The organism is Advenella faeciporci (assembly GCF_014652395.1).
GTDB classification, from domain to species: domain Bacteria; phylum Pseudomonadota; class Gammaproteobacteria; order Burkholderiales; family Burkholderiaceae_B; genus Advenella; species Advenella faeciporci.
Window position 1 is genome coordinate 56645 of the sequence record NZ_BMYS01000007.1, and the last position, 57671, is coordinate 114315.

The window sequence follows — 57671 nt, forward strand, 5'->3', positions numbered from 1 at the left end:
TTCCGTAACAGGGAGAGTATGGTGCTTGAAGAGGTCGCACAGATTGACGGTATTGTGTTGGCCACGGGAGGGGGGGCCGTGTTAAGGGAAGCCAACAGGGCCATTTTACGGCGTCGGGGAATCGTGATTTACCTGAAGGCCAGTGCCGATGAGCTTTATCGGCGGGTGGCCAAAGACCGGAACCGGCCCTTGCTGGCCACGCCCAACCCGAAAGCCAGGATTGCCGAATTGTTGGCACAGCGCGAATCCCTGTATGAAAGCGTTGCCGACCTGACGATAGAAACCGGTTCAGGTTCCATTCCTTCGGTGGTAAAAACCATTCATAATTTGTTGCAAAAAAATCAGGAGTAAAGCATGAGTATTGTTAAGGTCAAAACAGAAGGGGGCGCTTATTCCATTCATATTGCCCCCAATTTATTGCAACAGGTGGGCACTTCCATTCCTCCTGACGCCACCTCGGTGGTTCTGATCAGCAATCCGACTGTATTTGGGTTATACGGAAAAACCGTTTTGCAGTCACTGGAAGCCAGCGGGAAGAAAATCAGCGTCTTCGAGGTGCCTGACGGTGAAGCCTACAAGACCCTCGAAACCCTTAACAGTATCTATACCTTTTTGCTGGAGCAGCGCCTGGATCGCCGTGCCGTTATTGTGGCGCTGGGCGGTGGCGTCATTGGGGACATGTGCGGTTTTGCCGCGGCAACCTACATGCGGGGCATCCGTTTCATTCAGGTGCCCACCACCTTGCTGGCACAGGTGGATTCTTCGGTGGGTGGCAAGACCGCCGTCAATCATCCCATGGGCAAGAACATGATTGGCGCGTTTTACCAACCGATTGCCGTTGATATCGATACCACCGTGCTAGGCACGTTGCCCGAACGTGAAATTGCAGCGGGCCTGGCAGAAGTCATCAAGTATGGCCTCATCCTGGATGCCGGTTTTTTTGACTGGTGTGAACAAAACGTGGCCAGCCTGAAGGCTCTGGAGCCCGAAGCCATCGGTTATGCGGTTCAGCGCTCCTGCGAACTCAAGGCCTATGTGGTTTCGGAAGACGAAAAGGAAACCGGCATGCGTGCCATCCTGAACCTGGGACATACGTTTGGCCATGCCATAGAAGCCGGCCTTGGCTTTGGTACCTGGCTGCACGGGGAAGCCGTGGGTTGTGGCATGGTGCAGGCAGCTGAACTGTCGGCCAGGGTTTGCGGTTTTCCCCAGGCAGACGTTGAAAGGGTCAGGGCACTGGTGGCAGCCATTGGCTGTCCGGTTACCGCGCCCGATCTGGGAACAGACAAATGGATCGAACTGATGCAAATCGATAAAAAGGCGGAAGGGGGCAAAATCAAATTCATTGTCATGCCAGGCATCGGTCAGGCGAAAAGCCAGACGGTTCCACGGGAAGACTTGATGCTGGTTTTGAAGAAAACAACACAGAAAGGGTAAATGACCATGACAACGCTGGCAACTTATGCAACCAAACCCGAAGATACCCGCGGCAGAATTCACCCGGAAATCGAAGATCCAGGTCGCAATCCGTTCCAGCGTGACAGAGACCGGATCATTCACAGCTCCGCTTTCAGGCGGCTTGAATATAAAACCCAGGTATTTGTCAATCATGAAGGCGATCTGTTCCGGACCCGTCTTACCCATAGTCTTGAAGTGGCCCAGATTGGTCGGGCGCTTGCCAGGACATTACGCCTGAATGAGGATCTGGTGGAAGCCATCTCCCTGGCTCATGACCTTGGTCACACCCCTTTTGGGCATGCCGGCCAGGATGCCCTGAATGCCTGCATGCGTGAAAAAATACCGCAAGCGGGCGGCTTTGAGCATAATTTGCAAAGCCTGAGGGTGGTTGACGAACTTGAAGAGCGCTATGCCTCATTTAACGGCTTGAATCTGAGCTTTGAGACGCGGGAAGGTATTCTTAAGCACTGTTCCATTTCCCATGCCCGCATGCTTGGAGAGGTTGCCCGGCGTTTTATAAACAGGACACAGCCCAGCCTTGAAGCACAACTGGCCAATCTGGCCGACGAAATCGCATATAACAACCACGATGTCGATGACGGGCTTCGATCAGGGTTGATTACGGTCGAGCAATTGTTGTCGGTCGAGTTGTTTGCAAGTCATTATCAAAATGTTTGTAATCTATATCAAAATGTTTCAGAAAAGAGACTGGTTTCCGAAACAATCAGGCGCATAATAAATACCTTAATTGTTGATCTTGCACAAAATACGGCGCTTAATATCAAAACATTTCAGATTGAAACACTAAAAGATGTATATAATGCACCCGTGCTGGTTGCATTTTCAACCCCCATCAGAAAGCAGGCAAACGAGCTCAAACGGTTCCTCCTGGAAAATCTCTACCGGCATTACAAGGTCATGCGCATGTCGGGTAAGGCAAAACGTATTATTGTTGATTTATATAGCGCTTTTCTGGAAGATCCACGTTTGTTGCCCAAGGATTACCGTGTCCAGGATGAGCTTAAGCAGGCTCGTTCGATTGCCGATTACATTGCTGGAATGACGGATCGATATGCAATTAAAGAGCACAAAAGATTGTTTTTGATTTAGTGGTTTTTATTTTAATAACTTTTGTTTTGCCATAAAATAAAATCAAAAACAATCTTACGCAGATTCGTTTACAATTAGAAATGATTCGATTGTTATTAATTTAAAAAACCACAACACTATGCAAGCTAATGATGATTTTTCATTGTCCCATATATTGATTATCGACAATGAAATACATGGACGTAATGCACTGATGAATATTCTGCGGGAAAAAAACTGCCGTATCAGTCATGCTTTTGATGGCTTACAGGGATACGAGCGGGCAGTGGCGAATCGTCCCGACCTGATTCTTTCAAACATACAACTGCCCAAACTGAATGGCGTCACGCTTTGCCGTCGCCTGAAAGCCAATCCCTTCACCAACGACATCCCCATGATTTTTTACGGACAGGAAGAAAACCCGGAAAATCGCCTGGAAGCCTTTCGTAGCGGTGCCGTTGATTACATTCCCAATGATTGTTCAGACTTCGAGGTGATAGCCCGTATTGCCGTGCATTTGTCTTTGGCCAGTAAAAAACGCCTGATTCAATCCATGGGCCTGGGCCAGAACCAGGACATGAATTCATTTCCCACTTTTTCGCCTCGGCCTGCTTCCTGCCAGGAAACCCTGGATGATGCCCTGGTGGTATCCATTGTGCAAAAATATGTCCAGGAACATCTTAACGAACCGCTTTCAATCAGCCATTTGGCTGAAGTGGCCGGAATGCACGAAAAGCGTTTAACCAAGGCCTTCCAGGACCATCTCAATATCAGCGTTTTTGAATTTGTTCGTGATACCCGCATGCACGAGGCAAAACGGTTGTTATTGGAAACCTCCTTGCGTACACTCACCATTGCCGCAGAAATCGGTTATTCAAGCTCGGCCAATTTCTCAACGGCATTCCAGCAGTTTTATGGGGTTTCCCCCTCTGTGTTCAGAAAAAACAAGGGTAATGTTGATGAAGCCAGACAGTCTGAACACGCCTGATTTTGAAAATAATGTGCGTTAACGGTTAAGATGGCAGCATTCGGACAAAAATTACAATAAAAGGGGGTGGCCATGTTACTGACGCTGGCCGTTTTATGTTTTTTCCAGGCATTGGGAGAATGGACATCGGTGCTATCGGGTTTGCCAATACCCGGGCCGGTGCTGGGCATGGTGTTTTTGTTTATTACCCTGCTGCTGGAACCACGCCTGAACCATCATATTGCAGCATCTTCCGAGCAACTGCTCAAGTCAATGATGGTCATGTTTATCCCGGTTTGTGTGGGGATCATGACTTCTTATACCCTGCTGAAGGGTCAGTGGCTGGCCCTGGTGGCTGCCATCGTCATCAGTACTGTTCTGGCCATGGCGGTGGGAGCGCTGGTGATGCAAAAGGTCATGAAGCGCCTGGAAAAACAAGCCCACAACCCGAAAAAGGCGGCGAGCGATGTTGAATGAATTCTGGCTCCCGTTTACCAAAACGCCATTGTTTGGCATTTTGCTGACCCTGCTGGTTTATGCGCTGGTTGCCTGGCTGGCCAAAAAAAGCCGTTTTCATCCTTTGGTCAACCCTGTTGCCCTGTCCGTTCTGCTAATCGTGCCTTTTCTTGTGTATACCGGTGTTGCCTATGAAGACTACATGGTGGGTGCACAATACATTTCTTTTCTGCTTGGTCCTGCCACGGTTGCCCTTGCCGTTCCTTTGGCCAGGCAGCTTGAGCGGGTCAGAAAAGCCTGGTTGCCACTGGTTTGCGGCTTGCTGGCGGGTTCGCTGGTGGCGGTGTTATCGGTGGTTCTGGTTGCCGCGCTTTTGGGCGCTGAAGATGTCTTGATTATTTCCCTGGCCCCCAAATCGGCTACCATGCCGATTGCCATGGGTGTTAGTGAAAAGCTGGGGGGCCTGGCTTCGCTGGCAGCGGTGGGGGTCATGGGAACCGGTGTTTTTGGCGTCATGACTGCCCGTTATATTTTTAAAATAATCCATATAGAGTCACCGGAAATCAGGGGGTTCATGCTGGGCCTCACGGCGCACGGGATTGGCGTGGCGCGTGGTTTCCAGATCAGCAACGAAATAGGCACCTTTGCGGGCCTTGGAATGAGCCTTAACGGTTTGTTGACCGCTTTTTTGGTGCCTGTGGTGGTCGCCCTGCATTTTCTCCTGTTCTAAACAGGTTTACTAAACAGGGTTACTATAAGCTGCCGGCGGATACCGTGCTAAGGCCGGCCAATGACATATTGCATCCCTGTTGCCACTTAATGCTGGTGCAGCTGCTCTACCGCCGATACCGGAACCTGGTCCTGTTTTAGCAGGTCAAGCAGAAGCTGGCGCTGTTCGGCCGAAAGCATTTCCCGTTCCCTGAGCAATTGTTCAATCAAGAGTTGTTGCTGGTGCTCCTGCAAAAAGGCAATGGCATCACGCTCCGATTCAATGACTGTCCGGTTGGCGGGTTCGGCAAAAATGGCATCAATCATGGCGTTGCGATGAGATGCGATTTTAGTGGCGGCCTCGCCAAATTGAGCCAGGAACGGTTGTTCAATTTGCTGCCATTGCTGTTCCTGTTCTGCATCAAGCTGCAGATAGGCGGGCAGGCTTGTGGCAGTATTTGTGCTTTCGCTCCAGTAATGCCATCCCAAGGCTGCTAATACGCCTATGTTCAGGCAGAGGGAAATCATCAGTAATTTACGCAGGGAGTTCGTATTCATTGGGATCAGCTTCCTGTCTTGCAAAGCGGGGTGCCGGCACAGATATTGCCCGGCGGTATCGAGTCAAAAACATTCATCGCCATCATTTTGACGGGTTCTTGTGGGGGAGCATTATACAGTTGCCCGCCAAACACCAGTCCCAGCGTCAGTGCCATGGCAGCCGATCCGGCCGGCAGCCACCAGCCACCCATCAGCCTGTCAAGCAATGTATGAAGTTTGCGACCGGGTGGTGGCAAGGTTTTTATCTGCCTGCCAGCCTGAAGACGGCCTTCCAGTACCTTGGCCAGATCAAAATTCAGTACCGGCTTGGGTATTTCCTGAAAAGCGACATGCAATTGTTGCAACTGTGCGAACTGTCCCGAACAAATGGGGCAGTGGTGTAAATGATCCTGCAGTTCGGCTTTTTCCTGACCAGATAAAACCTGGTCCAGAAACGCGGATAAAGCGGTGTTGCGTGGGCATGATTCATTCATGACTTTCTCCTGTTTGCCGTTTGAACGCAGTTAAGGCGGCAACCCTGGCCCGGGCCAGGCGTGATTTGACAGTCCCTTCGGACACTTCCAGAATGGTGGCGATTTCGCTATAGGATAAGCCTTCCAGTTCACGCAGCAGTAAAATTTCCCTGTAATTCGGGTTGATGGTGTCCAGCGCCAGCAGCAGTTGTTGGTAATCCTGGCTGTTGATCAGGCTGTCCTGCGGGCCGACAGAGGTTTCAACCAGTTGCCGGTTTTCATCCTCTTCATCCAAAGAAGCAAAAATCACGGCGTTGCGTCTTCTTAGGGCATCAATCGTGGTATTGCGGGCAATTTGCGTCAGCCAGGTAGAGAACTTGGCTTCGGGGCGCCAATCGGGCAATGCCTGCCATGCCTTGATGAAGACATCCTGGGTCAGGTCGGTTGCTTCATCGGCAGAACCGCATAAATAGGTAATAAAACCAAAGATGCGGTTCTGGTGCGAACGTACCAGACTGGAGAAGGCAGCCGGGTCACCGGCTTGTGCACGGGTAACCAGCTGTTCTTCCGCTACTGATGAATGAGTGTCCGCCATGGTCTGTTTGTCAGCATCCTGGCTTAGTGGGCAGAAAACGATTCCCAGCCCGGGTGGTTGAAATACTCTCCGTAGGTATCCAGTGCCTTGACCATCTGAACGACACCTTCGCTGGGCGACTTGCCTTCGGTTTTGCCTTCGATGGTATTGGCACCATTGATAATCTCGCCTATCAGTACGTGCAGGGTAATATCTGCATCCGGTTCAAGTTTGCAATTCTGGATCATGTATTCTATCTGTTCACCGGCGGTTTTGACCAGTGCCTGATATTCCGGAGCTTCAGTTTTACCTTCGTGGGCCGCTGGAACGGCCTTGCTGACGGCAGCATGAAGGGTTCCCATGCCCTTTTGCAAGGGGGCGTCAACGTCCCACTTTTGACCGTTATTCAGTTTCAGCTGGGCACTGGAGACCGAGTGTCCGTCATGGCTGTGGGCGCTGTCTGCCGCCATGGCCGGTGAAAGAGAGGCTGTACCCAGGACCAGGGCATAGGTGATGTTGCGGGCAAGACGGGAAAAATTTGATGGTTTCATAATGATAACTCCGAACAGGTAAGGGATTTGGGCAATCGGTAAATGGCAGGTCTGGCGTGGCCATTTGCCTGACGGCATGATGGGTGCCGTCTTGCTGTATTAAACGAACGGGGGGCGCAAATGTTCCCGAATAATGCCGGGATTGAATTTGTCTTGATCTGGATCAATATGATTTTCCCTGATGGCAGGACATGAATGCCCGATGCTAGAATCAGGCCAATAATTATCCAGAACCAGGAGACAGGGTGCTAATCCAGAAGCCAACGTATGGGCAAACCTATCAGGAATTCAAATGGGATATCCCGAAAAATTACAATATCGGAGTGGATGTCTGCGATAAATGGGCCGATGGCAGCGGTCGCCTGGCGCTGATCCATGAAAAATCGCCCACCGATATCAGTCGTTATACCTTTGACCAGCTTAAGCAATACTCTAACCAGTTTGCCCGCGTGCTGCAAAAAGCCGGCGTAGGCAAGGGTGACCGGGTGGGTATTTTGCTGGCGCAGGGAGTGGAAACGGCGATTGCCCACATTGCCGTGTACAAACTGGGGGCGATTGCGATTCCCCTGTTTTCCCTGTTCGGGATAGATGCTTTGCAGTACCGGCTGTCCAATTCGGGGGCCAGGGTGCTGGTGACCAACCATGAAGGCATGGAAAAGCTGGCGGATATACAGGAAAGCCTGCCCCGGTTGCAGGCGGTTTTCAATATTGATGCCGGGCAATCCGATCATCATGCCAAGGCTTTCTGGCCAACCCTGCAGCACGAGGCGGCCGACTTTACACCGGCGGACACGCTGGCTGACGACCCGGCCGTGATTATTTATACTTCTGGCACAACCGGCAAGCCCAAGGGTGCTTTGCATGCCCATCGGGTATTGCCGGGGCATTTGCCGGGGGTGGAAATGTCCCATGATTTTCTGTCGGGCAAAGACCGCGTGATGTGGACACCTGCCGACTGGGCCTGGATTGGTGGTTTGTTTGATGTCCTGATGCCCGCCTGGCACCACGGTATCCCGGTGGTGGCCTGCCGGTTTGAAAAGTTCACCGCCGAAGCAGCCTTTGCGCTGATGGAACGGCACCAGGTAACCCATACTTTCCTGCCACCCACGGCACTGAAAATGATGCGCCATATTGAAAATCCGCAACAACGCTGGCGCCTGGGCTTGCGTACCATTGCCAGTGGCGGCGAATCCCTGGGGCTGGAGCTGATTGAGTGGGCTAAGCGCAATCTGGGAATCACCATTAACGAGTTTTATGGCCAGACTGAATGCAATATGATTGTTTCCGCCTGTTCAGCCTTGTTTGAACCGCAGCTTGGCAATATTGGCAAGGCAGTGCCGGGGCATGTTCTGGACATTGTTGATGAACAGGGGAATGTCTTGCCCAACGGGCAGGAAGGCAATATTGGCGTGCGGACACCTGACCCGGTCATGTTTTTGGAATACTGGCAAAATCATTCGCCGGGAATTACGCCAGCAACGGTTTTAAATAACGGCCTGTATGGCTTTGGGGGTGGTTGGCAATATCCTGTGGCGTCCCTTCGGCCACAATGGTGCCGCCACCCTGGCCGCCTTCGGGGCCCATGTCCACGACCCAGTCGGCCGCCTTGATCACGTCCAGGTTGTGTTCAATCACCACCACGGTATTGCCGGCATCCACCAGTTGGTTAATCACTTCAAGCAACAGGGCAATATCGGCAAAATGCAGTCCGGTGGTGGGCTCGTCCAGTACATACATGGTTTTGCCGGTGCTGCGTTTGGACAGTTCCAGTGACAGCTTGATGCGCTGCGCCTCGCCACCGGAAAGCGTGGTGGCGCTTTGTCCCAGGCGGATATAGCTAAGGCCGACATCCATTAAGGTTTGCAGCTTGCGGGCAACCAGCGGCACCGCGCTGAAATACTCAAGGGCCTGTTCCACGGTAAGGTCCAGTACATCACTGATGGTACGGCCACGGTAGCGGATGTCCAGGGTTTCCCGGTTATAGCGCTTGCCCTGACAGGTGTCGCAGGGTACATACATGTCGGGCAGGAAATGCATTTCCACCTTGATGACGCCATCGCCCTGACAGTTTTCACAGCGCCCACCCTTGACGTTAAAGGAAAAACGTCCCGGATCATAGCCGCGGGCACGGGCTTCGGGGGTGCCGGCAAACAATTCGCGAATGGGGGTGAACAGGCCGGTGTAGGTGGCCGGATTGCTCCGTGGCGTGCGTCCGATCGGGCTTTGGTCCACGTTGATGATCTTGTCGAAATGTTCCAGCCCTTCAATGTGGGCATAGGGCGCTGATTCTGCCTGTGCCCGGTTCAGTTCCCTGGCCATGATGGTGGCCAGGGTATCATTGATCAGGGTGGATTTTCCTGAACCGGAAACCCCCGAAATACAGACCAGCTTGCCTACCGGAATATGCAAATCAACCGACTTCAGGTTGTTGCCGGTGCAGCCAAACAGTTTCAGCCAGGGCTGCTCCGCCCCGAGGGGACGGATTTTACCGGCATTGATGGTTTGGCGGCCGCTTAAGTAATTGCCAGTCAGGGATTGCGGGTTGGCTTCCACTTCTTTTGGGGTGCCTTGGGCAATGACCCGGCCACCGTGTTCTCCGGCACCGGGGCCCATGTCAACCACCCAGTCAGCGGCCCGGATCATGTCTTCGTCATGCTCCACCACAATCACGCTGTTGCCCAGGTCACGCAGGTGCTGGAGGGTATGGATAAGGCGGTCGTTATCACGCTGGTGCAGGCCAATAGAGGGTTCATCAAGCACATACATCACGCCGGTCAGGCCCGAGCCGATCTGGCTGGCCAGGCGGATGCGCTGGGCTTCGCCGCCGGAAATGGTGTCGGCGCTGCGATCCAGGGACAGGTAGTTCAGCCCCACGTCATTCAGGAACTGCAGGCGTGACTGGATTTCACGCACGATCCGGTTGGCGATTTCCTGCTTGGCACCGCTAAGCTGCAGGGCCTGGAACCATTCCAGGCATTCGGACAGTGCCATGGCTTCCACTTCGTAGATGCCCAGCCCGCGTTTGGTGCCTTCCCGCACCTCGTTGCCAATCAGCACATTCCGGGCATCGGCACGAAGGCGTGAACCTTCGCATTCGGGGCAGACTTGGAGGCTGCGGTATTTGCCCAGCTCTTCGCGCACGGCGCTGGAATCGGTTTCCAGCCAGCGTCTTTCCAGATTGGGAATAATCCCTTCGAAGGCATGGGTCTTGAAGGTGCTGCGGCCTTTGTTGTCCAGGTAGAGAAAAGAAATTTCCTCTGAACCGGAACCGTACAGCACGATATGTTTTATGTTCTCTGGCAGTGATTCAAAGGCTTCATCAATATCGAAGCCGTAATGAATGGCCAGGCTGTGCAGCAGGGAGTGGGTAAAGGCATTGCGCTTGTCCCAGCCTTTGATGGCACCGCTGGCCAGGCTGAGTTCGGGAAAGGCCACAATGCGTTTGGGATCAAAAATATGGACATGACCCAAACCGTCACAGCGTGGACAGGCACCCACCGGGTTGTTAAAGCTGAACAGCCGGGGCTCCAGTTCGGGCAGGCTGTGGTTGCAGACGGGGCAGGCATAGCGGCTGGAAAAAGCGTGTTCGATATTTTCATCAAGGTCCAGCACAATCACCCGGCCATCGGCCAGCTTGATCGCGGTTTCAATGCTTTCGGCCAGGCGCTGCTTGCTGTCTTCACGCACTTTCAGACGGTCAATCACCACATCAATATTGTGCTTTTCGTTTTTGTTCAGGGGGGCAATGCGGTCAAGTTCGATCATGGTGTCGTCAATGCGAACGCGAATGAAACCCTGGGCCTGAAACTGGGCGAACTCATCTTCAAAGCTGCCCTTGCGATTGCGGGCAATGGGAGCCAGCAGGGCAATCCGGGTATCGGGTTTGAGGGCCAGAATGAAATCAACCATTTGGCCGACGCTTTGGGCCTGCAGGGGTTCTCCGTGTTCGGGACAATAGGGTGTGCCCACGCGGGCAAACAGCAGGCGCAGGTAATCGTGGATCTCGGTAATGGTGCCAACGGTGGAGCGCGGGTTGTGCCCGGCCGCTTTTTGCTCGATGGAAATGGCTGGTGACAGGCCTTCGATCAGGTCGACATCGGGCTTGTCCATAAGTTGCAGGAACTGGCGCGCATAGGCCGACAGGCTTTCCACATAACGGCGCTGGCCTTCGGCATACAGGGTGTCAAACGCCAGTGAAGACTTGCCCGAGCCCGACAGGCCGGTCATGACGACCAGTTTATGACGGGGCAAATCAAGTGAAATATTCTTGAGATTATGCGTGCGGGCACCGCGGATGCGGATTGCATCCCTGTTGAAATCACCGTTTGTGTCGGGGGATGTATCCATTACCATTGTTTAATACTAGCTTCCAGTAAGATGAGTCTGGTTTTTGTCAGTGCAATACATAACTATAACGCAGTAAGCCAGTCTGCGTTACACTCTCATAAAGATATCCGCCAATTAGTTGGTTATTCATTGAATTCTTTACATGCCCATTAAATCCAGAACCAGTCGACCTGATTCCCGTCATGCCGCCCGGCAGCCACGGGAAAAACTCAAGCTAACCCCTGTTGAAAGAAAAGCCAGCGTTTCCCTGGCTTTATTGTTTGCCGTGCGCATGCTGGGCCTGTTTTTGCTGACCCCCGTGTTTGCCGATGCCGCCAAAACCCTGACCAATGGCAACAATGCCGCACTGGTGGGGGCGGCCATTGGCGCTTATGGCATTACCCAGGCCATTATGCAAATTCCGCTTGGTATGGCGTCCGACAAATTCGGCCGTCGTCCGGTCATTATCTTCGGCATGCTGCTGTTCGTGGTGGGTGGCATTGTTTGTGCCAATGCCGAATCGGTCACCACGGTCATTATTGGTCGGGCCATTCAGGGGTTTGGTGCGGTTTCCGCCGCCATTACCGCCTGGGTTGCCGATGCCACCCGTCCGGAAGTCCGTACCCGGGCCATGGCCATGGTGGGGGCTTCGATTGGCGTTTCTTTTGCGGTTTCACTGGTGCTGTCACCCTTGCTGGTTGAATGGGCGGGTTTGCCGGGCCTGTTCTGGGTGATTAGCCTGCTGGGTTTTGTCTGCCTGCTGCTGGCCACCTTCATCGTGCCCGTGGTGCCCATGCACGGCCAGGCGGTATCGCAACAGTCCCGTGCAGCCGATGTGTTCAAACATGCAGACTTGCTGCGCCTGAACTTCGGGGTTTTCTGCCTGCATTTTATTTTGATGTCCATTTTTGTGGTGGCACCGCCCCTGTTAATGGAGCTGGGTGGCTATACGGTGGGCAATTTGTGGGAAGTTTACCTGCCGGTTATTCTGGTGGCCTTTGTGTTAATGGTGCCGGCCGTTTTCTATACCGAAACCCGCCATATTCATAAATTAAGCCTTGAAATCTGTGTGGCCGCCCTGGCGGTGGTCATGGCCATCATGCCGTTGGCCAGCCAGTCTTTTGTGGCCACCATGATTGCCTTCGTGCTCTTTTTTATTGCGTTCAATATTCTGGAAGCCTTGCAGCCGTCCATGGTTTCCCGCTTTTCACCACCCGAGCATAAAGGCCTGGCCTTGGGGTTTTATAATATGTCCCAGGCGCTGGGCGTGGCTGCGGGTGGCGCGATTGGCGGTTTGGTGGCGCGTTATGCGGGGCCGCAACAGGTGTTTCTGCTGGGTGCCTTGCTGGCTGCAAGCTGGTTCCTGGTATCCCGGGGATTGAAAGTGTCCAGGCGCTAGTCGTGCGAACTCAGCGATACCCACAATGGTTATAATACGCACATGATTCTTTAGTAAACCAACCTGCATTTGTAAGATAGCAGGCTGGTTCACACAAATTGTTAGGAAATTCTTATGGCATCAGTCAACAAAGTTATTTTAGTGGGAAATCTGGGCCGTGATCCAGAGGTTCGTTACAGCCCTGACGGTGCTGCAATGTGTAATATTTCTATTGCCACCACTTCAAGCTGGAAAGATAAAAATACCGGCGAACGCCGTGATGAAACCGAATGGCATCGCGTATCGTTTTTTGGTCGCCTGGCTGAAATTGCCGGCCAATATCTTAAAAAAGGCAGCGCCGTGTATGTGGAAGGGCGCATTAAAACACGCAAATGGCAAGACAAGGAAACCGGGCAAGACCGATATTCAACCGATATCATTGCTGACCAGATGCAAATGCTGGGTGGCCGTGCCGATACAGGCAGCATGGATGATAGCGGTTTCAGCGAATCTTATTCGGCCCCACGCCAGCAACCGCAGCGCGCACCGCAAAGCCAGCGTCCGCAGGCACCGGCCAGTGGCCCTGCGGCCAACATCATGGATATGGATGACGATATTCCGTTCTAGGCTATTATCATAAAGTAGTGTAAACAAAACCCCTGTCATCTCTTTCGGTGCGGGGTTTTTTTATTGCTTGCATGTTTTTCGTTTGATAGAGTCTGCAGAAAAGTCCTGGCGAAAGTCCCATTCGATATCAGATGCGCAGAAAGGAGCCAGGAAGCCGCCGCTGGCGCTGTCTACGTGCATGGGAATATCCAGGCCTGTTTCCTGCTGCAGTTTGTCAAGCGCCTCGTGTACCGCTTTCACTGGTTCGTATTGGCAGGTAAAAGTAACGCCCATGGTAGGAACCATCCTAAGCGCGAACGTGATATATAAAATTTATATTGAGGGTTGAATGCCAGCCCTGATCATAAATGCCAAATACTGAACGTTTATGACAAAAAACTTTAGTTGTAAAATGCTGGTTGTTTTAATCGTGAATTTACCAATATACTTTCCTTCGCGTAGGCGAATATATAAGAATTGAAAATTTCAACCCGTTTCGTTATTTATAATATGTCATGCCTGCCCGGCCCTGGGTTCACTGGGCTTATAATGTCAGGCAGGCATGCTACGCACTGTGAATAACATCCAAGGAGAGTTTCATGAACATGATCTTGAAGTCCTGCTTGCCAATAGGTGTTTTTTTGTCGATAACGCTGTCCGCGTTTGCCGCGGTAGCCCATGCCCAGCCCGTACAAGATGAAAAACCAATGGCGCTTCGTGGTGTAATGGAACAGCTGGGCGATGATATGCAGGCAGTAACCGGTGCAATTTCCCACGAGGACTGGGCGCTGGTTGCCGAATTGGCGCCAAAAATTGCTAATCATGCAGAGCCACCTGCAGAGGAAAGGGTCAAAATTATCACTTGGCTTGGCGCTGAGGCCAGCAAATTCAGGGGGGCTGACCTGAAGGTGAAAGAGGCCGCAACAGAGATGGCGGAAGCGGCAAAACAGGCCGACGGTTTGGACGTTATCGCGGCGTTTTCAAAAACGCAACAGAACTGCCTGGCCTGTCACCAAAGTTTCCGCCAATCTTTTATCAAGAAGTTTTATGAAAATCGGTAACTGATCGGGAGTTACCGATTTTTGCCGGTTTCAAAGGAAAACAATCAACTCTGGATGATCGGCATTCTCGAAAATCCGTTTTACCCTGTCTTGCCATTGCCGGGCAAATTGCTGGCGTTGTTCTGGTGAGGCCGATGGCGTCAGGGAATTGAATAATGCCGGCATGAGTTCAGGGGAAGCGGGGACAACCGCTGAATTGAAGCTCACGGTAACAGAGGCACCTGTATCAATGCGCTGGAATTTAATGGCTCCTTCATGGGGTGCGTTAAAAACCAGCAGATTGCGCCTGTCGAATTGGCCTTTCAGGCCCTTGAAACCGTTATCGGTGGTGGCGCCGGTAATAAAGGAAACCACATTGGCGATCACGCCGGTCACACCGTTTAGTTGACTGTCGCTGAATTCCACTTTAATGGCGCCCCGTTCGGGTAGCGCGTTGCCGTACAGTTTTTGCAAAGCCTTGATAGTCATGAGGTAAGCACCGGCAACGGTTGGGCAGGAGTGTCCAGCCAGTTTTACGATATCTGTATAGGTATACTCAATAATCCCATCGCTGGCCGCACCCAGAAATTCGGCCAGCGGATCGCGTAGGGAAATAGTGGGTACCTGATCAAAAAAAGTTGGGAAACTCATAGAACAACTCCTGTAAGAGGGTAGATGTTTATTACTGACTAATATAGTAAAGTATACGCTGTCCAGTTTTTATGCCAGCTATAAGCGGGAATGAGAATATGGGTATTTGCTAAGCAGCATGGAACTGGGCGGAAATTTTGAAATCTCACTGTTACAGGAAAACTCATGTTAAAAGTTGGCGTTCACAGCGATTTGCATACTGAATTCAGTGCGTGCACCATTGCCAATTTGCCAGCGCTGGATATTCTGGTGCTGGCAGGTGATATTGGCGACCTGTTTTCAGTCAGCCACTTCCTGGGCACGCTCAGGAATGCGGCGCCTGAATTGCCCGTTTTGTATGTGCTGGGAAATCATGAATATTATGGATTGGAATTTGCAAAAGCCAAACAGCAATACCGCCGGCTTTGTGACAATTACCGGGTCACCCTGCTGGACAATGAAGTGGTGCAAATAGACGATGTACTGTTTGTGGGAAGCACACTATGGAGCGATTTTTCACTGGCTGGTCAGGCCGATATCTCGATGCTTTGGGCCCGTAACAAAATTCCCGATTACCGAAAAATACACCGTTATTCGGCCGATGGCAGTCTGGTGCCCATGCAGCCGGCCGATACGGTGGAAGAATATAAAAAAGCCTGTGCCTTTATTCATGACGCCTTGCTGACAGATAACAGAACGGTAAGGAAAAAAGTGGTGGTTTCACATTTTCTGCCTGCCTTCGAGTTGCTGGCTGCCGCTTATCGCCAGAACACCGATGCCCTGATCCAGAGTGCCTATTGGGCCACGGATATTCCGCAGCTGCATCAATTTGCCGATGACTGGATCTACGGACACAGTCATGATTGTATTGAAACCATGGTGGGAGCAACCCGTTTTCTGTCAAACCAGCGGGGTTACAGCAAGGTCATGAATCAGGCACAAAGTGCGGATTACCGGCGCGATTACTGTATAGGGGTCTAATTCTTTGTTTTTTAAATGGCCTCAGATATACTGTCCCCAATATATTGCTCAAGAACTGGAGCCATGTCACCTTTACTATAGGAAAAAAAGATGAAATCACGTGCCGCAGTTGCCTTTGAAGCGGGCAAGCCCCTGCAAATTGTCGAGATTGATGTAGAACCACCCCGTAAAGGAGAGGTGCTGGTCAAAATCACCCACACCGCCTTGTGCCATACCGATGCCTATACTCTTTCAGGCGTCGATCCGGAAGGGGTTTTTCCGGCCGTCCTGGGTCATGAAGGCGGTGGTATTGTAGTGGAAGTGGGCGAGGGCGTGACCAGCGTCAAGCCGGGCGATCATGTGATTCCCCTTTACACGGCGGAATGCGGCAAGTGCAAGTTTTGTACATCGGGTAAAACCAACCTCTGTTCTTCAGTCCGGGAAACCCAGGGCAAGGGCCTCATGCCCGACGGTACCACCCGTTTCAGCTATAACGGCCAACCCATTTACCACTACATGGGCACCAGTACATTTAGTGAGTACACGGTGGTTGCCGAAGTGTCACTGGCCAAGGTCAATCCCGAAGCACCGCTTGAAAAAGTCTGCCTGCTGGGGTGCGGTGTCACCACCGGTATCGGGGCGGTTCACAACACCGCCAAGGTCAAGGAAGGCGACACCGTCGCCGTATTCGGTCTGGGTGCAATTGGTCTGGCGGTTATCCAGGGTGCGGTGCAGGCCAAGGCCGGCCGGATTATTGCCATTGATACCAACCCCAACAAGTTCATTCTGGCCAAGGCACTGGGCGCGACCGATTGCGTAAACCCCAAAGATCATGATCGTCCCATTCAGGACGTCATTGTTGAAATGACCGATGGCGGGGTGGATTTCAGTTTTGAATGTATCGGTAATGTTGACGTGATGCGTTCAGCCCTGGAATGCTGTCATAAAGGTTGGGGTGAAAGCGTGATTATTGGCGTTGCGGCCGCCGGCCAGGAAATCCGTACCCGTCCATTCCAGCTGGTAACCGGCCGGGTCTGGCGTGGCAGTGCCTTCGGGGGTGTCAAAGGGCGTACCCAGTTGCCAGGCATGGTAGAACAGGTAATGGCCGGTGAGCTTGATCTTGATCCGTATATTACTCATACCTTGCCATTGGAACGCATTAATGAAGCATTTGACTTAATGCATGAAGGTAAATCCATCCGTGCCGTGATTCATTACTAATGGGTAATTGGGTTGCCTGATAACACAGGTGGCTTGTGATATCGAAGTAGCTTTGCGAAGCGGCTTTGCTTTGGCTGGTTTGAACAGCGGGCAAAGCCGTTTTTTATTTTTGGCGGAACAATATTTGATATTTCTTTTGGTAATATGGAAATTATTATTTAGTCGTTCCTATGTATATATCTCTTTGTTATTCTTGCTTCAACCTTACGCTAATAACTTCCAGTTGCTCATTAAGCAATGACGGTGGGTAAAAAAGAATAAAGGTACCTGCAAACTTATTTATTTGAACGAGATATACGCTATGTTGAAGAAAATAATCCTGGCTGTTGCAACGGTTTCCGCTTTTTCCGCAAGCACGGCGCAGGCCCAGGAAAAATCAATCCTGAATGCCTCGTATGATGTGGCCCGCGAGCTGTTTGCGGCCATTAACCCCAAATTTGTTGAATACTGGAAAGCCAAAACAGGCGAGGATGTCAAGATTGACCAATCGTTTGCCGGTACTTCCCGCCAGGCCCAGGATATTGTTCAGGGTAAAAAAGTGGACGTGGTCACGTTTAACCAGGTCACTGACATCAATTTTCTGGAAAAAAACGGTCTGGTCAAACAAGACTGGCAAAAAGCGTTTGAAAACAACAGCTCACCTTACTACAGCACAATCGCTTTCCTGGTACGCGAGGGTAACCCCAAAAATATCAAAACCTGGGACGATCTGGTGCGTGAAGATGTAAAAGTGGTTTTCCCCAACCCTAAAACATCGGGTAATGCCCGTTACTCTTACCTGGGTGCCTGGTTGTACGCCAATGAAAAATTCAATGGTGATCAGGACAAGATCAAGGAGTTTGTAGGTAAATTATTGGGGAATGTGGTTAATTTCCCAACAGGCGGCCGTGCGGCAACCGTGGCTTTTGCCCAGAATGGACAGGGTGATGCCTTGCTGACGTTTGAGTCCGAGGTCATCAATATTGCCAATGACAAGGAATATAAAGACAAGGGTTTTGAAGTGGTCGTGCCACCGGTTTCCGTGCTGGCCGAGTTCCCCGTTGCCATCGTGGATACGGTGGTTGATAACCGTGGTACACGTGAACTGGCCAAAGAATACCTGCAGTTCCAGTACAGCAAGGATATCCAGCAACTGCTAACCACGTTCAATCTGCGTGTACATGACCCTGAAGTGGTTAAAGCCACAGAAGCCCAGTATGCACCGGTACGTACGATTAATCCAACCGATGTTTTGGGATCATGGAATGAAATCCAGGAAAAGCATTTCGGTTCAGGCGGTATACTTGACGCCTTATTGTCCAAGCGTCGTTAATATAAATATTTTTGATGTCAACCACATTTTCATTTTTTAAACGGACACCGTTGCTGCCGGGCTTTGGCCCGACCTTCGGTTTTTCCGTTTTGTATATCAGCCTGATCATCCTGGTTCCCCTGTCAACCCTGCTTGTTTATGTAAGCGGGATGACATGGGCGGAGTATTGGGGGGCGATTACCGATCCGCGCGTGCTAAGCAGTTACCGGGTAACGATTCTTGGTGCGTTTTATTCAACAATCCTGGTTTGTGTGATTGGGTTTTTGTTTGCCTGGATTATCACCCGCTATGACTTTCCCGGCAAACGCCTGCTTGATTCTTTAATGGACTTGCCTTTTGCCCTGCCAACCGCCGTTGCCGGGCTGACTTTGTCGGCCCTGTTTGCACCCAGTGGCTGGATCGGGCAGTGGTTTGCCGCCATGGACATCAAGATTGCCTATGCCTTTCCGGGTATTGTACTGGCCATGATTTTCACCAGTATTCCTTTTATTGTACGTTCGGTGCAGCCGGTGCTTGAAGATCTTAAGGGCGAATATGAGGAAGCGGCTTCCATGCTGGGGGCAAACAAATGGCAGACCTTTTCGCGGGTGCTGTTTCCGGCGGTGCGTCCTGCCCTGATTGCGGGTGCCTCACAGGCTTTTATTCGCAGTCTGGGTGAGTTTGGTGCCGTCATCATGATTGCGGGCAATATTCCTTTTGAAACCGAAGTAACGTCATTAATGCTGTTTGTACGTTTGCAGGAGTTCAATTATCAGGCGGCAGCGGCCATTGCCTCTGTGGTGCTGATTGCATCCCTGCTATTGCTGTTTGTTTTGCAATGGTGGCAAAGCAATTTTCTTGATAAATACGAAGACAAGTAGAAGATAAAATGAGTGGACAAAAACCGGATTCTGTTGGGCAATGGTTGTTGATTGGCTTGGGCGTTGTCTTTGCCATCGTATTGCTGGTTTTGCCGTTGGCATTGATTTTTACGATGGCCCTGGGTGACGGCCTGGCGGCCATGTGGAGTAACCTGACTGAAGATTACATGCTGCATGCCATTGGCCTGACCGTGCTGGCAGCGGTGGTGGCGGTGCCTGTTAATATCCTGTTTGGCATTATGCTGGCCTGGTGCATTACCCATTACGAATTCAAGGGAAAAAAACTCTTGCAGGCACTGGTAAACATTCCTTATGCCACCTCGCCCGTAGTGGCCGGTTTCTGTTACCTGATCCTGTTTGGTCGGGAAAGTGCCTTGGGGCAATGGCTGTCGGCCAACGATATTCAGGTGGTGTTTGCCTGGCCGGCCATTATCCTGGTAACCCTGTTTGTGACTTCTCCCTATGTGGCCCGTATTTTAATTCCGCTCATCAGGGCCCAGGGGCTGGATGAAGAAGTAACCGCCTTAACGCTGGGTGCCAATGGCTGGCAAATCTTTACCAAGGTCACGTTGCCCAATATCAAATGGGGTTTGCTGTATGGGGCCGTCTTAAGCAATGCCCGTGCGGTGGGTGAATACGGTGCAGTGGCGGTGGTGTCCGGAACCATCATGAACCAGACCTTGACCCTGCCCTTGCTGGTTGACCAGCTGAACAACGATTACAAGGTGGCTGCAGCGTTTACGGCGGCCAGCGTGCTGGCCCTGATGGCCTTGATAACACTGGTTCTTAAAATCCTGATGGAATGGCTTGAAAGGCGTAAGGAAGTGCGTCAGATGCAGCCGGTTCCCGGCCGAAAATAAAGCCGGCAGTCTTGGTTTTGAAAGTTGTTTTTGAAAAGCGCTGGTATCCAAGCCAGTGCTTTTTTTATTTCATTTTTATGAAATGGGATTCAAATTTAAATTTAAATCCCATTTGTTTGGATTCATATATTACTTATGTTTCAAGGCTATTTAATTTTAAAAATACGCATTAAAAAATAATATATATTTAAAATAATATTGGTAATTGCCCTGAAATACAAACCGCATAAACTTCCATTGAAAATAATTCATGATTGATGACAGGAAAGGTTCTGTCATTTGTATGTCATTTTTATGAAAGCCCAATTAAAATTACCCGTCGCGGCATGCTGATGATAAGCACTACCTTTTGTGCATGAAGGCCAGGCTCCGGAAGGCTTGCAGTCGCGACTATAATCTGATGTTTGTATAACCATTTTCAGGGTGCCGGGTTTTATCCGGCGCCCTGTTGCAGGAAAAGCCATGAACGATGCAGGAAAAATCCTGAACACCCATACCGCACTGATATTTGATCTGGATGGCACTTTAATCAATACCGAGCCCGATATTCGCCGCGCCCTGAATGATGCGCTTAAGCAATGCGGCTTTGAGCCCATGCCTGCGCAGATGCCGGTGCCCAATATGCATGCCACGCTGGGTGATATCGTAAGCGCGGTCATGGAAAGCCAGCGTATCCCTGCGGCGGCCATGCCTGATTTGCTTGATGCTTATGCCAACTATTATCGTGACAACGGTCATGTGGATGCACAACTGTATCCTGGCGTGCTGGCGTTTTTGAATAAACAGCAGCAAAGGGGTTGTGTCATGGCCGTATGCACCAACAAGATCAGGAAGGACGCTTTAAGGGTATTGGCGCATTGCGAGATTTTGCCATTTTTTGGCAGCGTGGTGGGGGGTGATACCGCCGTGCATCCTAAACCCCACCCGGCGCCGCTGTTGCAGGTCTTGCAGGAAATTAGCCGGGTTCCCCAAGAGGCGGTATTTGTGGGAGATACCTATGTGGACGCCTTGTGTGCCAGCCAGGTCAACATGGATTTTGTGCACCATGAGGCCGGTTATGGGGGTGAAAAGGTTTTTGAGTATCCGGCCAGTGCCCGGTTCATGAGTTACCGGGATTTACTGCAGGTTTAAAGTAAAATGTCATGCGGGGTGGCCGCGATGCCATAAACCGGCCGGTTGCCCCATAAGGCGTTCAGATCCACCTTTCCAGCATCCCGATGATGCCGGTAATGGCCAGATAAGGCCCAAAGCGTATCAGGTTGCCCGTTTTGTGTTTGCCACGCAGGCGCTGCACCAGCACCACCACTAAAGAAAGTGCCGTGGCAAAAACCAGCAGCATGGGCAGGAACATCCAGCCAAACCAGGCGCCCAGCGCTGCCACCAGCTTGAAGTCGCCAAACCCCATTCCCTCGCTTTGGGTAAGGCGTAAAAACACCTGATAAATCAGCCACAGGAACAGATAGCCGCCCGCGGCACCCAAGACGGCATGCTCAAGGGGCACGAAAGTATCATTGATATTGACCAGTAAACCGGCCCATAGCAGGAAAAGGGTCAGGCGGTCTGGCAACAGGCTGGTTTCGGCATCAATCCAGGCCAGGCTTAATAAAACCAGAATGAAACCAATGCTGGCGAGAGCGGCAACGCTGCTGCCAAAAAACCAGCAGAAGAGCGCGGCAATCAGCGGGCCAAGTACCATGAACACGTTGCGGATCCGGAAATGCCAGGAAGGTACCTGTAAGGGAATATCCGGGTCAATCGTGCGTGGCAGGACATAAGCGGTCCGGCTTAGCCAGAAACAGGCAGCCAGAGCAAGCAGCACAGCCATTAGTATGGCAAGCAGCGGGTCATTGATCAGGTTGGTCCACATTTTTATTTCCGTATCCGGGTTATTACAAGATATTTGGCACAAGACCATGATTTTAACGGATTATCCGTTGTATGCACGAAACAGCATGGGGCAGATTTGCCTCATCAAGCGAATCTGGTGCCGGAACATCGTGTTTTATCAGGTAACATTCTCTGTAGCCTGGTGAATTGGCCTGTCATTAGACGGTTTGGCAGGATAGTAAGAATTTTGAAAACATAAAAAAGGAGACGTCGTGTTTCAACTGAAAAAAACCACGCTTTGCCTGGCACTGTCATTCGGTGCCTTGTCACAGTCACAGGCAGCCGAGCCCATCAAGGTAGGGGTGGCACTTGATATTTCCGGCCCCTTTGCCGCCATTGGGGTTGAAACCCGTGACGGCCTTGAACTGGCCATTGAGCAACTGGGCGGCAAGCTGGGTGGGATAGAAGCCCGGTTCCTGCAAACCGACTTTGCCGGCAACCCCCAGCAGGCCAACCAGCTGGCCAACCGTTTTATCCAGAAAGACAAGATTGATTTCTTCACCGGTCCGGTGGCCTCTAATGCGGCCCTGGCAGTTGGCCCGGCCCTGTTTGCGGCCAAAGTGCCTTTTCTGTCCAGCAATCCCGGTCCCAGCCAGTTTGCCGGCAAGCAATGCAGCCCGTATTTTTTTGGGGTCTACCAAAACGATACCTATGATGAAGCCGCCGGAGTGCTGGCCAACGAGGCCGGTTATAAAAATGCCGTCATCATCGCGCCCAATTATCCGGCTGGCAAAGATCACCTGGGTGGCTTCAAACGCACTTATAAAGGTGACATCAAAGAAGAAATTTATACCAAGGTGGGCCAAATTGATTACGCCGCTGAAATTGCCCGCATCCGTTCAGAAAAACCCGATGCGGTTTACCTGTTCCTGCCGGGAGCCATGGGGATCAATTTCGTCAAGCAGTTTGTGGGGGCTGGCCTGAAAGACATACCGCTGGTGGCACCGGGCTTTTCGGCTGACCAGGACGTGATTGCCGCGGTGGGTGATGCGGTGGAAAACATGCAAAACACGGCGCACTGGGCGCATGACCTGGATAATCCGGCCAATAAGGCATTTGTGCAGGCGTTCCGTGACAAGTACAAGCGCTATCCCACCGTGTATGCCGCCCAGTCTTATGATGTGGTCATGGCCATGGATGCCGCGGTGCGTGATGTAAAAGGCAATGTCCAGGATCGTGATGCCCTGGTGGCCGCCCTGAAGCAGGCCAATTTCAATTCGGTGCGTGGCGACTTCAAATACGGGGCCAACAATTACCCCATCCAGAATTACTACGTGCGCAAAATCGGCAAGGATGCAAACGGTGAACTAACCAATATTCTGGTGAAAACCATTTTGCCAAACCATCAGGATGCCTATGTGGCTGAATGCAAGATGTAAGCGGCGTTCAGTGACAAAGCGGAAGTATTGATGGATGTGATTTTTCTATTTGAGCAATTGCTTAACGGGATAGGTTACGGCCTGATGCTGTTTTTGCTGGCCGCTGGCCTGACCCTGGTGTTTGGCATCATGGACACGCTTAACCTGGCGCATGGTTCGCTGTACATGGTGGGGGCTTATCTGGCGGCCCGTGTACACGAAGCCAGCAGCAGTTTCCTGCTGGCCATTGTGGTGGCGGTTGCCGCAACAAAAATACTGGCCTTGCTGGTAGAGCTGCTGGTGATGCGCCGTCTTTACCGGCGCGACCATCTTTCCCAGGTGCTGGCCACCATTGGCTTAATCATGATGGCCGATGATGCGGTACGGGCCATCTGGGGCCCCTCGCCCATTATGGCACCCACGCCAGCCTGGCTGTCGGGGCCGGTTATGCTTTTTGGTGCCTTGCCTTACCCGTCTTACCGGCTCATGCTTATTGTGGCAGGGTTGCTGGTGGTGCTGGGGCTATATTTGCTGGTGAACCATACCCGTCTTGGCATGATTGTACGGGCCGGGGCTTCCAACCGGCGCATGGCCGAACTCATGGGGGTTCGCGTAGACCGCGTGTTTTCTTTCGTCTTCATACTTGGGGCTGGCTTGGCCGCGCTGGCCGGCGCCTTGATGGGGCCCATCAGCTCGGTGCAAATCGGCATGGGCGATGCCATCCTGATTCCGGCGCTGGTGGTGATTGTGATTGGAGGCATCGGTTCTGTCAGGGGCGCCTTTGTGGCGGCCTTGCTGGTGGGTCTTATCGACACCGCCGGGCGGGCATTCCTGCCGCCGCTGCTGCATCTCATGTTGCCACCCGATCTGGCGGCAGACCTGGCTTCGGGGCTGGCCAGCATTGCCATGTATATCCTGATGGCAACCGTACTGGCGCTCAAGCCGTCCGGTCTTTTTCCGGCAAGAGGCTGAGCAATGCAAAATAACCATCAAACCACGTTGCCCGTGGTACCGCTTCAATTGCACTTACGGCGGGAAAGCGGACTGTCTTTATTGTTGCCCTGGGTGGTGCTGTTGCTGCTGGCCGTCTTCCCGCTGGTGGCACCCTTGCTGGGGCTGGAATACTACGTGGGTTTTGTGCAAAGGCTCATGATTTACAGTATTGCCGTCAGCAGCCTGAACTTTCTGGTTGGCTATGGGGGTATGGTGGCGTTGGGGCATGCCGGTTTTCTGGGTATTGGCGCCTATACACTGGTGGCTTTGCTCGATAGCGGGCAGGATTCCGTATGGCTGGCCTGGGCGCTGGCCATGGGCGTGTCTGGGCTATTTGCCCTGCTGATTGGCAGCATCAGTATTCGCACCCGTGGCATGTATTTCATCATGATCACACTGGCTTTTGCGCAAATGCTGTATTACCTGGCGGTATCGTTCAACCGCTATGGCGGCGAAGACGGCTACGGCATTTACACCCCGCTTTCACTGGGCAGCTGGCTGAATGACATTCCCCATGCCCTGTACTGGATCGTGCTGTGTGTGGCCGCTCTGGTGTTTGCCCTGGGCAGCCGGGTGGCGGGTTCACGCTTTGGTCTTGCCTTGCAGGGTATTCGCGATAATGAAGTGCGCATGGGCGCCATGGGCTACCCGGTGTATGCCATTCGTTTGCTGGCCTTTGTGGTGGCGGGTGCATTTGCCGGGCTGGCCGGTGCCATGCTGGCCGTCAATAATAATTTTGTCAGCCCGTCCATGATGTCGTTTGGCGAATCGGCCGGTTTGCTGGTCATGGTGATCCTGGGTGGCATGGGGCATCGCTGGGGCCCGGCTTTGGGGGTGGCGGTATGGCTGACCCTGGCCGAAGTACTCAAGTTGTATACCGATTACTGGCACTGGCCCATGGGCCTGATCTTGCTGTTGTCGGTTTTTCTGCTGCCGGCAGGGTTTGCGGGTGGCAGTCGTAAAAGGGTCATCAAATGAGTCTTCTGCAAGTGCAAGGCCTGGTCAAGCGATTTGGTGGCCTGTTGGCAACCGATCATGTTGAGCTGGGGGTGGAAGCGGGTGAAATTCACGCCCTGATAGGCCCGAACGGGGCCGGTAAATCCACTCTGGTAAACCTGGTGTCCGGATTGTTTGCGCCCGATGAAGGTAGGATAACCCTGGATGGGGTTGAGCTGGTTGGCCAATCAATGAACCAGCGGGTACGCCATGGTTTGTCGCGCTGTTTTCAGGTAACCAGTATATTTCCCGATCAAACCGTATGGGCCAATTTAATGCTGGCGGCCCAGGCGCATGAAGGCTCCAGTTTCCGCTTTTTTGGCCAGCGTGACCATGAAGCCGCGTTGCATCAGCGCGCCCTGGCATTGGCGGAAAAAACCGGGTTGGGTGATTACCTGAACCACCTGGCCGGTACCTTGCCGCATGGTGTGCAACGCAAACTGGATGTCGCGCTGGCCCTGGCCTCGCGCCCCAAACTGTTGCTGCTGGATGAGCCCATGGCCGGCATGGGGCCAGAAGATTCGTTGCAAATGATTGCCTTAATTGGCACTTTGCGACAGGACTGTGCCATTTTGCTGATCGAACACGACATGGATGCCGTTTTTCAGCTGGCTGACCGGATATCCGTTCTGGTGTATGGCCGTGTCCTGACCTCGGGCGATGCCGCGCATATTCAGGGTCATCCACAAGTGCAGGCGGTTTATCTGGGTACCGGAGAGCAGGCATGAGCGTAACCCCTTTGCTAAGTTGTAAAAACCTGAATGCCGGCTATGGTGCCAGCCAGGTCCTGTTTGAAGTGGGCTTTACGATTCATGCCGGTGAAACCGTCACTTTGCTGGGCCGCAATGGCATGGGCAAAAGCACGACCATTAAATCCATCATGGGTGATTTGCGCAGCAAGTCGGGTGAAATCCATTTTAATGGCCGGCCGGTGCAGTCCCTGAAGGCGGATGCCATTGCCCGTCTGGGTATTGCGATTGTGCCCGAAGGGCGGCTGTGTTTTCCCAACCTGACCGTGCGCGAGCATTTGCTGGCTTTTGCCGACCAGCGCAACGGGCGGGCCGATGGCTGGGACATTGAGCGCATCTATGCCCTTTTTCCCCGGCTGAAAGAACGCTCCTCGCATATGGGCAACCAGCTTTCGGGTGGCGAGCAGCAAATGCTGGCCATTGGCCGGGCCCTGTCCACCAACCCGCGCCTGCTGATTCTGGACGAGGCCACCGAAGGTCTGGCCCCCGTTATCCGGGACGAAATCTGGGCCTGTCTTGCCAAATTGCGGCAAGAGGGCCAAACTACGCTTATTGTTGACAAATACCTGGAAAAATTACTGGCACTGGCCGACCGCCATGTGATTCTGGAACGTGGCCGTGTGGTATGGGAAGGCTCATCAGTCGGTCTGTTGCACGACCGCAGCCTATGGTCACGCTATCTGGGCGTTTAAATACTTGTTCACCCCCGTAAAGTACGGTAAACCCAAGGAGCACTTATGGTTTCAACATCAATGGTGCCGTTGCTGGAAAAGGTCCGGGCCTGTAAGGTCTGTGAACCCCATCTTCCGCTTGGTGCAAAGCCAATTCTGGCCGCGTCTTCCAAAAGCCGCATTCTGTTAATCGGACAGGCCCCGGGTCGCAAAGTGCATGAAACCGGGATCGCCTGGAATGACCCCAGCGGTGACAACCTGCGCAACTGGCTGGGTATTGACAAAGAACAGTTTTATAACCCTGATCTGGTGGCGATTGTGCCCATGGGGTTTTGTTATCCGGGTTCGGGCAAATCGGGCGACCTGCCGCCACGCCCTGAATGCGCGCCCCTGTGGCACGCAAGACTGCTTGAAAAAATGCCTGACGTGGTCTTAACGGTTCTGATTGGCCGCTATGCCCAGGGCTATTATCTTAAAGACAGGGCCTACAAAACCCTGACCGAAACCGTGCGGCATTACAAAGAATACCTGCCGCAGTATTTACCTTTGCCACACCCTTCGCCCCGCAACCGCATCTGGCAGCGCCGCAACCCCTGGTTTGAAGAAGAAATCTTGCCCGAACTGAAACATCGCGTGCAACGGGCACTGAAATAAATACTGACTGACCCCCAACGGTTGAATGGGTGTTCAACTTTGGGAGTCAGTTCAGCGCAGGGGAATGTGTAGCACAAGCGATGCCACGAAGAAGGAAAATTCCCCTCCTCCGGAGGGGTGGCAGGCAAAGCCTGACGGGGTGGTTGCGTAACAGGTTACGACCCCAAACAAAGCCTGACGGGGTGGTTGCATAAAGCCCCCCCCAGGCTTTTGAACCAAGCCTGGGGTGAACCCCGTCACGGGCTTAAACTTCAGCCCTGTAAGCTTTGTCAGCCTCTTCAAATTTCTTCACAACCGCTTTGGGGGGTTCACCGCCAAACAGGGAAACCAGAATGATGGTGGCAAAGCAGGCAATAAAGCCAGGCACGATTTCGTACAGGTTGATGCCCGAGTTTTTCCAGAGCACCACCACAATTGCCCCTACAATCATGCCAGCCAGTGCACCTTTGCCCGTCATGCGTTTCCAGAAAACAGACAGGATGATAACGGGACCAAAGGCGGCACCAAAACCGGCCCAGGCGTAGGCTACCAGGCCCAGTACCAGGCTGTTGGGGTTGCTGGCCAGCCAGATGGCAATTAAGGCAATGAGCAGAACCATGAAACGGCCAATCCAGACCAGTTCTTTTTGTGAGGCGTACGGACGCAGGAAGCCTTTGTAGAAGTCTTCGGTAATGGCGCTGGAGCAAACCAGCAATTGGCAGCTTAGGGTACTCATCACGGCGGCCAGAATGGCGGACAGGATAATGCCGGCAATCCATGGGTTGAACAGGATGGTGGCCAGTTCAATGAAAATACGCTCATGGTTTTGGGTCACGGGGCCAGCCAGCTCGGGGTGTTCCTGGAAGTAGGCAATACCGAAATAGCCAACCGCCACGGCACCGGCCAGACACAGGATCATCCAGGTCATGCCAATACGGCGGGCATTTTTCATGGCGCCAACACTTTCAGCAGCCATGAAACGGGCCAGAATATGGGGCTGGCCAAAGTAACCCAGACCCCATGCCGCGGTGCTGACAATACCCAGGAAAGTGGTGCCGGCAAACAGGCTGGAATATTCCTTGCCTGCCGTAGTGGCGGCAACCTGGATGGAAGCCATGGCTTGTTGCCAGTCGCCCAAGCCAATCAATATCATGATGGGGGTAAGGATAAGCGCGAAAATCATCAGGCTGGCCTGAATGGTGTCGGTCCAGCTCACGGCCAGGAAGCCGCCAATAAAAGTGTAGATAATGGTTGCGCCTGCGCCCAGCCAAAGGGCAGTGCCGTATTCCACATGAAACAGGCTTTCAAACAGACGGGCACCCGCCACAATACCCGAGGCGCAGTAAATGGTGAAAAAGAAAAGGATGATGGTTGCGGCCACAATTTTGATAAGGCGGCTTTCTGACCCGAACCGGTTGTGGAAATAGTCGGGCAGGGTTAGGGCGTTGTTATTGTATTCGGTATGAATACGCAAACGTCCGGCAATGAGCAGCCAGTTCAGGTAGGCGCCCACGGTCAGTCCAATGGCAATCCAGGCTTCGGTCAAGCCGCTTAGGTAAATGGCACCAGGCAGGCCCATTAACAGCCAGCCCGACATGTCCGAGGCACCGGCTGACAGGGCGGTCACGAAACTGCCCAGGCTGCGGCCACCCAGAATGTAATCGTCAAAATTCCGGGTGGAAAAATACGCGATGAACCCAATCGCAATAACCACGACAAGGTAAATGGCGAAAGTAATAATCATAGGGTTTAAATTGCCCATGTTCTTCCTTTTTCTGTTTTTGAAAATGCCTGCTAGGTTACCGATTTTTATTTTGTAAATATATTGGGGTTAACCATTGTTATGAATGGTTAACCCGATAAAAATCAATTATTTAGTCTAAGAATGGAGTGGTCGTTTTATTTTATTATTTATGCGGGTTAACCCTTTGAACGTATTGATTTAATTTTCCGGGTTATTGTTTTATCGGGCTATCGGTGCCGTTGTTTATTTGTGTAGTGAAAATACGTAGTTACATACTGTGCCAGCTCAGATAGAATGACCTGATTTGTTTTATTCTTGAAGGAGTAGCGCAGTGTCGGGGTGTTTTTTTGGGTTCGGTCATGCGTTTGCCAAGGTATCCAGGCTCTCAGGTTTTAAATTTAAATATTAATTCAAGGAATCCAGAATGAAATTCAGTGCCCTGGTAAAGGCATTTTCATTGTTTTTTGCAGCCATGGCCTGTTTGTCTGTTACCAGTGCCCAGGCCAATAATTATAAATCGGAATACAAGCTGTCCATTGTCGTGAATGCGACATCACCCTGGGAGCAGGGGGCTCAAATCTGGTCGGATCTGGTCAGGGAAAGAACCGAAGGCCGGATTAATATCAAGATCTATCGCGGTGCCTCACTGGTTCAGGGAGAGCAAACCCGTGAATTTACCGCCATTCGCCAGGGGGTGATTGATATGGCCGTAGGTTCAACCATTAACTGGTCACCGCAAATCCGTCAGCTGAATATTTTTTCCATGCCATTTCTGCTGCCCGATGATGCGGCACTGGATGCGCTGGTGCAGGGCGAGGTGGGCAAGCAGTTGTTCGCGCTGATTGATAAAGCCGGTGTGGTGCCACTGGCCTGGGGTGAAAACGGCTTTCGCCAAATCAGTAATGCCAGACAGGCCATCCAATTGCCAGAAGACATGAAAGGGCTGAAGCTGCGTGTGGTGGGGGCACCGCTGTATATGGATATATTGACTGCATTGGGTGCCAGCCCAGTGCCCATGAGCTGGGCCGAGGCACAACCTGCGCTGGCCAATGGGACGGTAGAAGGGCAGGAAAACCCCCTGTCCATTTACCTGGGTTCCAGGCTTTATGACGCAGGTCAAAAATACCTGACACTGTGGAATTATATGAATGATCCGCTGGTGTTTGTGGTGAATAAAAACATTTGGAACAGCTGGACTGAACAGGACAGGGAAATTGTCCGACAGGCCGCACTGGATGCCGCCACGCAGGAAATTGCCATTGCCCGTAAAGGGGTTGCACCTGAAGATGATTCAGTGTTAAAGGAAATTGCCAGTCATGGTGTAGAGATAATCCGCCTGACACCCGAACAGCATAATGCCTTCGTCAAGGCAACCCGACCCGTTTTTGATAAATGGAAAGAACGGATCGGCCCAGAGCTGGTTGAGCAGGCCCTGCAGGATATTGAAAACCGCAAGAAGTAATTGACTGGCTTCTCATTCAATTTCAGCAGGGCCTTTTTGTTTATTTATTACCCGATGGTCATCAGGCTGGCATTGCCGCCTGCCGCTGCGGTATTGGTGCTGATGCTTTGCTCATGCACCAGGCCCAGCCAGGGGTATTGTTTGCCCTGAATGATTTCTTCCGGGCTTAATCCATAGGCAATCATAATGGGGCCCTTGCGCTGGCTCAGGCGCAGGTTCAGGTTGCGCAGGTCGTCGCTGTCCCCTTCAAACAAAACGGCATCAAAGGCGGCGTCGTCAAGCTGGCTATCGGAAATCAGGCTGGCCTGTTCACGCAGGCCTGCCTCTGCCTTGTCAAGCCATTGGCGGGTATCGGGGGAGTCAATAAACAGTGCACGGTTGCCGGTGGCGCCAATCTGGTGCAGCTGGGTGGTAAAGCCCTGTTCGCTTTGTGCAAACGCCAGCACCGTTCCGCGGGGTACCAGGCGGTACACGTTTGCTTCCCCGGTGGGGCCGGGCAGTGAGAGCGTCAGGCTCTCGGGCTGGCCCGGATTGAAGGGGGCGGGCAGCTGGTCGTTACCCTGGGACAGCAGGCGGAACAAATACAGGGGGCCGCCCGCTTTGGGTCCGGTACCCGACAGACCCTGGCCGCCAAAGGGTTGTACGCCTACCACCGCTCCTACAATATTGCGGTTGACATAAATGTTGCCGGCATGAATGCGGTTGGACAGGTGGGTAATGGTTTCATCAATCCGGGAATGAATGCCAAAGGTCAGGCCATAACCGGTATGGTTGATGGCATCGACCAGGGTATCCAGATTCTGCCGCTGGTAACGAACCACGTGCAGGACAGGTCCAAACACCTCACGCTCCAGCTCTGCTATATCATTGATTTCAATCAGGGCAGGCGCAACGAAGGTGCCAAACTCGGTGTTCTTGTCCAGGGAAATCTGTTCAACCCGGTGGCCGGCCTGACGCATTTTTTCAATATGGCGTTCAATAACCGTTTTGGCTTCCTGGTCAATCACGGGGCCCACATCGGCAGACAGCAGGTCGGGCCGGCTAACCGAGAGTTCTTTCATGGCACCCTTGAGCATGGTCAGGATATGGTCGGCGGCGTCTTCCTGCAGGCATAAAATACGCAGGGCCGAACAACGCTGGCCGGCCGAATCAAAGGCCGAATTCAGGACATCAAACACCACCTGTTCGGGCAGTGCCGATGAATCGACAATGAGTGCGTTCTGGCCACCGGTTTCAGCAATCAGGGGAATGGCGTGGCCATGTGGGTCAAGCCTGCCCGAGAGTTTTCCGGCCAGGATGCGGGCCACTTCGGTAGAACCGGTAAACATCACACCACGGATGGCTTCGTGTGAAACCAGCTGGTCACCCACGGTTTCACCCTGGCCAGGCATGAGTTGCACGGCTTCACGTGGAATACCGGCGGCATGCAAAATGGCCACTGCCTGGGCGGCTATCAGGGGGGTCTGTTCGGCAGGTTTGGCCAATACCGTATTGCCGGCTGCCAGGGCTGCGCTGACCTGGCCGGTGAAAATGGCCAGCGGGAAGTTCCAGGGGCTGATGCAAACCACCGGCCCTAACGGGCGATGGACGTCTTCCTTGAAGTGCAGTTCAATCTGTTCGGCGTAATAACGCAAAAAGTCTACCGCCTCACGGACTTCGGCAATCGCATTGGGCAGTGATTTGCCGGCTTCACGGATAATCAGGCCCAGCATCACCTGCATATTGTTTTCCATGAGCTGGGCAGCGGTGCGCAGGCAGTGTGCGCGTTCCTTAATGGGGGTTGCCTGCCAGATGGGTGCCATATTCACCGATGCCTCAACGGCCTGGCGGACGTCATCCTCGCTCGCCTCGATCACCTTGCCTACTTCATCACGATGATCGGCAGGGTTCAGGCAGGCAATGGCGCGCCCGTCATTCCAGGCTTCTTCGGGCAGAAGGGTGGGCGCAGCCCGCCAGGCCTGGGTGGCACTGTTCAGCAAGGCGGCAGACAGGGATCCAAGGCGGTGTTCGTTGCTTAAATCAATGCCTGCTGAATTCTGGCGTTTGCTGTCAAGGCCGTGTTTGCTGGAGTGATAAATGTCCAGCGGCAGGGGGATTTTCTCATGCGGGGCACCCAGTGGCGTGATGCGGGTAACGGTTTCCAGCGGATTTTCCACCAGCGCGTTGATATCAATGCTTTCGTCGGCAATCTGGTTTACAAAAGACGTGTTGGCACCGTTTTCCAGCAGGCGGCGTACCAGGTAGGCCAGCAGGGTTTCGTGGGTGCCAACGGGGGCATAGACGCGGCAGGGACGATTCAGCTTTTTGGGCCCAACCACTTCTTCATAAAGCGGCTCTCCCATGCCATGCAGGCACTGGAACTCGTACTGGCCGGGGTAATAGTTTTTGCCGGCCAGATGATAAATGGCAGACAGGGTTTGGGCATTATGGGTGGCAAATTGCGGGAAGACGGCGTCGGGTGCGTCAAGCAGTTTGCGGGCGCAGGCCAGATAGGCCACATCGGTATAGGACTTGCGGGTATATACCGGATAGCCTTCCAGACCTTCCACCTGGGCCCGCTTGATTTCGCTGTCCCAGTAAGCGCCCTTGACCAGGCGTATCATCAGGCGGTGATGGGTGCGCCGGCCAAGGTCAATCACATAATCAATCACATACGGCGCCCGCTTCTGGTAGGCCTGGATCACAAAGCCAATGCCGTTCCAGCCGTCAAATTCGCTGTTGTGGCAAAGGGCTTCCAGCAGGTCCAGCGACAGCTCCAGGCGGTCGGCTTCCTCTGCATCAATGTTAAGGCCAATGTCATAGGACTTGGCCAGTTTGGTTAAGGCGACCAGGCGCGGCAGCAGCTCGGTCATGACCCGTTCGCGCTGGGCACGGGAATAACGCGGATGCAGGGCGGACAGCTTGATGGAAATGCCCGGTCCTTCGTAAATGCCACGGCCTTGTGAGGCCTTGCCAATGGCGTGAATGGCCTGTTCGTAGGAGTCATAGTAGCGTTGGGCATCCGCCATGGTGGTGGCGGCCTCGCCCAGCATGTCATAGCTGTAACGGAAACCCCGGGCTTCAAATTTACGGCTGTTGGCCAGTGCGGCGGAAATGGTTTGTCCGGAAACGAACTGTTCACCCATCATGCGCATGGCCATGTTTACACCCTGGCGAATCAGGGGTTCGCCACCCTTGCCGATTAAGCGGGTAAGCGCCGAGGAAAGGTTTTGTTCGCTATTGACCGCCACCAGCTTGCCCGTTAGCATCAGACCCCAGGTGGCGGCATTGACAAACACCGAAGAAGAACCACCCATATGCGATTTCCAGTCACCACGACTTAATTTGTCCCGAATCAGGGCGTCACGGGTGGCTTTGTCGGGGATGCGTAACAGGGCTTCGGCCAGACACATCAGGGCAACCCCTTCCTGGCTGGACAGGGCAAACTCCTGAATCAGGCCTTCAACGCCACCTGAAGGGCTTTTGTTTTTAAGGGCTTTCACCAGCGACAGGGCCATTTCCCGGGTTTGTTCGGGCTGGGCAATATGTGCCTGCTCCAGCAATATGGGCAGGCATTCGGTTTCGGGACGACGGTAGGCCGAGGTAATGGCCGCACGCAAGACGGACTGGGGCTGGATATCCTGGCCGAATTCATAAAACGGAGGATTAACCGCATCATTGTCAGGGATTTCAAGATCGCCTTCACCAGGCTGGAGTATCAAATGAGCCAGTTCTTCGGGGGTGTGCCCCCGTTCGATCTGGTCCAGATAGGCCAGCAGGGCCTGCTTGTGGAGCCAGTGCGGGGTGCAGTTGAGTTTGCTGGCATTGTGCTGCAAACGTTCTTTCAGGGTGGAATCAACCTTGATTCCCAGGGTAGTGTTATTGTTGGCCATTTTTTTCTGCCGTCATGGGTTGTTCATGACAGCATAGGTTATAGATTTTTACGGCCGTGCAATATTAGGGTTAACCATTAAATCAAAAAGGTTAACCCAATGAAAGTAAATTATTTATATAGAGGTAGCGCTACCCAGCAGGGCGCCGGCAATCAGGAAGATTCCGGTCCAGATATTGGCGCGAAACAGGGCAAAGCTTTTATCCCGGCGGTTAATGTCGAAGGTGTACAGTTGCCAGAAAAAATGCAGCACAATAATAGCCATGAAGACGCCGTAACCCCAGCCCATACCCATGTCAAGGCCCGCCCAGATCCACAGGAGGGAGGTTGCCGCATAAAATCCGCTTAGCCAGATCAGGCCTTTTTCACCAAATTTCAGGGCGGTTGAACGCAGTCCGAGTTTGATATCGTCTTGCATGTCGGCATAGGCATAAATGGTGTCATAGCCAATTTGCCACATTACGGCACCCAGCCACATGGCAATGGCTGCGGCGGGAACGGTGTTTTGCGTGTCTGACCAGGCCATTAACATGCCCCAGTTAAAGGCAACACCCAACACGGCCTGTGGCCAGTAGGTAAACCTTTTGCAAAGCGGATAAATAAACACAATGGGTACCAGCAAGACGGCCAGCCAGCGGCTGTAACTGTTAATGAAAAACAGCAGGCTGGCCGCCAGGGCCAATTGGGCGAACAGGAATACATACGCCTGTTTAAGGGTGATCTGGCCGCTGGTTAAGGGGCGGTAACGGGTGCGGGCCACGTGTTTGTCAAAATCGCGATCGCAAATATCATTAATGGTGCAACCCGCACTGCGCATGAGCAGGGCGCCCAGGCAAAAAATAAACAGGCGCCAGAAATCAGGCAGGCCGTTGGCTGCCTGGATAAGGGCGGCGATGCAAGGCAGCAGGGTAAGCCAGGTGCCAATGGGGCGATCCAGTCGGCAGATGCGGGCATACGGCCCCCAAGAGGCGGGCAGGTACCGCTTGACCCAGTCGTTATGGTGAATATCGCTTAAATCGGGTTGTTGGGTGTTAACAGTCATTAATTTTGCGCATTGGTTCAGGTGAAAGTAGCCGCATTTTAACGTGTTTATAAGGTTCGCGGCAAAACCGGGGCGGTTGCGGTCAGTCGGCGAATAAATTGCAAAAGTATGTTGCGCAACCGCGCCAGGGTGGTTTGACAGCGTTTGTTTCATATACAATCATTTCCTTTGGTAACAGATCGGGCACTTCAATCGCTGTTTTTTTTGGCTGCCTTCTGTTTGATTGGTCACCTTGTTTTCAGGTTCATTTCGTATGCCCGGTTATATAGAGACACTTGCAACGGTTTTGTTTGCAATCGCCATTATTCATACTTTTTCGGTTTCTTATTTTGCAAAGCTGGCTCACAGGAATGGCCCGCACGCGGGCATGTGGCATCTGCTGTCTGAAGTGGAAGGCGTGTTTGGTGTCTGGGCAGCCATTCTTATTGTTGTGATGGCACTGGCCAGTGGCATGAATAACGCGGTTGAATACATGGACAGCCGCAATTTTACCGAACCCCTGTTTGTGTTTGCCATCATGGTGGTGGCGGCCAGCCGTCCGATTCTTCAATTGGTGAGTGATGTGGTTCGCTTTATTGCCAGGGTGGCGCCAGTACAAACCGAAGTGGCCACGTTTTTCATTACCCTGTCGCTGGTGCCATTGGCTGGCTCTTTCATTACCGAACCGGCTGCCATGACCCTGGCTGCACTTATGTTAAAGGAAGGTTTTTTTACCCGTAGCGGCAATGTGCGCTTCAAATACCTGGCCCTGGGTGTTTTGTTCGTGAATGTCTCTATTGGCGGCGTGCTAACCGCCTACGCTGCGCCACCGGTACTGATGGTGGCGCAAACCTTTGGCTGGGATAGCCTGTACATGGCCACACATTTTGGCTGGAAGGCGGCTGTTGCCGTGATTGCCAATGCTTTTATCATTACCATGATTTGCCACAAAGACATCAAGTCCCGTGCGGTCGGTACGGGGCGCGGCATCAATGCTCCCAAAAACCAAAATGCTGAAAAGGCACGCCCTCCAGTACCCTTTAGCGTGATTCTGGTACATTTGCTTTTTCTGGTCGGGATTGTTTTGTTTGCCCACCATGTAGCCATTTTCCTGGGTCTGCTAATGCTTTTCATTGGTTATTGCGAAGCCTATAAGCACCATCAAGACCGGCTCATGATTCGTGAAGGCTTAATGGTTGGTTTCTTTCTGGCGGGTCTGGTCATTCTGGGCGGATTGCAGCAATGGTGGCTGCAAGACCTGCTGGGTGGCATGTCACCCACCGTGCTGTATTGGGGTGCCATGGCCTTAACGGCTGTGACCGATAATGCCGCCCTGACCTATCTGGGCTCTTTGGTGGAAGGCACCAACGAAATCTGGCGCTATATGCTGGTGGCGGGTGCGGTCACCGGGGGCGGCTTGACCGTGATTGCCAATGCGCCTAACCCGGCCGGGTTTTCCATCCTGCGCGGCTGCTTCCCCCACGGTTCGATTTCACCAAAATGGCTGCTGGTGTCAGCATTGTTGCCAACACTGATGGCGGCCATCATGTTTTTATTGCCTGTACAGATTCTTGGAAGTACAGGCTTGTAAAAACACGTTAAAATAAACGGTTTTATTGGATATTACATTGGGCAAGGTGTATTTGGCCTGCCCATGTATCTTTTTTTGTGAGTTAAGCTGTGCCAATTTATGCATATAAATGCAGCGCTTGCGGTCATGAGCAGGATGTGCTGCAAAAAATGTCTGATGAACCCCTTACCGTTTGTCCTGAATGCAATCAGGAAACCTACGCCAAACAGGTTACCGCAGCAGGTTTTCAATTAAAAGGAACGGGGTGGTATGTGACCGATTTCCGTGGCGGCAGCGCTTCTTCCGGCGATGCCTCAGCCAGTGCCGGCTCATCGTCCACGTCAGCGGGCAGTACCGCTTCCACATCAGGAAGCAGCAGTACTTCAGCTTGATTTTTAACTAGAATATCACCGGCATTGCTGGCGCAATGCCGATTGTTTACAGATTTTTCGGAGCATTTCAATTATGCGTACCTGCTATACCGGTCAGGTTTGTCTTGATCACCTGGATCAAACCGTTACATTATTTGGTTGGGTGCATCGTCGTCGCGATCATGGTGGCGTTATTTTTATCGACTTGCGCGATCGTGAAGGGCTTGCCCAAATCGTTTTTGATCCCGACAATGAAGCCGCATTTGAAATTGCCGAAAGCATTCGCAATGAATACTGTATCCGTATTACCGGTCTGGTGCGCAACCGTCCCGAAGGCACGATCAACCCCGAGCTGAAGTCCGGCGAGGTTGAAATCCTGTGCCGTGAAGTTGAAGTCCTGAACGCCTCGGTAACCCCGCCGTTCCAGCTTGATGACGACAACCTGTCAGAAACCACCCGCCTTACCCATCGTGTGCTTGACCTGCGTCGTCCGCAAATGCAGCGCAACCTCATGTTGCGTTACCGCGTTTCCATTGAGGTGCGCAAGTACCTGGACAACCTGGGTTTTATCGATATTGAAACCCCCATGCTGACCAAGAGCACGCCAGAAGGTGCCCGCGATTACCTGGTACCTTCCCGTGTTCATGATGGCCAGTTCTTTGCGCTGCCACAGTCTCCGCAGCTGTTCAAGCAAATGTTAATGGTATCCGGCTTCGACCGTTATTACCAAATCACCAAATGCTTCCGCGACGAAGACTTGCGCGCCGACCGCCAGCCCGAATTCACCCAGATCGACTGCGAAACCTCGTTCCTGAACGAAGAGCAGATCCGTGAAATTTTTGAAGGCATGCTGCGTCATATCTTCAAGGTTGTGCAAGGTGTGGATCTTGACGCCACTTTCCCGATCATGTCCTGGGATGAAGCCATGAGCCGCTTTGGTTCAGACAAGCCCGACATGCGCGTGAAACTTGAGTTCACTGAATTGACCGATGTCATGAAAGACGTTGATTTCAAAGTCTTCTCGGGTGCTGCCAACCAGGCAGGTGGCCGTGTGGTTGCCCTGCGCGTACCCAACGGTGCGGCCCTGTCACGCAAGGAAATCGACGACTACACCCAATTCGTGGCTATTTACGGTGCCAAGGGCCTGGCCTGGATCAAGGTCAATGAAGTGGCCAAGGGCCGTGATGGCCTGCAGTCACCCATTGTGAAAAACATTCACGATGCGGCCCTGGCAGAAATCATCAAACGTACCGGTGCCCAGGATGGCGATATCCTGTTCTTTGGTGCCGACAAGGCCAAAGTGGTTAACGACGCGATTGGTGCCCTGCGCGTCAAGCTGGGCCATAGCGATTTTGCCAAAGAACACGGTCTGTTTGAAAAAACCTGGAAACCCCTGTGGATTGTTGACTTCCCGATGTTTGAATACGACGAGGAAGAAGAGCGTTATACCGCTGCACATCATCCCTTTACCAGTCCCAAAGACGGTCATGAAGACTACCTCGAGACCGATCCTTCCAAAGCCTATGCCAAGGCCTATGACCTGGTGCTTAATGGCTGGGAAGTGGGCGGCGGCTCTGTTCGTATTCACCGTGAAGAAGTCCAGAGCAAGGTATTCCGTGCCCTGAAAATCAACGCTGAAGAAGCCCGTGCAAAATTTGGCTTCCTGCTGGATGCGCTGCAGTACGGCGCTCCTCCGCACGGTGGCCTGGCATTCGGCCTGGATCGCCTGGTCACATTAATGGCCGGCGCCGATTCTATCCGTGACGTGATTGCCTTCCCGAAAACCCAGCGTGCACAATGCCTGCTAACCCAGGCGCCTTCTGCCGTAGACGAGAAACAATTGCGTGAGCTGCATATCCGCCTGCGCAATATTGAAGTGAAATAAGCATACCACCCCGTACTCGTACTCGTCGTACTCGTTCCCACGCTCCTGCGTGGGAATGCAGACCACCCCGTCGCTTTGCGCCACCCCTCCGCGGGAGGGGAATTATTTGGGGCTTCGTTGGGCGGTTTGGTTAGGCTAGAACCACCCCGGCGCTTTGCGCCACCCCTCCGCGGGAGGGGAATTATTTGGTGCTTCGTTGGGCGGTTTGGTTAGGCTAGAACCACCCCGGCGCTTCGCGCCACCCCTCCATGGGAGGGGAATGTTTAAATGCTTTCGCTTAGCTGCTCCATTACATGTGGGTTTTCCAGGGTGGAAATGTCCTGGGTAACGGTTTCACCCTTGGCCAGGGTTCTTAGCAGGCGGCGCATGATTTTGCCTGAGCGGGTCTTGGGCAGGTTTTCACCAAAGCGGATGTCATCGGGCTGGGCAATCTTGCCAATTTCATGAGCCACCCAGCTCTTCAGTTCGGCAGCCACTTTTTGGGCCTCATCGCCTTCGGGGCGATTGCCTTTCAATACCACAAAGGCCACCACCGCTTCGCCCTTGACGTCGTGCGGCTTGCCAACCACGGCGGCCTCGGCCACCAGCGGGTTGGCCACCAGGGCCGATTCAATTTCCATGGTGCCCAGGCGGTGTCCGGAAACGTTCAGGACGTCGTCAATACGGCCCATGATCCAGATATAACCTTGTTCATCGCGATAGGCAGAATCACCGGCCAGATACATCTTGCCACCGAACTCATCGGGGAAATAGGTTGAGGCGAAGCGGGCATCATCGCGCCAGATGGTGCGCAGCAGTGACGGGAAAGGTCGCTTGATAACCAGCGAGCCGCCTTTGCCTTGTTCTACCGAGGCACCGGACTCATCAACAATATCGGCCATAATGCCGGGCAACGGCAGGGTGCATGAGCCGGGCTTGATGGAGAAAGCACCGGGAATGGGGGCAATCATATGCGCCCCGGTTTCGGTTTGCCACCAGGTGTCCACAATGGGGCAGCGGCTTTGGCCAACGGTTTCGTAATACCACATCCAGGCTTCGGGGTTGATGGGCTCACCCACGGAACCCAGCAGGCGCAATGAAGAAAGGTCAAACTTGCCAGGCAAATCGGGGCCCAGCTTGATCAGGGAACGGATGGCGGTAGGGGCGGTATAGAAAGTGGTGACCTTGTGTTTTTCGATCATTTGCCAGAAGCGGGAGGCGTCGGGGTAAGTAGGCACGCCTTCGAACACGATCTGGGTGGCACCCACGGCCAGCGGTGCGTAGCAGATAAAGGTATGGCCGGTAATCCAGCCCACATCGGCCGTGCACCAGAACACATCATTGGATTTGTAATCAAACACCCAGCGCATGGATAAAACGCCGCCCAGCAGATAACCGCCAGTACTGTGCTGAACCCCTTTGGGTTTGCCGGTACTGCCCGAGGTATACAGAATGAACAGGGGGTCTTCGGCGTTCATCCATTCGGGTTCGCACTGACTGGCCTGGCCCTGGATGACATCGTGCCACCAGAGGTCGTGCGACTCGTTCCAGGGCGTGTCGCTATCGGTGCGTTTGAGCACGATCACTTTTTCAACGCTGGTGCAGTCGCCATGCGACAGCGCTTCGTCAACGGTTGATTTCAGCGGGGTGAACTTGCCGCCACGCACGCTTTCATTCGCGGTAACAATGATCTTGGCTTCGGCATCCTTGATGCGATCACGCACGGCACCTGAAGAAAAACCACCAAAAACCACGGAATGGATGGCACCAATACGGGCGCAGGCCTGCATCGCGATCACGGCTTCGGCGGTCATGGGCATGTAAATAACCACGCGATCGCCTTTACGCACGCCCAGACTTTTCAGGCCATTGGCAAACTGGCAGACGCTGTCATGCAGCTGCTGGTAGGTAATGTGTTCGCTCTGGCCATCATCTTTTTCATAAATAATGGCGGTTTTGTTGGCTTTGTCGATAAGATGACGGTCTATGCAGTTATAGGAGGCATTCAGCTCACCATCGGCAAACCATTTATAGAAAGGGGCCTTGCTTTCATCAAGTACCTGTGTAAAAGGCTTTTTCCATGTCAGGTTCTCCCTGGCGGCATCTGCCCAAAAGCCCTCGTAATCTTCATTGGCCTTGTTGCACAGCGCGTTGTAGGCATCGCTGCTGATATTGGCGTTATTTACAAAATCATCGTTGGGTTGGAAGACCCGGCTTTCTTTCAATACTGATTCAATTGCTGACATGATTTGTCCCTTGTGTTTTAGTTAAAATTCAATCGTTGCCGGATAGGTGACAGTCAACTATCCGGCTTCATTTTATTTTAATGTTGCGCGGCACCCGATGCGCCAATTCCTGTCATTGAGCGAACATATTGTGCCTGGAAGCCCGCTTTGTCCAGTTTGGCACGTTCAGAGGTGTCGGTAACGGAAACCAGCCATGCCACGATAAAGGTCAGGGGAATGGTAAACAGGGCCGGGTTGCCATACGGGAAGATGGGCGCGTCATTATGCAGCACACTAACCCATACCGTTGGTCCCAGCACAATCAGGACAGTTGCGGCAATCAGGCCACTAAAGCCACCCACCACGGCACCCCGTGTGGTCAGGTTCTTCCAGAACATGGACAGGAACAGGATGGGGAAGTTGGCGGATGCGGCCAGCGCAAAGGCCAGGCCCACCATGAAGGCCACGTTCTGGTTTTCGAAGGCAACTCCCAGGATAATGGCCAGCACACCCAGCACCAGGGTGGTTAAACGGGAAATGCGCATTTCATCGTGTGGACGGGCCTTGCCTTTCATAATGACCGACGCGTACAGGTCATGGCTGACGGCAGAAGCTCCTGACAGCGTCAGACCGGCAACCACGGCCAGAATGGTGGCAAAGGCAACCGCAGAAATAAAGCCCAGGAAAATATTGCCACCCACGGCATTGGACAAATGCACGGCTGCCATATTGGTGCCCCCGATAATTTGGGTCACTTCAACCCCGTCCTTGACCACGGTTTCAAAAAACTGCGGATCTTTGGTAAGCAGCATGATGGCGCCAAAACCGATAATGAAGGTCAGGATGTAGAAGTAACCAATAAAGCCGGTTGCCACAAACACGGATTTACGTGCCTGCTTGGCATCTTTCACCGTGAAAAAGCGCATCAGGATATGGGGCAGGCCTGCGGTGCCGAACATTAAGGCCACGCCCAGTGAAAGGGCGTCAATCGGGTTCTTCACCAGTCCGCCCGGGCTCATGATAGAGGTCCCTTTTTCATGAACTTCGGTGGCTTTTTTAAACATGATCTCAGGGCTGAAATCGGCTATTTTCAATACCATGAATGCCATGAACGTGGCCCCTGACAACAGCAGGACCGCCTTGATGATTTGAACCCAGGTGGTGGCCAGCATGCCGCCAAACAGCACATACATGACCATTAACACACCCACGATAAGCACGGCCCAGATATAGTTCATGCCAAACAGCAGCTGGATCAGCTTGCCTGCGCCCACTACCTGGGCAATCAGGTAAATCATGACCACCAGCAGGGTGCCCGAAGCCGCAAAAAGGCGGACCGGGGTTTGCTTCAGGCGATAGGCAGCCACATCGGCAAAGGTGAATTTGCCCAGATTGCGCAAGCGTTCTGCAATCAGGAAAAGCACAATGGGCCAGCCAACCAGAAAGCCGGTGGAGTAAATCAGGCCATCGTAGCCGGTGGTGTACACCATGGCGGAAATGCCCAGGAAAGAAGCCGCGGACATGTAGTCGCCCGCAATCGCCAGGCCATTTTTAAAGCCGGAAATACCACCACCGGCCGTGTAGAAATCGCTGGCGGTGGTGTTTTTACGGGCAGCCCAATACGTAATGTAAAGCGTGGCAGCCACGAACAGGAAGAACATGATAATGGCCGGAATGTTCATGGGTTGCTTTTCAACTTCACCGGTCAGGGCGTCGGCCCAGGCCGAGGTGCTGAACAGGCCGGCCAGCAGGGCCAGTAAATGCTTATTCATGGTTTTGCTCCTGTACGGCACGAATCACGCGTTGGGTGGTTTCTTCGAAAACGCCATTGGCTTTATGCACATAAATGCCGGTAATCGCAATGGCAAACAAAATCACGAACAGGCCAATATAAATGCCCCAGGTGGTAATGCTGTTGGTTTCTACAGGGACCCCGAAGGATTCGGGGCTGACCCCGATATACATGATGTAAACCACATAGATGCTAAACATGAGGATGGAAAAGCTCCATCCCAGCACACTTTTCTGGTGTGCCATTTTTTGGAACTCAGGGTTATCCAATACCCTTTGTGTCAGTTTATCCACTTTATGTCTCCGGTAAAGTAAAACTGTTTTTTAAAAAAGAAGGGACTGCTTTGTTGTTATTGGACTTTGCGTAATGTAAAGGAGACAGGGCGGGCTTTTCTAATTTTCTTTTTTGATTATTATTATTTGCTCTAATTATGATGGGTGAAAAAATTCAATAAAATCAATGATTTGATTTTATTTTCCGGGAGATTTAGGCAATATGTAAAAAGTTCGCGGAGTAAACTCTTTGATTTAAATCAAAAAATAATTACGGTACTTCGAAAAAATTTTTGTGGCACGGGCGTACAATAAAAACGCGGTAAAAAATAACGCCCTTAACAGGCGTCATGAAATGATCAAAAAACACTGAAAAACAATTATTAAAAAAGTTTATATTTAAATGAAGTACCCAGGAGGATAAATGGATCTGACCCAACTGAAAAGTTTTGTGGCAGTGGCCCATTACGGGCATTTGACACAGGCAGCAGAATCCCTGCACCTGTCACAGCCTGCCGTAACCGCACAAATCAAGGCTATCGAGCGCAACCTTGACGTAAATTTGTTTGAACGCAATACCCAGGGCATGAAATTGACGCCGGCCGGTGAGGCTTTTTTACCCAAGGCTGAATCCATCCTGCAGCAAATGCGTGAGCTTGATGTTTTTGCCCTGAGCCTTTCATCCACTTATGTAGAGCAGGCAAAACTGGGTATTATCCAATCGGTTGACCGGCAAATGCTAAGCCGTTTGCTCAACCGCATTCTGGAACTGGACAGCTCCCTGTACTTGCATGTGGAAAACAGCCTTAGCGGCGAGGTCCTGAACAAGGTCCGCAAGAAAGAGCTCGACGCCGGTTTTTTTCTGGGTGACAACCCTTACCGCACGGTGTATTCCATTGAACTGGACGAGGTGCATTATGTGCTGATCGTGGCCGTGCAGCGGCTGGCCGAAGCCATTGAAGATCCCAGGACGTTTTTCAGGACGGCCACCTGGATAGAGCGTCCGGCTTTTTCGGCCGGTGACAAAATCAGCAACCGCTTCTGGCATCAGCACAAGCTTTCACCGCAAACCGCACTGGTTTGTGATGATATTGATTTATGCATAGAACTGGTTGCCAGCAACCTGGCCATCACGCTGATCCCTTCTCGTGAAGCCTATCGGGCCATCAAGGCAGGCAAAAATATTGCCCTGGTGCCCGGGTATGATATGCGTTCGCGTCTAAGCTATATTTATCCGGCCGAATATGAAACTGATAAGAACAGCCATCTCATCCGCCGGGCCGTGTGTGAGACCTGGGGCGTAGCGTACTGAGCCATTTTTAGCTTGCATCACTGTTCCTGATGAGCAATATCAGCTGCCGGTGTTGCAGGCAAACAGGTTTGAAGCCTGAACCTATGCTATGCTTTTTTGTGCATTAATATTTGTAAATATAGGCCGGATTCATGACGGATTCAAAATAATTACATCAAATGGCATTAAGATCATTCAATTAAAACCAAACAGGAATGGAGTTAAGCATGACAACAGAAGTACAAACCTCGTTAAATGGAAAAGTGGCGTTGGTGACCGGAGCCGCCAGTGGTTTGGGCCGTGAAATCGCCCTGACCTATGCCAGGGCAGGTGCAGCGGTTGGCATTGCCGACCTGAACATTGACGGGGCCAACAAAGTGGCTGATGAAATCATCAATGCCGGTGGCAAAGCCATTGGGGTTGCCATGGACGTGACCAGTGAAGATCAGGTCAACCAGGGCGTTGAAGCCGTGGTGGCCGAGTTTGGCTCGATTGATATTCTGGTGTCCAATGCGGGCATTCAAACCATCGAATCCATCGACAAATTCGATTACGCCAAATGGAAACAGATGCTGGCGATTCACCTGGATGGCGCATTCCTGACCACCAAGGCCGCGCTTAATCACATGTATCCTTCAGGACGTGGCGGGGTGGTTATTTATATGGGTTCGGTGCACTCTCACCTGGCTTCCAAACTGAAAGCCCCTTACGTAACCGCCAAGCACGGTTTGCTGGGCCTGGCTCGCGTACTGGCCAAGGAAGGGGCCGAACACAATGTCCGTTCGCATGTCATTTGCCCCGGATTCGTGCGTACCCCCATTGTTGAAAAACAAATTCCCGAACAGGCCAAAGAACTGGGTATTTCTGAAGAAGAAGTGGTTAAAAATGTCATGCTCGGCGGCACCGTAGACGGGGAATTCACCACCGCCGAAGATATTGCCCAAACCGCCTTGTTTTTGGCAGCGTTCCCTAATAAAGCCCTTACCGGCCAGTCAATTACGGTCAGCCACGGCTGGTATATGCACTAAATTGTTTTTGTTATTGTTCGGAGAAGTCATTGAATTTGCCTCATTATGAACGCATCGCCCTGGTATTGCAGGGTGGTGGGGCGCTGGGTGCTTATCAGGCCGGGGTCTACCAGGGTCTGAATGAAGCGGGCATCATGCCCAATCATATTTCCGGGATCTCTATTGGTGCCCTGAATACCGCCATTATTGCCGGGAATGCCCCAGAAGATCGCGTTGAAAAACTGCATCAGTTCTGGGAAACCATCTGCCAGCCCAATTTGGGCATGTCCATGTTGCCGTTTTTTGAACAGGGCCTGTTCAATATGCATGACTGGTTCAAGATCGGTCTTGGTAACATGTACGGCTTAAGTGCCATTTTTGATGGCCAGAACGGTTTTTACAAGCCTCGCATTCCGCCACCGGCCATGGTGGGGCATGGCACGCCCGAACAGGCCAGTTATTACGACACGTCGGCCCTGAAACATACGCTGGAAAAATTCTGTGATCTTGACCGTATCAACAGCAACAAATGCGATATTCATGTTTCTGTGGGCGCAGTGAATGTGCGTACCGGCAACTTTGTCTATTTTGACAACGAATGCCATGAGTTGCGGGCAGAGCATTTCATGGCCTCGGGCGCACTGCCCCCGGCCTTTGCCCCGGTGGAAATTGACGGCGATTACTATTGGGACGGCGGCATCGTTTCCAATACGCCACTTACCTATGTGCTGGGCGCAAAACCCAGCCGCGATACCCTGGTGTTCCAGGTTGATCTCTGGAGTGCCCGCGGGCATGTTCCACAAAACATGGAACAGGTGAATGACCGGCAAAAGGAAATTCAATATTCCAGCCGGACCCGTATGCTGACCGATTACTGGAAGCAGGTTCAGGAAATGCGTCATGCCATTGGCAAGTTGCTGGAACTGGTGCCCCCTGAAAAATTACCTGAGAATGGTTCGCTGGCCAAGATCAAAGAGCTGGCCGACAAGCGGAAATACAATGTCATTCAGCTGATTTACCGCGACCGCCCTTACGAACGCCATAATAAGGATTATCAGTTTGGACTTGCCAGCATGAAAGACCACTGGCAATCGGGCCTGATGGATATCCGTCAAACGCTGGACAAGCCCGAATTTCTGGCCATGCCTGAAAATGATATTGGTTTCGTGTCACATGACGTTCACCGGGAGGAGGTTTATGTTCCCAAGGGGGTGAAGGCCAAATGAGCGCATCGTCTTACCGCAGCTTGCCCTATTTGCTGCTTTCCGTTCGTGAAGCGCTCATGGTGCATTTTCGTCCTCTTTTGCATGCCGAAGGCCTGACCGACCAGCAATGGCGGGTGCTGCGTGCCCTGGGAGAGCAAGAACCCCTGGAGCCCAACCAGCTTTCCAGTGTTTGCATGTTGCTGGGCCCCAGCCTGACTCGGATGCTGACGGGCATGGAACAGTCAGGCCTGATCAGTCGCAGCCGTTCGCAGCAGGACCAGCGCAGGCAGGAAGTGTACCTGACCGAAAAAGGGCTGGCTTTGCTGGCCCGGATCAAGCCACTGATTGAAAACCGGCATAACGCGCTGGAGGAAAGAATTGGCAAAGAACTGATGGACCGGGTTTATGGCGATCTTGACAGCCTGCTGGAAAAAATCCCGCAGGAAACGGTGATCAGAAAATAAGGCCCCTTGTTGATAGTTATGTAAAAATACGGCGCAAAGCGGTATTTTTGCGCTTGCTATTTGTTTTTAATATAACGGTCGGTTTTAATCATGAGCTGGATTGCTAAACTTAAATTTCATCACCTGAAAACACTGGTGGCGCTGGCCGAGCAGAAAAATCTGACCCGGGTGTCCGAGCTCATGAACATTACCCAGCCGGCCCTGTCGAAATGGCTGTCTGGTCTGGAAGAAGAAATCGGCATGCCGCTGTTCGAAAGGCATAGCAAAGGTATCCGGCCCACGCCGGGGGGCTTGCTGGTGGTCAAGCATGCGCGAAGGCTGGTCAATGACCTGGAGCGCTCCACCAGGGACATAGAGCTGTTCAAGGAAGGTATCCAGGGTTCGCTCATGATTGGCAGCTCGCCGGTGGCCACCGATGTCGTGTCAAAGGCCGTGCTGGCCCTGCTCAAGGACTACCCCAATGTTCATGTACGAATCATTGAAAGCGTCATGACACCTTTGCTGGAACAATTGGTTTCCGGTCATATTGATGCGGTCATTGGCCGGGTGGGGGGCAGTGCCCTGCAATTGCCGCTGAATTACAAGGTCCTGTATACCGAACCCATCTGTTTTGTGGCAAGGCCTGGACATCCCCTGGCGGGCCAGTCAAATATTGACTGGGCACAGCTTGGTGATTATTACTGGATTGTCTGGCCTACCGGCACCCCCATCCGAAGCAGTATTGACCATGCCCTGGTGGACCTGGGCATGATGATGCCAGCCAATTATGTTGAATCGGGCTCCATGAGCGCCACGGTTCGCATGTTGCAGGGTAGCGATATGGTGGGAATTTTATCGCAGCGGCTGGCTGAAAGTTTTGCCAGGGACCGGCAGCTGCTTATTCTGGATTTGCCCAAAATCGAACAAAAAGGCAGTGTGGGTATTTTCTGGCGTCAGAACGAACCCCCGTCAGATACGCTGGAGGCCTTTCTTGGGCACCTGGCAGAGGCATCCCGGTAATAAGAAGAAGCGGGATTTTACCCACGCCTGTTTGTGTGCCCACGCAGGAGCGTGGGCACAAGACAATCTTCCTTTCGTGCGCACGCTACTACTCGTGCCCATGCTCCCGCGTGGGCACAAGACCCATCAGGCAGTAGCCGGTGCGATGTAATCGGGCTGGTTTTCGGGTGCAGCCGCCTTGAAGGCGGGCATGGCCATGCAATGCCCGTACACTTTAAGGCAGCGTTGATAGGCGCTCACATCGCATTTCATGCGAATGGCGTTGGCCAGCTGCGGAATCAGGCAGCAGTCGGCCAGGGTAGGCGTATCGCCAACACAGAAATTACCAGAGCCGGCTTTTTCAAGCAAGGCTTCAATACCTTGCAGGCCCGTCGCGATCCAGTGCGCGTACCAGGCCTGTTTTTGTTCCTCGCTGACCTGAAGGTCTTTGCTTAAGTACTTCAGGATACGCATATTGTTAACGGGGTGGATATCGCAGGCAATGCCATAGGCGATTTCCAGAACCAGGGCGCGTTGTGCGATATCTTCAGGGATAAGCGGGGCAACGTTGGGGTATTTCCGGTCCAGGTAATCAATAATGGCCAGCGACTGGCCAATAGATCCTTCAGGAATATCCGCCAGGGCAGGGACCAGGGCCATCGGGTTCAGTTTGCAAAACCCGGGATCGTTCTGTTCACCCACTCGAATATTAATGCCTGCGGTATCGTACTGAATGCCTTTTAGTGCCAAAGCAATACGAACACGATAAGAGGCGGAACTGTTGAAAAAGCTGTAAAGTTTAGTCATTGTTTGTCTTTTTTGATGGTTAAGGCCATTCGGCTGATACAGAAGACACCCTGCGGCAGCAGGGGTATCTTCCCGTTTTAGAATTGGGTGTTACTGGCAAGAACACATGGTTTTACGATACATTGGCGGGTGTTGCGTTAATGGGGGCTTTTTGGCTTGCGCGCTTTTGTTTGGCCAGCGAGAACATATACAGCACCAGAATGCAGCTGGCGGTAATCAGGGCGGGGAAGGCCAGTGCCTTGAAAATGGTCGTGAACTCATAACCCCAGGAAATCATGGTGCCACCGGCAAACGCGCCAAAGATGGCACCGCAACGTCCGGCGGCATTGGCCCAGCTAACACCGGTTGCCCGGCATTCGGTGGGATACAAAATGGCAGACAAAGAGTTGAACCCCACCTGTGCGCCACTAATGCCCACACCGGCACCAAAAATCCCCAGCACCAGCAAAGGAATATTGCTGGTGGAAAAACCAATAAGGGCAATGAAACCGGCACCCAGGACATAGCTGGTAATTAACACTTTATAGGGGTTGCGCCTGTCCATCAGGCTGCCCAGGTAAATGGCGCCCAGCGTGCCACCAATCTGAAAGGCGGCGGTAATCCAGGACGCTTTGGACAGTTCTACGCCAATACTGCCAAGCAGCGTGGGTACCCAGCTTGAGAACAGGTAAATAATCAGGAAACTCATGAAGAAGGCCAGCCATAACACCGCTGTTACCATGAAAAGACCGGGCTGGAACAGGGCGGTAACCGCACTTTTGCCGGTTTTGATTTCATCCAGATGGAAGACGGTATTGGGGTAGGCTTTACCGGTAATTTTGCCCATGAAGGCGGCAATATTCTGGGCGGGCTCGTTTTTGCTGACGCGATAACGGGGAGACTCATCCAGGAAGAAGTAAAGCACGATAACCAGCGCCAGCGGCAGCACACCGCCCAGCACCAGAATACCGTGCCAGTCAACCAGGTGCAGCAATTGTGCGGTAAGAACACCACCCAGGGCCGAGCCCAGCGTGAATCCGCAAAACATAAGGGTAACCAGGGCCGAGCGACGACGGGCGGGCAGGAATTCGGACGTCATGGTAATGGCGGTAGGCATGGCACCACCCAGGCCGATGCCGGTTAAAAAGCGCAGTAAGGCCAGGGTTTCCATATTGGGGGAAAAGGCCGAAAGCAGGCTCATGAGGCCAAAAAAGAAAACGCTGAAGATGAGAATTTTCTTGCGGCCCAGACGGTCAGCCAGCGGGCCAAAGATAATTGCACCAAGGGTCAGGCCAATAAGGCCCGAAATGAACAGGGGGGTTAGCTGGGGCCTGCTTAAGCCCCAATCGGCAATAATGGCCGGGGCGATAAAACCGATGGCGGCCGTATCAAGGCCATCGGTGGCAACAATCAAAAAGCACAGCAGGATGGTTTTCCACTGGTAGCGGGAAATGGGGGCATCATCAAGGGCTTTTTGCACACTTAATGATTGGGGCGTATTGGACATTTCAAAGACTCCGGAAAGACAATGCCGGGTCTGTGCAATGTGATGGAGGTTACCCGGCAGTATCATGAAAACAATGCATTTTCATGTATGCGGCCAATGTAACCTGATGTGGTCTTGAAAATAAAATGATATTTACGGCTTTGTCATAACTTTTATATTATGACAAAGCCGTAGCGCTGGTTTCCTGGCGCTTACCGGGTGCTGGCAAAGGTATCACACTGAGCAATATTGCCGCTTTCCAGGCCCCGCTTGAACCAGGTCATGCGTTGCTGTGACGTGCCATGGGTAAACGCGTCAGGAACGACATAACCCTGCTGCTGTTTTTGCAGGCGGTCATCGCCCACGGCGGCTGCCGCATTCATGGCCTCTTCAATATCGCCGGGTTCAATAATGTCCCCCTGGCGGCGTAACTGGTTGGCCCAAATGCCGGCCAGGCAATCGGCCTGCAGCTCGGAGAGGACGGAAATGGCGTTGGCCTGACGCTGGTTGCCACGGCTACGCACCTGGTCTACCTGATCCAGAATGCCCAGGCGGTTTTGCACATGATGGCCAATTTCGTGGGCAATCACATAGCCTTGGGCAAAGTCGCCATGCGCCCCCAGGCGTTGGCCCATTTCCCTGAAAAAGCTTAAATCCAGGTACACTTTTTCATCGGCCGGACAATAAAAAGGGCCCATCGCCGCCTGGCCCAGGCCACAGGCACTGCGTGTGGCCCCGCTGTATAACACCAGCTTGGGTTCGGGGTAGGCCCCCCATTGCTGTTGCTGGAATATCCTGCCCCAGGCGTCTTCGGTGGTTTTAAGCACCTTGGCCACAAATTTGCTTTCAGCATCGCTAATGCCTGGGGTTGAGCCTTGTGAATAGGTGGTTTCTTCATATTGTGAGGGGGCGTCGGAACCGGTCATTTGCAGCAGCAGGTTGGGATCCACCCCAAAATACATGGCAACCAGGATAAGCACGATGGTTCCCAGGCCAAATTTCTTGCCACCACCGCCACCACCTCTTCCTCCCCCGAACATGCCGCCACCACGGCCAAACATGCCACCGCCCATTCCCGTGCGGCTGCCACGACGGTCTTCTATGTTTTTACTTTCGTCTGACCCATCCAAGCGCATTGTATTTTCCTTGAAACCATGGTTGCCGTACTGTACCGCTGTACAAAAGTTTTTGCCCCATTTTAAACATAATCAGGGCAAGTCCCTTATTCCGGGTGTAAACGATTGCAAGTTTTGCGTTCTTGCAACGAAGTCTTTTTTTCACTTAACAAGTCTGCCAACAACTTGCTGGTAAAATGGGGATCAAAGCAGGATGTTGCATTAATTATTCTCATTAATGGGCGCAATGACTGTGATGGCGTGTTTTACCTGCCCGTTTCGGGCCTTATGGAATTTCTGGAGTCGTTTTTGTGGATTTTGGCCAAATAGTTCAATCAATCACCGTTTATGCGCTGCCCTTGCTGTTTGCAATTACCTTGCATGAGGCAGCCCATGGTTATGCCGCCCGGAAGTTTGGCGACCAGACCGCATTTATGCTGGGGCGAATCAGCTTGAACCCGGCCAAACATATTGATCCTGTGGGCACTATTGTTGTGCCGCTGGCCATGGCCCTGCTGAACACCGGGTTTATTTTTGGCTGGGCCAAACCGGTACCGGTCAATTTCAACAATTTGCGCAATCCCAAAAAAGACATGATCTGGGTGGCTGCGGCCGGGCCCGGTGCGAATCTGGTCATGGCTGTTTTCTGGGCCATCATGGCCAGAGTCGCCCTTGAGTTGGGCGGTTTTGGCAGCTTTTGGTGGCTCATGGCCATCGCGGGCATTCAGGTAAACGTCATTTTAATGGTTTTCAACCTGTTCCCCTTGCTGCCCCTGGATGGCGGACGGGTGCTGTCGGGTTTGCTGCCGCCAAAGCTGGCCTGGGAATATAATAAAATTGAACCTTACGGCATGTTCATACTCATAGGATTAATAGTAACCGGCTTGCTCACCCCTATTATTTTTCCAATCATCCAAGTGGTTGTTCAATGGCTGGTTACCCTGTTCATTCTTTAAGGAATAAGCAAAAACATGACAGTACTCAGGATTGTCAGTTATAACATCCACAAAGGGAAAACCGCGTTGGGGCGTCGCAGCTCGCTGCTTGAGCTTAGTGCAGGACTCTCGGGCCTGAAGGCGGATCTGGTTTTCCTGCAGGAAATCCAGGGACGAAATGAAAGGGAACACCATTTGCATGCCCAGCCTGCTTTGTTGGCCGGGCATTTACATATGGAAGTGGCCTACGGCTGCAATGCCATCCGGAAAAAAACCGATCATGGCAATGCCCTGTTGTCCAAGTATGAAATTATTGATCATGAAAATGAAGATATTTCCGACCATAAACTGGAGCAGCGCGGTGTTTTGCATGCCCGGGTAAAGGTTGGGGGCCATCGCGTACACTGTTTTGTGGTGCACCTGGGCCTGTTCCATGGCAGCCGGATTCGTCAGGTCGCGGCCATTATCGAACGCATCAAGCGCTTGGTGCCCGAAGATGAACCCTTGATTATTGCCGGTGACTTCAACGACTGGAATGAAAAACTGGCGCCTTTTTTTGCCAAAGAGCTGGGCGTGCATGAGGTATTTGCCCAGACACCGCTGCGGCTTGATGACGAACTGCCCCGAATGAAGGTGTCATTCAAGCGCCTTTGGGATACCTTCAGTTTCAGGAAGCTGATGGAGACCGAGAAAAAGCTGCGCTACCAGCGAATTAAAATCCCCGAGATTTCCCTGAAAACCCTGCCCAAGGTGCTTAAGCACCTGCAGGACCCGAACGAATTGCCACCCCCCCGTACGTTCCCGGCAGCCTTCCCGTGGTTAAGGCTCGACAGAATGTATCATCGTGGTTTTGAGATCCGTTCGGCCCAGGTGTTAAAAGGCAGGCCCTGGAACAAAATATCCGACCATGCACCTATCTGCGTGGAGCTGGCGTTGGTGAAACCCCAGGCTGCGGCTTGAGGCTGTCTGGACTTAAGCGACCACCCCGGCAGGGGCTTTGTTTAAGACTGCCAAGTGTTCCGCAACCACCCCGGCGCTTCGCGCCACCCCTCCAGGGGAGGGGAATTGTTTGGGGCTTCGTTAGGTGGTTTGGTTGGGCCAGAACCACCCCGGCGCTTTGCGCCACCCCTCCGAGGGAGGGGAATTGTTTGGGGCTTCGTTAGGCGGTTTGGTTGGGCCAGAACCACCCCGGCGCTTTGCGCCACCCCTCCATGGGAGGGGAATTGTTTGGGGCTTCGTTAGGCGGTTTGGTTGGGCCAGAACCACCCCGGCGCTTTGCGCCACCCCTCCGCAGGAGGGGAATGTGTAGCACAGACGTTTCCACGAAGAAGGTAAATTCCCCTCCTGCGGAGGGGTGGCAGGCAAAGCCTGACGGGGTGGTTGCGGAACACTTGGCAGCCTCAAACGAAGCACCGGAGCGGATCCGCAACCACCCGTTTAGCGTTTATCATCCTGATGAATATCCAGCGCTTCAAGAAAGCGTGACACCATATTGTAGGCACCAATGGTGGCGGTCAGTTCCACCAACTGCTGGTTGCCATAATGCTTGCGTATGGCCTCAAAAACCTCCCCGGGTACCTGAATCTGCCGGGTCATTGAATCGGTGTAGGCCAGCACGGCGCGGGTTTTTTCATCAAACAGATCGCTGCTTTCCCAGTTGTCCAGTGCATCAAGCTGGGCCTGGGTGACTCCCTCTTTCAGGGCAATGGGGGCGTGCTGGTCTGCTTCGTAGGGGGCGCCATTCAATACCGCCACCCGCATGATAATCAATTCACGGATATCGCCGGGCAGGCTGCTTTTCTGGCGTACCGCGGTCAGGTAATCCAACCAGCCCTGGGCAATGGCGGGGCTGTGCAACAGCATTTGGTATAAATGAATCACGCTGCCACGTTCGGCCACAATCTGGTCTACCAGGGGTTTGGTTTGTGGGGTGGTTAAATCGGCATAAGGTAAACGTGCCATTAAATTGCATCTCCTGTTGTTTTGTACATGATTTAATAGGTGGTTTCTCCCGGAGGAAAAACGGGGGCCGGGTTAATTCATCTTATAAAACCTGCGATACCGTATCGCTTAGCCGGCCCACAATATCGCTAATGTCTGCTTCGGTGCAAATAAAGGGCGGTGCCAGCAAAATGTGATCACCCAGGCGTCCGTCGATGGTGCCGCCCATGGGATAAACCAGCAGGCCGTTTTCCTTGGCCTGTGCCTTGATTCGGGCATGGGTTTTAAGCGCCGGATCCAGGGGTTTTTTGCTTTCCCGGTCTTGCACCAGTTCAATGCCCACAAACAGCCCGCGCCCGCGAATGTCGCCAATATGCGGATGGTTGGCAAAGGTCTGGTGCAATTCGCCGCGCAGTTGTTCGCCACGCTGTAGCACATTGGCCAGCAGGTTTTGTTCCTGAATGGTTTTTTGAACGGCCAGCGAAGCGGCGCAGGCGGTGGCGTGACCAATATAGGTATGGCCATGCTGGAAAAAACCGCTGCCATTAACAATCACATCGTAGATTTTATCGGTGCACAGGGTGGCGCCAATGGGTTGGTAGCCGGCCCCCAGGCCTTTGGCAATGGTAATAATATCGGGTACCACACCGTCTTCTTCGCAGGCAAACAGGTGGCCGGTGCGGCCCATACCCGACATGACCTCATCAAGAATCAGCAAAACGCCGTATTTATCGCAAACCGCGCGGATTTTCTGAAGATAGGTTTTTACCGGTGGCACGGCACCGGCAGTAGCGCCCACCACGGTTTCGGCCACAAAAGCGGCCACGGTGGAAGGCCCCAATTCAAGAATCTTGTCTTCCAGTTCCCGGGCCAGGCGAGAGGCGTATTGCTCTTCGGACTCGCTGGAAAGCTGGTCACGATAGGCATAACAGGGAGAAACGTGATGCGCCTCTATGAGCAGGGGTAAAAACGGCTGGCGTCGCCAGGCGTTGCCGCCAATCGCCAGGGCGCCCAGCGTATTGCCGTGATAGCTTTGGCGGCGGGCAATAAAATGCCTGCGTTCGGTTTGGTCAATTTCCACAAAATACTGGCGCGCCAGCTTCATGGCCGCTTCCACCGCTTCTGAACCGCCCGACACAAAATACACATGATTCAGATTGCCCGGCGCTTTTTTTTGCAGAAAATCGGCCAGGTCTTCCGCCACTTGTGTGGTAAAAAATGAAGTATGTGCGTAGGCAATGGTATCAAGCTGGTGCTTGATGGCTTCAATGACAGCCGGATGTCCGTGACCCAGGCATGAAACCGCCGCGCCGCCGCAGGCATCGATATAACTCTTTCCGTCTGAATCAAAAAGACGGATACCTTTACCGTTTACGGCTGTTTTCAGGGACACTTTGGGGTTACGGTGGAAAACATGGGTCATTTTTCCGGGCTCCGGGTAAATCCCTGTATATATGAGGGACAGGGAAGATAAAAATAAGCAAATACGGGCCGTGTGGCCTGAATTTGCCGGTTCGGTGCAACGCTGTATAGCTGTCCGACTATTCTATACCGTAAGTGAAAATTTCAAAACTCCAAATATTAAAGTAAAATGCAGGCATCATGTGTGGCCATAACCAGCAAAGGTGTTCCGTTTACTTCAACCAAAAATAATATGACAACAAAAATTCTTATTGTGCGCTCTTCTTCGCTGGGCGATCTGGTACACATGCTACCGGCCATTTCCGATATTGCCAAACATGTTCCTGGTGCCCAAATAGACTGGGTTGCCGAAGAGGCCTTTGCTGAAATTCCCGCCTGGCATCCTGCGGTGCATGAGGTTATCAAGGTGGCTCACCGTCGCTGGCGCAAAACCTGGTGGTCGGCGCCTACCCGGCAGGAAAGGGCCGCGCTTAAGCGTAAACTTAAAAGCACCCGGTACGATATTGTGCTGGACATGCAGGCGCTGATGAAATCCGCCTGGATTGTCCGCCAGGCCAAAGGGGTCAAACATGGGCTTGACTGGAAGTCCGCCCGGGAATCCATGGCCTCCCTGTTTTATGACGTCAGGCATACCGTGGCTTTCTGGCAGCCTGCGGTTACCCGTCAACGCATGCTGGCAGCAGCTGCCTTCAACTACCAGTACGAAGGCGAGCCCGATTTTGGCCTGCAGAAATTTACCGATGGCGTTGCCATACAGGATTACGCAGTTATCATGCCCTCGGCCAGCCGCGAAGACAAACTGTGGCCCGAAGCCGACTGGCATGCCGTCTTCCGTGAATTGAATGCCGCCGGCCTGCGCCTGAAGTTGCTGGCCGGCAATGAAAAAGAAACCGAACGCGCCCGGGCACTGGTACGTGACTTTCCCGATGCCGAGATTTTGCCCCGCATGTCCCTGACCGATGTTGCCCGTGTTATTGCGCCTGCCCGCATGATGATCGGGCTTGATAGCGGCCTGACGCATTTGTCTGCCGCGCTGGGTCGGCCCACGATTGGCATTTACAGCGCTTCCACCCCGGTCAGAACACCGCTGGTAGGCGCAGCCTTTACGGCCAGTCTGGGTGACCGGGGCATTCCACCCACACGGGAAATGGTGTTATCAAAACTGAAACAGGCACTGGCAAGCTAAGCATGAACCGATTCTTCTATACCAACACGCTGCGTCTGATTGCACCCATTGCCCTATGGCTGCTAGAACGTCGTGCCCGCAAGGCGGGCGGGAAATGGGACATTCGCGGCGATGAGCGGTTTGGCCGTTATCCTCATCCGGCGCCTGCCGGTAGCAGCATTGCCCATGGTGATGATGAAGGCTATGCTGAAACCATTTTCACGTTCAGACGTCCGGTTTGGGTGCATGCCGTCAGCCTTGGTGAAACCCGGGCCGCGCATCCCCTGATCCAGGCGTTGCTAGACCAGGGTTTTCCGGTTTTGTTAACCCACATGACGGCCACCGGCAGGGCGCAGGGCGCCCGTATGTTTGCCGAAGCGATTGGCCAGGG

Annotated in this window: 53 protein-coding genes and 1 pseudogene (2 of these 54 running past the window's edge); 35 read left to right on the forward strand and 19 right to left on the reverse strand. The window is 52.8% G+C overall.

Going from position 1 to position 57671, the window contains the following annotated elements; translation table 11 throughout:
- The 6 genes from IE074_RS06690 to IE074_RS06715 form a co-directional block, all read left to right on the forward strand.
- Positions 1-351: the 3' portion of a shikimate kinase gene (locus IE074_RS06690; RefSeq protein WP_189384675.1), read on the forward strand. It extends 210 nt beyond the left edge of the window; 351 of the gene's 561 nt are visible here — the last part of the coding sequence; its start codon lies beyond the left edge, outside the window; its stop codon occupies positions 349-351.
- Positions 352-354: 3 nt separating this feature from the next.
- On the forward strand, positions 355-1437 hold the full coding sequence (gene aroB / locus IE074_RS06695; protein ID WP_189384677.1) for a 3-dehydroquinate synthase: 1083 nt from the start codon (positions 355-357) through the stop codon (positions 1435-1437).
- Positions 1438-1443: 6 nt separating this feature from the next.
- The gene (locus IE074_RS06700; protein ID WP_189384678.1) at positions 1444-2568 is read left to right on the forward strand and encodes a deoxyguanosinetriphosphate triphosphohydrolase; all 1125 of its coding nucleotides are present in this window, start codon (positions 1444-1446) and stop codon (positions 2566-2568) included.
- 118 nt (positions 2569-2686) lie between these two features.
- Positions 2687-3535 (forward strand): response regulator transcription factor, encoded by an 849-nt coding sequence (locus IE074_RS06705; RefSeq protein WP_189384680.1) that lies wholly within the window; start codon positions 2687-2689, stop codon positions 3533-3535.
- Between the two features lie 72 nt (positions 3536-3607).
- Positions 3608-3991 carry a CidA/LrgA family protein gene (locus IE074_RS06710; protein ID WP_189384682.1) on the forward strand — a complete coding sequence of 128 codons (384 nt, stop codon included), beginning with the start codon at positions 3608-3610 and terminating at the stop codon, positions 3989-3991.
- On the forward strand, positions 3981-4700 hold the full coding sequence (locus tag IE074_RS06715; RefSeq protein ID WP_189384684.1) for an LrgB family protein: 720 nt from the start codon (positions 3981-3983) through the stop codon (positions 4698-4700). The genes IE074_RS06710 and IE074_RS06715 overlap by 11 nt, the downstream gene beginning before the upstream one ends.
- An 86-nt stretch (positions 4701-4786) precedes the next feature.
- Here the strand turns inward: IE074_RS06715 and IE074_RS06720 are convergent, their stop codons facing one another.
- From IE074_RS06720 to IE074_RS06735, 4 genes are read right to left on the reverse strand one after another with little or no spacing between them, the layout of a single operon-like run.
- Positions 4787-5236 (reverse strand): periplasmic heavy metal sensor, encoded by a 450-nt coding sequence (locus IE074_RS06720; protein WP_189384686.1) that lies wholly within the window; start codon positions 5234-5236, stop codon positions 4787-4789.
- Between the two features lie 5 nt (positions 5237-5241).
- Entirely contained in the window at positions 5242-5709 is a 468-nt protein-coding gene (locus IE074_RS06725; RefSeq protein ID WP_189384688.1) for an anti-sigma factor family protein, read from the reverse strand.
- On the reverse strand, positions 5702-6283 hold the full coding sequence (locus IE074_RS06730; RefSeq protein ID WP_189384690.1) for an RNA polymerase sigma factor: 582 nt from the start codon (positions 6281-6283) through the stop codon (positions 5702-5704). The genes IE074_RS06725 and IE074_RS06730 overlap by 8 nt, the downstream gene beginning before the upstream one ends.
- A gap of 23 nt (positions 6284-6306) precedes the next feature.
- The gene (locus IE074_RS06735) at positions 6307-6813 is read right to left on the reverse strand and encodes a hypothetical protein (RefSeq protein WP_189384692.1); all 507 of its coding nucleotides are present in this window, start codon (positions 6811-6813) and stop codon (positions 6307-6309) included.
- A gap of 245 nt (positions 6814-7058) precedes the next feature.
- Between IE074_RS06735 and IE074_RS06740 the strand changes: the two are divergent.
- Positions 7059-8267, forward strand: a pseudogene (locus IE074_RS06740) (AMP-binding protein); the annotation flags it as partial.
- A gap of 13 nt (positions 8268-8280) precedes the next feature.
- On the opposite strand, the gene uvrA reads toward IE074_RS06740, so the two are convergent.
- Positions 8281-11160, reverse strand: a complete 2880-nt coding sequence (uvrA, locus tag IE074_RS06745) for an excinuclease ABC subunit UvrA (protein ID WP_189384694.1) — start codon at positions 11158-11160, stop codon at positions 8281-8283.
- Between the two features lie 142 nt (positions 11161-11302).
- On the opposite strand from uvrA, the gene IE074_RS06750 reads away from it, so the two are divergent.
- On the forward strand, positions 11303-12538 hold the full coding sequence (locus IE074_RS06750) for an MFS transporter (protein ID WP_189384695.1): 1236 nt from the start codon (positions 11303-11305) through the stop codon (positions 12536-12538).
- A 114-nt stretch (positions 12539-12652) separates the two neighbouring features.
- Entirely contained in the window at positions 12653-13144 is a 492-nt protein-coding gene (ssb, locus tag IE074_RS06755; protein ID WP_189384697.1) for a single-stranded DNA-binding protein, read from the forward strand.
- A gap of 60 nt (positions 13145-13204) precedes the next feature.
- On the opposite strand, the gene IE074_RS06760 is transcribed toward ssb, so the two are convergent.
- Positions 13205-13417, reverse strand: coding sequence for a pyridoxal-dependent decarboxylase (locus IE074_RS06760; RefSeq protein WP_308429752.1), 213 nt, complete (start codon positions 13415-13417; stop codon positions 13205-13207).
- 305 nt (positions 13418-13722) lie between these two features.
- Between IE074_RS06760 and IE074_RS06765 the strand changes: the two genes are divergently transcribed.
- Positions 13723-14184, forward strand: coding sequence for a cytochrome c (locus IE074_RS06765; RefSeq protein WP_229793922.1), 462 nt, complete (start codon positions 13723-13725; stop codon positions 14182-14184).
- Positions 14185-14214: 30 nt separating this feature from the next.
- Here the strand turns inward: IE074_RS06765 and IE074_RS06770 are convergent, their stop codons facing one another.
- Positions 14215-14814: an FmdE family protein gene (locus tag IE074_RS06770; RefSeq protein ID WP_189384699.1), complete on the reverse strand. Its 600-nt coding sequence runs from the start codon at positions 14812-14814 to the stop codon at positions 14215-14217.
- 165 nt (positions 14815-14979) lie between these two features.
- Between IE074_RS06770 and IE074_RS06775 the strand changes: the two genes are divergently transcribed.
- From IE074_RS06775 to IE074_RS06800, 6 genes are all read left to right on the forward strand, one after another.
- Entirely contained in the window at positions 14980-15774 is a 795-nt protein-coding gene (locus IE074_RS06775; protein WP_189384701.1) for a metallophosphoesterase, read from the forward strand.
- A gap of 90 nt (positions 15775-15864) precedes the next feature.
- Positions 15865-16974: an S-(hydroxymethyl)glutathione dehydrogenase/class III alcohol dehydrogenase gene (locus IE074_RS06780; RefSeq protein ID WP_189384702.1), complete on the forward strand. Its 1110-nt coding sequence runs from the start codon at positions 15865-15867 to the stop codon at positions 16972-16974.
- Between the two features lie 301 nt (positions 16975-17275).
- Positions 17276-18286, forward strand: a complete 1011-nt coding sequence (gene cysP / locus IE074_RS06785) for a thiosulfate ABC transporter substrate-binding protein CysP (protein ID WP_189384704.1) — start codon at positions 17276-17278, stop codon at positions 18284-18286.
- Between the two features lie 14 nt (positions 18287-18300).
- Positions 18301-19146, forward strand: a complete 846-nt coding sequence (cysT, locus tag IE074_RS06790; protein WP_189384706.1) for a sulfate ABC transporter permease subunit CysT — start codon at positions 18301-18303, stop codon at positions 19144-19146.
- A gap of 8 nt (positions 19147-19154) precedes the next feature.
- On the forward strand, positions 19155-20006 hold the full coding sequence (cysW, locus tag IE074_RS06795; RefSeq protein WP_189384708.1) for a sulfate ABC transporter permease subunit CysW: 852 nt from the start codon (positions 19155-19157) through the stop codon (positions 20004-20006).
- A 462-nt stretch (positions 20007-20468) separates the two neighbouring features.
- Entirely contained in the window at positions 20469-21137 is a 669-nt protein-coding gene (locus tag IE074_RS06800) for an HAD family hydrolase (RefSeq protein WP_189384710.1), read from the forward strand.
- 61 nt (positions 21138-21198) lie between these two features.
- Here IE074_RS06800 and IE074_RS06805 read toward each other — a convergent pair whose 3' ends face one another.
- Positions 21199-21873 (reverse strand): prepilin peptidase, encoded by a 675-nt coding sequence (locus IE074_RS06805; protein ID WP_229793923.1) that lies wholly within the window; start codon positions 21871-21873, stop codon positions 21199-21201.
- A gap of 241 nt (positions 21874-22114) precedes the next feature.
- Between IE074_RS06805 and IE074_RS06810 the strand changes: the two genes are divergently transcribed.
- From IE074_RS06810 to IE074_RS06835, 6 genes are read left to right on the forward strand one after another with little or no spacing between them, the layout of a single operon-like run.
- Complete coding sequence (locus IE074_RS06810) at positions 22115-23272, forward strand: ABC transporter substrate-binding protein (RefSeq protein WP_229793928.1); 1158 nt, start codon at positions 22115-22117, stop codon at positions 23270-23272.
- Positions 23273-23302: 30 nt separating this feature from the next.
- Positions 23303-24223: a branched-chain amino acid ABC transporter permease gene (locus tag IE074_RS06815; RefSeq protein ID WP_189384714.1), complete on the forward strand. Its 921-nt coding sequence runs from the start codon at positions 23303-23305 to the stop codon at positions 24221-24223.
- 3 nt (positions 24224-24226) lie between these two features.
- Positions 24227-25222 carry a branched-chain amino acid ABC transporter permease gene (locus IE074_RS06820; protein ID WP_189384716.1) on the forward strand — a complete coding sequence of 332 codons (996 nt, stop codon included), beginning with the start codon at positions 24227-24229 and terminating at the stop codon, positions 25220-25222.
- A complete protein-coding gene (locus IE074_RS06825; RefSeq protein WP_189384717.1) occupies positions 25219-25968 on the forward strand; it encodes an ABC transporter ATP-binding protein in 750 nt (249 codons plus the stop codon). Before IE074_RS06820 ends, IE074_RS06825 begins: the two co-directional genes overlap by 4 nt.
- Positions 25965-26681, forward strand: a complete 717-nt coding sequence (locus tag IE074_RS06830) for an ABC transporter ATP-binding protein (RefSeq protein WP_189384719.1) — start codon at positions 25965-25967, stop codon at positions 26679-26681. The genes IE074_RS06825 and IE074_RS06830 overlap by 4 nt, the downstream gene beginning before the upstream one ends.
- A 45-nt stretch (positions 26682-26726) precedes the next feature.
- On the forward strand, positions 26727-27314 hold the full coding sequence (locus tag IE074_RS06835) for a uracil-DNA glycosylase family protein (RefSeq protein WP_229793924.1): 588 nt from the start codon (positions 26727-26729) through the stop codon (positions 27312-27314).
- A gap of 244 nt (positions 27315-27558) precedes the next feature.
- Here the strand turns inward: IE074_RS06835 and putP are convergent, their stop codons facing one another.
- Complete coding sequence (gene putP / locus IE074_RS06840) at positions 27559-29055, reverse strand: sodium/proline symporter PutP (protein WP_189384721.1); 1497 nt, start codon at positions 29053-29055, stop codon at positions 27559-27561.
- Positions 29056-29461: 406 nt separating this feature from the next.
- On the opposite strand from putP, the gene IE074_RS06845 reads away from it, so the two are divergent.
- On the forward strand, positions 29462-30499 hold the full coding sequence (locus IE074_RS06845) for a DctP family TRAP transporter solute-binding subunit (protein WP_189384723.1): 1038 nt from the start codon (positions 29462-29464) through the stop codon (positions 30497-30499).
- Positions 30500-30546: 47 nt separating this feature from the next.
- Here IE074_RS06845 and putA read toward each other — a convergent pair whose 3' ends face one another.
- Positions 30547-34371 (reverse strand): trifunctional transcriptional regulator/proline dehydrogenase/L-glutamate gamma-semialdehyde dehydrogenase, encoded by a 3825-nt coding sequence (gene putA, locus IE074_RS06850; protein ID WP_189384725.1) that lies wholly within the window; start codon positions 34369-34371, stop codon positions 30547-30549.
- A 114-nt stretch (positions 34372-34485) separates the two neighbouring features.
- Entirely contained in the window at positions 34486-35412 is a 927-nt protein-coding gene (gene ubiA, locus IE074_RS06855; protein ID WP_189384727.1) for a 4-hydroxybenzoate octaprenyltransferase, read from the reverse strand.
- 253 nt (positions 35413-35665) lie between these two features.
- On the opposite strand from ubiA, the gene IE074_RS06860 reads away from it, so the two are divergent.
- The 3 genes from IE074_RS06860 (at position 35666) to aspS (ending at position 39217) form a co-directional block, all read left to right on the forward strand.
- Positions 35666-36982, forward strand: coding sequence for a putative Na+/H+ antiporter (locus tag IE074_RS06860; protein ID WP_189384728.1), 1317 nt, complete (start codon positions 35666-35668; stop codon positions 36980-36982).
- Between the two features lie 137 nt (positions 36983-37119).
- Positions 37120-37353, forward strand: coding sequence for an FmdB family zinc ribbon protein (locus IE074_RS06865; protein ID WP_373297786.1), 234 nt, complete (start codon positions 37120-37122; stop codon positions 37351-37353).
- A gap of 73 nt (positions 37354-37426) precedes the next feature.
- Positions 37427-39217, forward strand: coding sequence for an aspartate--tRNA ligase (gene aspS / locus IE074_RS06870; protein WP_189384730.1), 1791 nt, complete (start codon positions 37427-37429; stop codon positions 39215-39217).
- A gap of 263 nt (positions 39218-39480) precedes the next feature.
- On the opposite strand, the gene acs is transcribed toward aspS, so the two are convergent.
- The 3 genes from acs to IE074_RS06885 form a co-directional block, all read right to left on the reverse strand.
- Positions 39481-41442 carry an acetate--CoA ligase gene (acs, locus tag IE074_RS06875; protein WP_189384731.1) on the reverse strand — a complete coding sequence of 654 codons (1962 nt, stop codon included), beginning with the start codon at positions 41440-41442 and terminating at the stop codon, positions 39481-39483.
- A 77-nt stretch (positions 41443-41519) separates the two neighbouring features.
- Positions 41520-43193 (reverse strand): cation acetate symporter, encoded by a 1674-nt coding sequence (locus IE074_RS06880; protein ID WP_189384732.1) that lies wholly within the window; start codon positions 43191-43193, stop codon positions 41520-41522.
- Positions 43186-43506, reverse strand: a complete 321-nt coding sequence (locus IE074_RS06885; RefSeq protein WP_189384733.1) for a DUF485 domain-containing protein — start codon at positions 43504-43506, stop codon at positions 43186-43188. Before IE074_RS06885 ends, IE074_RS06880 begins: the two co-directional genes overlap by 8 nt.
- A 403-nt stretch (positions 43507-43909) precedes the next feature.
- Here IE074_RS06885 and IE074_RS06890 point away from each other — a divergent pair, with 403 nt between their 5' ends.
- The 5 genes from IE074_RS06890 (at position 43910) to IE074_RS06910 (ending at position 48451) form a co-directional block, all read left to right on the forward strand.
- Positions 43910-44797 (forward strand): LysR family transcriptional regulator, encoded by an 888-nt coding sequence (locus IE074_RS06890; protein ID WP_189384734.1) that lies wholly within the window; start codon positions 43910-43912, stop codon positions 44795-44797.
- Positions 44798-45003: 206 nt separating this feature from the next.
- The gene (locus IE074_RS06895) at positions 45004-45804 is read left to right on the forward strand and encodes a 3-hydroxybutyrate dehydrogenase (protein ID WP_189384735.1); all 801 of its coding nucleotides are present in this window, start codon (positions 45004-45006) and stop codon (positions 45802-45804) included.
- Positions 45805-45833: 29 nt separating this feature from the next.
- Positions 45834-47009, forward strand: a complete 1176-nt coding sequence (locus IE074_RS06900) for a DUF3734 domain-containing protein (protein WP_229793925.1) — start codon at positions 45834-45836, stop codon at positions 47007-47009.
- Positions 47006-47452, forward strand: a complete 447-nt coding sequence (gene hpaR, locus IE074_RS06905; protein WP_189384736.1) for a homoprotocatechuate degradation operon regulator HpaR — start codon at positions 47006-47008, stop codon at positions 47450-47452. The genes IE074_RS06900 and hpaR overlap by 4 nt, the downstream gene beginning before the upstream one ends.
- A 90-nt stretch (positions 47453-47542) precedes the next feature.
- Positions 47543-48451, forward strand: a complete 909-nt coding sequence (locus IE074_RS06910) for a LysR family transcriptional regulator (RefSeq protein WP_229793926.1) — start codon at positions 47543-47545, stop codon at positions 48449-48451.
- Positions 48452-48577: 126 nt separating this feature from the next.
- Here IE074_RS06910 and maiA read toward each other — a convergent pair whose 3' ends face one another.
- The 3 genes from maiA to ypfJ all read right to left on the reverse strand — a co-directional run bounded on the left by maiA (position 48578) and on the right by ypfJ (position 51838).
- A complete protein-coding gene (gene maiA / locus IE074_RS06915) occupies positions 48578-49237 on the reverse strand; it encodes a maleylacetoacetate isomerase (protein ID WP_189384737.1) in 660 nt (219 codons plus the stop codon).
- Positions 49238-49349: 112 nt separating this feature from the next.
- Complete coding sequence (locus IE074_RS06920) at positions 49350-50723, reverse strand: MFS transporter (RefSeq protein WP_189384738.1); 1374 nt, start codon at positions 50721-50723, stop codon at positions 49350-49352.
- 191 nt (positions 50724-50914) lie between these two features.
- Positions 50915-51838: a KPN_02809 family neutral zinc metallopeptidase gene (gene ypfJ, locus IE074_RS06925; protein ID WP_189384739.1), complete on the reverse strand. Its 924-nt coding sequence runs from the start codon at positions 51836-51838 to the stop codon at positions 50915-50917.
- 290 nt (positions 51839-52128) lie between these two features.
- Here ypfJ and IE074_RS06930 point away from each other — a divergent pair, with 290 nt between their 5' ends.
- Together IE074_RS06930 and IE074_RS06935 are read left to right on the forward strand one after the other, a co-directional pair.
- Positions 52129-52773 (forward strand): site-2 protease family protein, encoded by a 645-nt coding sequence (locus IE074_RS06930; RefSeq protein ID WP_189384740.1) that lies wholly within the window; start codon positions 52129-52131, stop codon positions 52771-52773.
- Between the two features lie 15 nt (positions 52774-52788).
- On the forward strand, positions 52789-53712 hold the full coding sequence (locus IE074_RS06935) for an endonuclease/exonuclease/phosphatase family protein (protein ID WP_189384741.1): 924 nt from the start codon (positions 52789-52791) through the stop codon (positions 53710-53712).
- Positions 53713-54189: 477 nt separating this feature from the next.
- On the opposite strand, the gene IE074_RS06940 is transcribed toward IE074_RS06935, so the two are convergent.
- Together IE074_RS06940 and IE074_RS06945 are read right to left on the reverse strand one after the other, a co-directional pair.
- Positions 54190-54714: a carboxymuconolactone decarboxylase family protein gene (locus IE074_RS06940; protein WP_189384742.1), complete on the reverse strand. Its 525-nt coding sequence runs from the start codon at positions 54712-54714 to the stop codon at positions 54190-54192.
- An 82-nt stretch (positions 54715-54796) separates the two neighbouring features.
- Positions 54797-56116 (reverse strand): aspartate aminotransferase family protein, encoded by a 1320-nt coding sequence (locus IE074_RS06945; protein ID WP_189384743.1) that lies wholly within the window; start codon positions 56114-56116, stop codon positions 54797-54799.
- A 231-nt stretch (positions 56117-56347) separates the two neighbouring features.
- Between IE074_RS06945 and waaC the strand changes: the two genes are divergently transcribed.
- Together waaC and IE074_RS06955 are read left to right on the forward strand one after the other, a co-directional pair.
- Positions 56348-57301 carry a lipopolysaccharide heptosyltransferase I gene (gene waaC, locus IE074_RS06950; RefSeq protein ID WP_189384744.1) on the forward strand — a complete coding sequence of 318 codons (954 nt, stop codon included), beginning with the start codon at positions 56348-56350 and terminating at the stop codon, positions 57299-57301.
- Between the two features lie 2 nt (positions 57302-57303).
- Positions 57304-57671, forward strand: partial view of a 3-deoxy-D-manno-octulosonic acid transferase gene (locus IE074_RS06955; protein ID WP_189384745.1) — the 5' portion only. Its footprint extends 994 nt past the window's final position; only the first 368 of its 1362 coding nucleotides appear in the window; the start codon lies at positions 57304-57306; the stop codon falls past the right edge of the window.

What these genes read in the sequence shown, in the direction of transcription:
- aroB (WP_189384677.1), top strand. Translation starts at nt 355, where the DNA reads ATGAGTATTGTTAAGGTCAAAACAGAAGGGGGCGCTTATTCCATTCAT.
- IE074_RS06700 (WP_189384678.1), top strand. Translation starts at nt 1,444, where the DNA reads ATGACAACGCTGGCAACTTATGCAACCAAACCCGAAGATACCCGCGGC.
- IE074_RS06705 (WP_189384680.1), top strand. Translation starts at nt 2,687, where the DNA reads ATGCAAGCTAATGATGATTTTTCATTGTCCCATATATTGATTATCGAC.
- IE074_RS06710 (WP_189384682.1), top strand. Translation starts at nt 3,608, where the DNA reads ATGTTACTGACGCTGGCCGTTTTATGTTTTTTCCAGGCATTGGGAGAA.
- IE074_RS06715 (WP_189384684.1), top strand. Translation starts at nt 3,981, where the DNA reads ATGTTGAATGAATTCTGGCTCCCGTTTACCAAAACGCCATTGTTTGGC.
- IE074_RS06720 (WP_189384686.1), bottom strand. Translation starts at nt 5,236, where the DNA reads ATGAATACGAACTCCCTGCGTAAATTACTGATGATTTCCCTCTGCCTG.
- IE074_RS06725 (WP_189384688.1), bottom strand. Translation starts at nt 5,709, where the DNA reads ATGAATGAATCATGCCCACGCAACACCGCTTTATCCGCGTTTCTGGAC.
- IE074_RS06730 (WP_189384690.1), bottom strand. Translation starts at nt 6,283, where the DNA reads ATGGCGGACACTCATTCATCAGTAGCGGAAGAACAGCTGGTTACCCGT.
- IE074_RS06735 (WP_189384692.1), bottom strand. Translation starts at nt 6,813, where the DNA reads ATGAAACCATCAAATTTTTCCCGTCTTGCCCGCAACATCACCTATGCC.
- uvrA (WP_189384694.1), bottom strand. Translation starts at nt 11,160, where the DNA reads ATGGATACATCCCCCGACACAAACGGTGATTTCAACAGGGATGCAATC.
- IE074_RS06750 (WP_189384695.1), top strand. Translation starts at nt 11,303, where the DNA reads ATGCCCATTAAATCCAGAACCAGTCGACCTGATTCCCGTCATGCCGCC.
- ssb (WP_189384697.1), top strand. Translation starts at nt 12,653, where the DNA reads ATGGCATCAGTCAACAAAGTTATTTTAGTGGGAAATCTGGGCCGTGAT.
- IE074_RS06760 (WP_308429752.1), bottom strand. Translation starts at nt 13,417, where the DNA reads ATGGGCGTTACTTTTACCTGCCAATACGAACCAGTGAAAGCGGTACAC.
- IE074_RS06765 (WP_229793922.1), top strand. Translation starts at nt 13,723, where the DNA reads ATGAACATGATCTTGAAGTCCTGCTTGCCAATAGGTGTTTTTTTGTCG.
- IE074_RS06770 (WP_189384699.1), bottom strand. Translation starts at nt 14,814, where the DNA reads ATGAGTTTCCCAACTTTTTTTGATCAGGTACCCACTATTTCCCTACGC.
- IE074_RS06775 (WP_189384701.1), top strand. Translation starts at nt 14,980, where the DNA reads ATGTTAAAAGTTGGCGTTCACAGCGATTTGCATACTGAATTCAGTGCG.
- IE074_RS06780 (WP_189384702.1), top strand. Translation starts at nt 15,865, where the DNA reads ATGAAATCACGTGCCGCAGTTGCCTTTGAAGCGGGCAAGCCCCTGCAA.
- cysP (WP_189384704.1), top strand. Translation starts at nt 17,276, where the DNA reads ATGTTGAAGAAAATAATCCTGGCTGTTGCAACGGTTTCCGCTTTTTCC.
- cysT (WP_189384706.1), top strand. Translation starts at nt 18,301, where the DNA reads ATGTCAACCACATTTTCATTTTTTAAACGGACACCGTTGCTGCCGGGC.
- cysW (WP_189384708.1), top strand. Translation starts at nt 19,155, where the DNA reads ATGAGTGGACAAAAACCGGATTCTGTTGGGCAATGGTTGTTGATTGGC.
- IE074_RS06800 (WP_189384710.1), top strand. Translation starts at nt 20,469, where the DNA reads ATGAACGATGCAGGAAAAATCCTGAACACCCATACCGCACTGATATTT.
- IE074_RS06805 (WP_229793923.1), bottom strand. Translation starts at nt 21,873, where the DNA reads ATGTGGACCAACCTGATCAATGACCCGCTGCTTGCCATACTAATGGCT.
- IE074_RS06815 (WP_189384714.1), top strand. Translation starts at nt 23,303, where the DNA reads ATGGATGTGATTTTTCTATTTGAGCAATTGCTTAACGGGATAGGTTAC.
- IE074_RS06820 (WP_189384716.1), top strand. Translation starts at nt 24,227, where the DNA reads ATGCAAAATAACCATCAAACCACGTTGCCCGTGGTACCGCTTCAATTG.
- IE074_RS06825 (WP_189384717.1), top strand. Translation starts at nt 25,219, where the DNA reads ATGAGTCTTCTGCAAGTGCAAGGCCTGGTCAAGCGATTTGGTGGCCTG.
- IE074_RS06830 (WP_189384719.1), top strand. Translation starts at nt 25,965, where the DNA reads ATGAGCGTAACCCCTTTGCTAAGTTGTAAAAACCTGAATGCCGGCTAT.
- IE074_RS06835 (WP_229793924.1), top strand. Translation starts at nt 26,727, where the DNA reads ATGGTTTCAACATCAATGGTGCCGTTGCTGGAAAAGGTCCGGGCCTGT.
- putP (WP_189384721.1), bottom strand. Translation starts at nt 29,055, where the DNA reads ATGGGCAATTTAAACCCTATGATTATTACTTTCGCCATTTACCTTGTC.
- IE074_RS06845 (WP_189384723.1), top strand. Translation starts at nt 29,462, where the DNA reads ATGAAATTCAGTGCCCTGGTAAAGGCATTTTCATTGTTTTTTGCAGCC.
- putA (WP_189384725.1), bottom strand. Translation starts at nt 34,371, where the DNA reads ATGGCCAACAATAACACTACCCTGGGAATCAAGGTTGATTCCACCCTG.
- ubiA (WP_189384727.1), bottom strand. Translation starts at nt 35,412, where the DNA reads ATGACTGTTAACACCCAACAACCCGATTTAAGCGATATTCACCATAAC.
- IE074_RS06860 (WP_189384728.1), top strand. Translation starts at nt 35,666, where the DNA reads ATGCCCGGTTATATAGAGACACTTGCAACGGTTTTGTTTGCAATCGCC.
- aspS (WP_189384730.1), top strand. Translation starts at nt 37,427, where the DNA reads ATGCGTACCTGCTATACCGGTCAGGTTTGTCTTGATCACCTGGATCAA.
- acs (WP_189384731.1), bottom strand. Translation starts at nt 41,442, where the DNA reads ATGTCAGCAATTGAATCAGTATTGAAAGAAAGCCGGGTCTTCCAACCC.
- IE074_RS06880 (WP_189384732.1), bottom strand. Translation starts at nt 43,193, where the DNA reads ATGAATAAGCATTTACTGGCCCTGCTGGCCGGCCTGTTCAGCACCTCG.
- IE074_RS06890 (WP_189384734.1), top strand. Translation starts at nt 43,910, where the DNA reads ATGGATCTGACCCAACTGAAAAGTTTTGTGGCAGTGGCCCATTACGGG.
- IE074_RS06895 (WP_189384735.1), top strand. Translation starts at nt 45,004, where the DNA reads ATGACAACAGAAGTACAAACCTCGTTAAATGGAAAAGTGGCGTTGGTG.
- hpaR (WP_189384736.1), top strand. Translation starts at nt 47,006, where the DNA reads ATGAGCGCATCGTCTTACCGCAGCTTGCCCTATTTGCTGCTTTCCGTT.
- IE074_RS06910 (WP_229793926.1), top strand. Translation starts at nt 47,543, where the DNA reads ATGAGCTGGATTGCTAAACTTAAATTTCATCACCTGAAAACACTGGTG.
- maiA (WP_189384737.1), bottom strand. Translation starts at nt 49,237, where the DNA reads ATGACTAAACTTTACAGCTTTTTCAACAGTTCCGCCTCTTATCGTGTT.
- IE074_RS06920 (WP_189384738.1), bottom strand. Translation starts at nt 50,723, where the DNA reads ATGTCCAATACGCCCCAATCATTAAGTGTGCAAAAAGCCCTTGATGAT.
- ypfJ (WP_189384739.1), bottom strand. Translation starts at nt 51,838, where the DNA reads ATGCGCTTGGATGGGTCAGACGAAAGTAAAAACATAGAAGACCGTCGT.
- IE074_RS06935 (WP_189384741.1), top strand. Translation starts at nt 52,789, where the DNA reads ATGACAGTACTCAGGATTGTCAGTTATAACATCCACAAAGGGAAAACC.
- IE074_RS06940 (WP_189384742.1), bottom strand. Translation starts at nt 54,714, where the DNA reads ATGGCACGTTTACCTTATGCCGATTTAACCACCCCACAAACCAAACCC.
- IE074_RS06945 (WP_189384743.1), bottom strand. Translation starts at nt 56,116, where the DNA reads ATGACCCATGTTTTCCACCGTAACCCCAAAGTGTCCCTGAAAACAGCC.
- waaC (WP_189384744.1), top strand. Translation starts at nt 56,348, where the DNA reads ATGACAACAAAAATTCTTATTGTGCGCTCTTCTTCGCTGGGCGATCTG.